The sequence below is a fragment of the Kribbella sp. CCNWLW201 genome (assembly GCF_037203805.1).
In the GTDB taxonomy this organism is placed as follows: domain Bacteria; phylum Actinomycetota; class Actinomycetes; order Propionibacteriales; family Kribbellaceae; genus Kribbella.
In genome coordinates, this window is the sequence record NZ_JBBCBQ010000017.1 from 1 (window position 1) to 57,215 (window position 57,215).

Sequence of the window (57,215 nt, forward strand, 5' to 3'; positions counted from 1 at the left end):
CCGAGACCACACCCCCCCAAACCACGCCACCGGCGGGACCTGAGACAACAAACCGGCAGCGGAGACACGAAATATCAGGTCCCAGCCAGCCGTTTCCTGTCCCAGGTCCCGGCCACTGGCCGCAATCTGCCCGCATAACGGACCCAAGAGCCCAGCACCGACACCAGGCCACCGAATCCCCTCGTTACCCCCGTCTCGGGCACCACCCGATGCAGATCCACCAAACCCCCGACACCACACCGACCCACCGCACCCAGCCCGCCCACAACCCCGTCATCGCCCCCGGCTCCACAGCCGCTCCCGTGTCCACCCCGGGGAGTGAGACCACTCGGGTGAGCAGCTCCGGGATAGCTGCGTCCTTCCCTGGTCGGGGTGGTGGGTGTCAAGTGTCGAACTTGTTCGATCCGCGAAGCGGACGCCGAAGGCGCACTTGACGCCCGCCACCCCGACTAGCACACTCACGCAGCCCGGAGCCGCGACACCACAGTCGCCTTCTCGCAGCACCCGGCAACCACCACGCGCCAACCGGTATGTCACAAACGGATGGGCTGTCTTGTCTTAGCTAGTGAATAGACGACAGACGGAGGCTGCGGTGCGCAGGATTCTTGTGGTTGGCGGTGGGTACGCCGGGTTCTATGCGGCGTGGAAGTTGGAGAAGAAGCTTCGCAGGGGCGAGGCGGAGGTCGTCGTGGTCGATCCGCGGCCGTACATGACCTATCAGCCGTTCCTGCCCGAGGTTCTGGCCGGTTCCATCGAGGCCCGGCACGCGGCGATCTCGTTGCGCCGGAACCTGCGCCGTACGAAGGTCATCGCCGGCGCGGTCACTTCGATCGAGCACGCGCGGCGGAAGGTGCAGATCCAGCCGGTCCAGGGGGCCGACTTCGAGATGTCGTACGACGTCATCGCGGTGACCGCGGGTGCGGTGACGCGGATGTTCGCCCTGCCTGGCGTGGCCGACCACGCGATCGGGATGAAGCACGTCGAAGAGGCGGTCGCGATTCGGGACCAGCTGCTCACCGCCTTCGACGAGGCGTCCGTCCTCCCGCCCGGTCCGGAGCGGCAACGGCTGCTGACCGTGACGTTCGTGGGTGGTGGCTTCGCCGGAGTGGAGGGCTTCGCCGAACTCCTGTCCCTCGCCAACGGACTGCTCAAGTCCTACCCCGAACTCACGCCGGCCGACCTCTCCTTCCACCTGGTCGAGGCGACGCAGCGCATCCTGCCGGAGGTCGGCGACCGCCCCGCGCAGTGGGTGCGCTCGGTGCTCGAACGTCGAGGAGCGCAGGTCCACCTCGGCACCACACTCGAGTCGGCCGTCGACGGTCACGTCGTACTGTCCGACGGTACGACGTTCGAATCGGAACTGATCGTCTGGACGACGGGCAACGCCGCGACCCGGCTGGTCCGCAGCCACACCGACCTTCCGGTCACCCGGCGCGGCCTGATCCAGGCCCGGGCCGACCTCCGCGTCGGCACCGAGACCGAGGTGGTTCCGGACGCGTGGGCGGCCGGAGACGACGCGGCGATCCCCGACCTCGCGTCGGCCGTGCCGGGAGCGTTGACGGTGCCGAACGCGCAGAACGCCGTACGGCAGGGGAAGTTGCTGGCGAAGAACCTGCTGCGGTCGCTGCGTGGTCGGGAGCCGAAGAACTACGTGCATCACACGCTGGGCGCGGTCGCGACCCTGGGGTTGGGCACGGGGATCTTTCAGTACAAGCGGATCGTGGTGAAGGGCTTCCTGGCGTGGCTGATGCACCGCGGCTACCACGTCCTGGCGGTGCCGACCTGGGACCGGAAGGTGCGGGTACTGGCGGTGTGGCTGGCCGCCGCGGTCTACGGCCGGGACATCGTCTCGCTGGCCTCGGTCCAGCAGCCTCGGGACGCTTTCGTGACCGAGGGCGACGTACCGGTGCTCAGCTCCCGCTCTGCCTGAGTCAGCCTTGCGGGTTGGCGCAGAGGAACGGCGGGCGGGTGCCGCCGGAGTGGTAGTGGTACTGCTTGCCGGCCGCTTCGAGGACGACGCGGAAGCCCGGGACCAGGGCCTGGGTGTAGCTCATCCCCGGCTCCGGGCATCCGAGGCTGCCGTCGGACCAGGTGACCTCGCTGGAGCTGACCACGGTCACCTGGGCCGCGTCCACGCTCAACCGCTTGGCCAGGTCGGCCTTGGCCTGCTCGACCGGCCCTGTCGTCGGCACAGGAGTCGGCACAGGCGTCGGCTCGGGCTTCGGCGGCTCGGGTGTGCCGGGGGTTGGGGTGCTGCTGCCTGACGTGGGCATCGCCGGTCCTCCCGTTGCAGGTTCATTGCCACACGCAACCAATACCGTCATCGCCGCCACGACGGCGACCACAGTGAACCTTCGCATCACGATCACCTCCCACTATGGACGCCCACCGGGTCCAGATCGTTGCACGACCAGTTGTTCAGGTTCCGTTTCCCCGGTGTCAGCCGGCCGGGGGCAGGATCGCCCCTTGGGGCCGCCCGCCCATCGACGCACCAAGGAGCACCGCCATGTCTGTTGACCGTCGTTCCGTCCTCCGGGGTGCCGCCGCCGGCGCCGCGGGTGTCGGTTTCGCCACCGTGGGGACCGTACCGACGCTGGCCGAGGCCACTCCCGGTCCGCGGCACTCACCGTTCCCGACGCACCGGCCGTTCCCGCCGCTGATGGACGACCCCGACGGCATCCTCGCTCTGCCGCCGGGCTTCAAGTACCGGATCGTCACCCGGGCCGGCGAGACCAAGCTCAAGACCGGCCAGCTGACCCCTGGCGCGCACGACGGCACCGCGGTCTTCGGCACCGGCCAGAAGAACTACCTGCTGATCCAGAACCACGAGATCGGCAGCAACAACGCACTGGGCGTGCCGCAGATCGAGGGCACCGTCTACGACACCGGCGTCGGCTCGGCCGGCGGCTGCACCGTCATCTCCGTCGACCGGGACGGCACGAACCTCGGCGAGTGGGTCGGCATATCCGGCACGCTCACCAATTGCGCCGGCGGCCACACGCCGTGGGGCACCTGGCTGACCTGTGAGGAGACCGAGTCCAAGGCGAACGGCACCACCCGCCTGAAGGACCACGGCTACGTCTTCGAGGTCTGGGGCGACGGCAAGACCGCCCACCCCGTCCCGCTGAAGGCGCTCGGCCGCTACGCCCACGAGGCCTGCGCGATCGACAAGGACCGCAACCACATCTACCTGTCCGAGGACGCTTCCGGCCCCAACGGCCTCTTCTACCGCTGGAGTGCGCCGGCCGGCTACAAGCTCGGGCCGAACAGCTGGCAGGACCTCGCCGACGTCGGCTTCGGCACCCTCGAGGCAATGGCCATCCTCGGCGACGACGGCAAGCCGATCCCAGACGTCGCCTACCTGACGTCCGCCCAACTGCTCCGGCCGTTCCGGGTCGCCTGGGTGCCGGTCCCCGACCGGGACGCGGTCTCGGTCTCCTGCCGCAAGCAGTTCACCGACGACAAGGTCACCCGGGGCAAGAAGTTCGAGGGCGTCTTCGGCACCGACGAAGGTGTGTACGTCGTCAACTCGTACGCCGAGGCCGGCACGACCGACCTACCGGGCGACGCCGTACCGCATGACGGCATGGTGTGGTTCTACAACTACCGGGCCCGGACGATCCAGCTGGTCACCTACTTCCCGGACAACGCCGCGGCGGACAAGGGCTCCGAGGCGAGGTACGACGACTACAACTTCGACAGCCCGGACAACGTCACCGTCACCCCGTGGGGCTCGCTCGTCCTCGCCGAGGACGGCAACGCCAGCAGCCACGTGCTGAGCTCGACCCCGGGCGGACCGACGTACGCGATCGCCCGGAACATGCTCAACGACTCCGAGTTCGCCGGCCCGGCGTTCTCCGACGACGGCAAGGTCCTCTTCGTCAACCTGCAGTCCCCCGGCATCACCTTCGCCATCACCGGCCCCTGGCGCGACTACCTCGGCTGACCAGGGCGTGGGTGCCCCGTCCGGATCAGGAGCCGGACGGGGCACCCAACGCGCCGAACGCTGGACGCACAGCGACAGCGCGGCGCAGAGTCGGAGTGGTGGAAGGAGTCAGCCATGAAGATTCGCACCACGTATCTGGACCATGTCGTCCTGAACGTCTCCGACCTCGAGGCCAGCAGCCGATGGTGGTCCAACCTGATCGGTACGCGGCCGACCAAGGACCACGAGGGCGAGCTGTCGTTCCTCGTCGGCGGACAGGCGATCCGGCTGCGCCAGGGCACCCCGGCGCCGAGCGGCTCGGTGAGCGTCTGCCTGGTCGCCGACGCCTCGATCCACGACCTGTACGAGCGCGCCGAGCAACTACACGCCATCCACGGCTCGCCGCACCCGCGCACCGCGGCGACGGCGCCCGCCCAGGCCCTCACCCTCAAGGACCCCGACGGCTACCAGGTCGAGTTGGCCACCTACACCCCGGAGGGCGCTCCCATCCAGTGACCACCCCGGCTACGTCCGTGGTGAATCAGTGGTCGCCACGGATTCCCCGTGAGCGTTGGCACGGCAGTCTGGGATCACGGATCAGGATCTAGGACAGCTGGAGGGGTAATGGGCACTGTGGTGATGCACAACGTGGTGTCGGTGGACGGATTCATCGCCGACGAGAAGGACGACATCGGGCCGTTGTTCGAGTGGTACGGCAACGGTGAGGTCGAGGGTGTGGCCGAGGCCATCGCGAAGGCGCAGGAGCTCGCCGGTGACCGTGTCGTCGGCGTGGCCGCGGGCGACGCCGGCGGGCAAGCACTCGCTCTCGGCCTGGTGGACGAGGTGGCGATGGACGTCGTACCGGTCGTCTTCGGCAAGGGCAAGCGGTACTTCGGGTCGGTCGACAGCCAGTACCTCCTCGAGGAACCGCACGTCGTCATCCAGAGCGACCGAGTCCTGCACCTTCGTTACAAAGTTCGGCGCTAGTCCAGAAAGCAGTCGATTCAAGCGCTCGCTTGATAGCGTCCTCGCATGACCATCTCGAACAAGACCCGTCGCCTCGCCGTCGGTGTCGCCATCACCGCGTTGTCAGCCGGTCTGCTGACCACCAGCCCAGCCTTCGCGCGCGTCGACACGGTCGTTCATCCGGCGCCGGACGGCTGTGACGTGACCACGACCGGATATGTCGGCAGTGCCCAGTGCGCCTTCGCGTCGACCGCGTTCCAGGTCGTCGTACGCTGCTCCGACGGCAGCTACCGCAACGGACCGTGGATCACCGGGCCGAGCCCGAAATGGTCCAACGCGAGCTGCTACAACAACGCACCCGAGCCGTACGCGACCGACGTCTGGATCAATCTCCCCGACTGACATCGAGAGGGCCGTCCACCGGGCGGCCCTCCGCTTTCCCGCGGACGGCGCCGGAGGTGAGGAGGTATTGGCCGACGGCGTACGTCGACATCACCAGGGCACCGCGGCCGGGGAAGTCGCGGCCGGCGAGGCGCATCGCGATGAGGGCGTCGGAGATGAGGAAGAGGGTGCCGCCGAGGCCGCTGCGGGGATTGTGCCAGCGGGACGCGATGGCGGTTGCCGTCAGCAACAACGCGTAGGCAGCGACCGGCACTCGCTGACCGCCCAGTCCGGGTGAAAGCGCCGCGACCAGCGCTGCCCACAGAGCGCCGTACGCCGCCACTACCCGCCACGATCGGCGTCCGGGTTCGGCCAGGAACACGGCCAAGTAGCACGCGTGCGCGGCGGCGAACGCCGCGATCCCGGCCAGCTGCAGATCCGTCTCCAGCAGCAGGTCACCAGCCGCCGAGGCAAGCAGTGCGGCCTGCAGCAAGGGTGGTGCCTGCTCCGTTCGCGACCAGGACAGCAGCAACGGCATCAGCGACACCTTGCTCGCCTGCTTCAGCACCTTGACGTCCCACGCGACGGCAACCACCTGCACCACCGTCGCACCCCAGTACGCCGCCAACCGCCGCCGCCCATTCGCGAGCTGCCCCAGTCTCATGCCCGCGAGACTGCCGTGCGCAGGTGAACACCGTGGGAACGTCCTGCGTCAGCGCGCGGTGAGGTTGATGCCGAAGCCTGGGTGGTCGGAGAGGGTGAGGGTGCCGTCGGACAGGTGGTAGCCGTCGCCGCCGGTGCCGAGGGTGTGGCCGGGCACGCCCTCGACGATGGGGACGTTGCCGAGGCCGGCGGCGATGTGGGCGGCGTACAGGGTCTTGAGCGGCAGGCCCCAGGCGTGCGGGGATGCCTCGGTGGATGCGGCCGCAAGTTGCGGCATGAGTCGACGCCACGCGGTGAGGCCGTAGCCGACGGCATCCATCAGCGCGACGTCGAGGAGACCGGCCCGGGCGAGTCGCAGGATGTGGTCGACGTTCGGGTCGTACTCCCCGTCGGCGATCTTCGGCTGCCACGGCAGCACGGCGAGATGCTCGCGCAGGAACTCGAGATCCTCTCGACGTTCGGCGTACGCCTCCTCGATCCAGTACAGGCGGCAGTCGGACACGGCGGCGAGGTACTCGATGAGTGCGTTCACGGAGAAGCCGTCGTTCGGGTCGACCAGGATCTCCGCCTCCGGATACAGGTCACGGACGAGCCGGGTCACCTCGATGTCGCGGTCGAGGCCGGCCTGGTACGGCATCCAGCGATACCCGCGGCCGAGCTTCAGCTTGAAGTCCCGGAACCCGAACTCGTGGTCCTGCGCCAGGTTCTGCTTGATCGCGCTCAGCCCCGCCGGCGCCTCGTCCGGGTCGAGATCGTCGAGATAGATCCCACCGCTGTAGCACCGCACTCGCGCCGACCCCTTCGCCCCGAGCATCGCGTACACAGGCACCTCGAGAATCCGCGCCGCCAGATCATGCAACGCGTAATCCAGGAACTCGGCCCGCGCATCGATCACCCCGACCTCAGGATCGATCAGCTCGGCCAAGTTCCGCCCGAGCACCACCGCCGGATCCCCGGCGGACAACGGCAGTCCCCACCCGGTCGCGCCCCGGTCGGTCTCCACCACGTACGCCGTTTCGACCCCACCCCTCCCGTGACGTCCCCGAAACGAGTTCCGCCCCACCTCCCGGAGGTACTCCGCCCCCACCTGAACCGTGCGGACCCCAGTCACCACATGCCGAGTAAGGCTCATCAGTCCTCCAATCACGACCCAGCATGCCCACTGCGGCCCACGCCTACCGCTGACCCTCGCGGACGGGATGCTTGGGCAGTCAGACGAGATGGAGGGTCGGATGTCGGACTGGTGGGTCGAACGGCGGCAGAATCAGGAGCTCGAGGAGCTTCGGAGTGAGATGTCGCTGGCGGCGTCGGAGGCGTCGAATCTGCGGTCGCGAGTTTCGCAGTTGCAGGGCAACCTCGACACGCGGTTGCAGCGCCTGACGGCCGCGTTCGATGCCTTCGTCGAGTTGTCCGACATCCGGTACGAGCTGATCGGGTTCGCCGCCGCGGCCGAGGTACGACGGCATGCCGGTCAGGTGCTGACCGCGCTGGCATCGGCCCAGAAGCCGCCGCCACCCGGTGCCGCCTTTCCCGACTACTGGTTGCAGCCCGCAGTCGCTGCGATCCACGGCTTGTCCGCCGACACCACGGGGTTGCCGGCCGGACCGTTGTCCGAGGCAATGACTCTCGACGAGCGCCGTACGTCGATCTTCCTCTGCCTAGCCCTGGCCGCGCTGGGACGTCGCGACCTGGTCAGTACGACCTGGCTGGAGACAGCCTTCGGTACGCCGGTCGACGGCAAGGTCACCCGGTTGCAGCGCGCGCTGTGGTCCACCGGTGCTCGCGGCGGCCTGGGCGCGGACGGCCAGGCGCTAATCATTGAGCGGTTACGGGAACACGTCAAAGGCCTGAGCTGGCTCGAGACCGTCGAGAGCCGTGCTGATTCAAAGCGGCCTTCCGGCCCGGCCTTCGATGAGGTGGCCACCGCGAGGAACGCACACGCCCGGCTCGGTCAGCTCCGCCCTGCCGTCGAGACGATCGCCGGCGACACCGCCGTACGCGAGCCCGATCGTGAGCTCGCGTACGGCGAACCCGCCCCGGACAGCCCGTCGGCCGTGCTGCGGATGCTGATCTCCGAAGGCAGCGAGCCCGAACGCGAGCCGCTGGCCCGCGTCGCCGAACTCCGCGCCCGGATCACCGACACCGCGGCCGCTACCGGAGCGATCACCGACCCGGCCGACACGATCGAGAACCTGCTCCGGGCCGACCTGCGGCGCGAGGACGAGCCGCATCTGTCCGCGACCGCGTTGCGCGTGGTGTCGGCCGACGTATTGGCCGAGGCCGAGGAACTCGCCAAGACCGCGAGCGCGCTCAGCCCGGCACAGGTCGTCTGTACGTTCGGACGGCGGCAGATCACCGTGCTTCCGGATGGTGCCGACCCGCAGTCGATGGCGACTGCGGTGGCCGAGATCAACGCCGGCGCGCCGCCGCTAACAGCTCGTCGCCTGGGCGGACCGATCGCGATCGCCGCGACCGGTCTGGTGGTGGCTGTCGGTCTGGGCCTGATGCACCCGTTCTGGATCGCCGTCGGGGTCGTGATCCTCGGCGTCGCGGCCTACCGCTTCTGGCTGGCCCGGAAGGAGGCCGCCGAGGCCAAGGTCGATGCGGCGGACCAGATCGTCCGGCTGAAGGAGAAGGCGGACGAGGCCGCCGCGGAGCTGGCGTCGTACAAGACGAACGCCCGCGACCGCGAGGCCTCCATCGCCGCTGACCTCGAGGCGATCCGCAAACACCTGGCCTAGGCGTCGAGGTCGGCCGCCACCAGGTCGACGACCTTGCGCAGGACCGCGTCGTCGTCGCAGGTCACGGTGACGTCGTCGCCGCACTTCGCGCCGAGGGTCATGATCATCAGCGCCGATCCGGCGTCCACCGGTACGCCGCCGTTCGTCGCGAGGGTGACCGGTACGCCGGCCTCGGTGACGGCGGCCGCGATGACGGCAGCGGGACGGGCGTGCAGGCCGACGGTCGAGCCGACGGAGATGGTGGTGCTGGACATGAGAGTTCCTTTCAGACCGTGACAGCAGTGGGAGCTTGAGCGGGGGCGGGTTTGCGGCCGAGTTGTTTGGCAACCGTCACCGCGACCGCGGCGACCACAGCACCGGCGAGCAGCGCGAGGACGAACACCGCGATGTGGCCGATGGCGAAGAAGACGAAGATGCCGCCGTGCGGTGCGGACAGCGTCACGCCGCCCGCCATCACGGCCGCGCCGGTGACGGCGGAGCCGAGCATGATCGACGGGATCACCCGCAGCGGGTCGGCAGCCGCGAACGGGATCGCCCCCTCGGTGATGAACGATGCCCCGAGCAACCAAGCGGCTTTGCCGTTCTCCCGCTCCGCCGTGCTGAACAGCTTCGGCCGGACGGCGGTCGCCAGCGCCAGGGCCAGCGGCGGCACCATCCCGGCCGCCATCACCGCGGCCATCACCTTGAGCGAGGCCGGGTTGTCGACGGACAGACCGGCGGTGGCGAACGCGTACGCCGCCTTGTTCACCGGACCACCCATGTCGAAGGCCATCATCAGGCCGAGCACGATGCCGAGCACGATCGCGGACGAACCGGACAGACCGTTAAGCCAATCTTCCAGACCCGAGGTGATCGCGGCCAGCGGCCGGCCGAGGACCAGGAACATCAGCCCGCCCGCGACCAGCGTCGCACCGAGCGGAATCACCACCACCGGCATCAGCCCGCGGCCCCAGGCCGGAACCTTCAGCCGGCTGATCCACAGTGCGGCGAAGCCGGCCAGCAGACCACCGACGATGCCACCGATGAAGCCGGCCCCGACGGTCGTCGCGACCACGCCGACGGTGAAGCCCGGCGCGATCCCGGGCCGGTCCGCGATGGCGAAGGCGATGTAGCCGGAGAGTGCGGGGACGAGGAAACCGAAGGCGAGTGCGCCGAGACTGAAGAGCACCGCACCGAGGTACTGACTGAAGCCACCGGACGGCAGGTTGGCGAGCGAGTTGTTCGCGACGATGTCGGTCGCCGAGGCGTTGATCTTGTAGCCGCCGAACAGGAACCCGAGCGCGATCAGCAGACCGCCGGCCGCGACGAACGGGATCATGTAGCTGACGCCGGTGAGCAGGATCTGCCGCAGCCGGACACCCCACGACACGTCCCCGGAACGGACATCCTTCCGGGGTGGGCCCGACGCGCCGGCCTCAACCTGGGGAGCATCCGGGTCGGCCGCAGCCGCCAGCGCATCGGCGACCATCGCATCCGGCTCGTTGATCGCCCGCTTCACCCCGGACGCGACCATAGGCTTGCCGGCGAACCGGCCGCGGTCCTTCACGCCCACGTCGGTTGCGAAGATCACTGCCTCCGCGGCGTCGATCACGTCCGCACCGAGCGGCGTCGAGGCACCCGATCCCTGCGTCTCCACCAGCACCTTGACACCAGCGCGTTTGCCGGCGGCCACCAGGGAGTCCGCCGCCATGTAGGTGTGCGCGATGCCCGTGGGGCAGGCGGTCACGGCCACGATCTGCCGCTGAGCAACCGGGGCCGCAGCAGCCGGAGCGTCGGCAGCAGTCGGAGCCTTGGCGGCCGGAGCCGGAGCAGATGCCGCGGGCTCAGCCGGCGAGACCGCGGCCTGGACCAGCGCGACCACGTCGTCCGCAGACGTTGCCTCCCGCAACGACGCCACGAACTCCGGCTTCACCAGCGAACGCGCCAGCGCCGTCAGCAAGGTCAGATGATCGGCATCCCCGTCCGCGGGCGCGGCGATCAGGAAGACGAGATCGGCCGGCCCATCCGGCGCACCGAAGTCCACCCCCGGCTGCAAGCGGGCGAACGCCAAAGTCGCTTCGGTGACGAATGACGACCGGCAGTGCGGGATACCGATCCCGCCGGGCAACCCGGTCGCCGCCTGACCCTCGCGGGCCAGTGCGTCGCCGTACAGACCCTCGACGTCGGTGGCGCGACCGGCGGCAACGACCCGTGTCGCCAGTTGGCGGATCACGTCGGGTGCGGTACTACCGAGGTTCTCGTCGAGGACGACGAGGTCGGCCTGGATGATCTGGGACATGGCAGTTCCTCTCAGCCGCGTGGGGTCGCGACGGAACGGGGAGCCAGGGCGACAACGCTGACGCCCGCAGGACGGAGATCGTCGGGCCGCGGCATCGCGGACCCGGCGAGTTGGACCGCGGCGGCGCCGAACGCCACCGCCTGACGCAACCGATCGGCCGGCCCCGCTCCGGCCAGATCGGCAAGTAGATAGCCGGCCAGGGTCGCGTCGCCGGCACCGACGGTGTTGATCGGTACGACGGCCTCGGCCTTTCCGAGCAACGCCGCACCCGAGCCGTCGACCAGCACGGCACCATGCCGCCCGAGGGTCGCGAGCACGGCCCCGACGCCCCGAGCGATCAGGGCCCGGGCCGCGTCGGCCACGAACGACGGGTCGGCCTCGAGCCGCGCCACGTCGTAACCGGTCAGCTCGGCGAGCTCCTCGGCATTCGGTTTGAGCAGATCCGGTTGTACGGCGGCCGACGCGACCGCCCGCAGCGGCTCACCGGACGTGTCGACCGCAACCGAGCATCCCTGCTCGCGTAGCGCGGCGACCAGGCCGACGTACCAATCGGATGGCACCTCCGGCGGCAGCGAACCCGAGAGGACCGCCCATCGTGCGTCGGCAGTCTCCCGCAGTACGGCGGCAACGAGAGCGCCGAGCTCATCGCCGGTCAGCGGTGTCCCGGCCTCGTTCAGCTTGGTCGTCGTACCGTCGGGCTCGACGACCGTCACGTTCACGCGCACCGGATGCGGTACGTCGACCGCCCGGTAAGCGACGGTCTGGTCGCGCAACGCGGCCAGCATCGGGTCGTCGGAACCCGCGGGCAGGACCGCGATCGCGGGCGCACCGGCGGAGGTGAGCGCCCGGGCGACGTTCACGCCCTTGCCGCCCGGCTCGCTGCGGACCGTGATCGCGCGCTGGACCTCGCCGCGCCGCAGTTCGCCGGCGAGCTCGATCGTCCGGTCGACGCTCGGGTTCGCGGTCAAGGTGACGATCATGCGACCACCACCTCGACCTCGCGCCGTTCGAGTTCGCGGACCACGTCCGGGTCGATCGCGTCATCGGTGATCAGTACGTCGACGTCGTCGAGCGACGCGAACCGGACCAGATGCTCGCGACCGATCTTCGAGGAGTCGGCCACCACGACGACCTGGTGTGCGGCGGCGATCATGGCCCGCTTGACCGCGGCCTCGTCCGGGTCCGGTGTGGTCAGGCCGTGGTCGACGGTCAGGGCGTTCGTGCCGATGAAGGCGAGGTCAACGCGTAGGTTTGTCAACAATCCGACTGTCTGATCGCCGACAGCCGCCTGAGTTTCGCCCCGGACCCGGCCGCCGAGCAGATGCAGGCGGATGTTGTCCGAGCCTCCGAGCCGAGCCGCGATCGGCACCGCGTTCGTGACCACGACGAGCCCGCGATCCGCCGGCAACAGCGAGGCGATCCGGGCGGTCGTCGTACCGGCGTCGAGGAGAACGCTGCCGCCGCTGCCGGGCAGCAGGTCGACCGCGGCCTTCGCGATCCGGTCCTTCTGGTCGGCCTGGGTCGCGTCACGTTCGGCGACACCGGGCTCGATCACGGTCAGGGCGGTCGTGGAGACCGCGCCCCCGTGGACCCGGCGGAGCAGGCCGGCCCGCTCGAGCTGGGCGAGGTCGCGGCGCACGGTCTCGGTGGTGACGCTGAGGTCGGCCGCGATCCCGCTGACCGTGACCCGGCCCTGCTCACGGACCTTGCCGACGATCGCCGCCTGCCGCTCCTCCGCGTACATATCGACTCCAGATCTGCGTTTCGTTGGGATTTTGTGTTGTTTCAGTTGGTTTTACGCCCGATCTATTGACATGTCAAGACCTCTGTTCGTAACGTCCTGGCAACCCACCGGACGTAGAGGACCAGCGATGAACCACATTTCGAAGGGCGTTCCCGTCGTACCGGGCGTCGGCTACGGCCCGGTGATCCGCCCCGAGCCGCGCCCGGCGATCCCGGCCCCGACCACCGTCGCCGAGGCCGACCGGGCCGCCGAGATCACCAGGTACGACGCCGCCGCGGCGACTGTGGCCGCTCGACTCGCCGAGCGCGCCGGACACGCATCCGGCGCGGCCGCGGAGGTGCTCAGCGCGACCGCCGACCTCGCCCGGGATCGCGGCTTGAGCTCAGCAGCGGCCCAGCGGATCCAGTCCGGCTCCGACGCCGTCCACGCGTGTGCCGCCGCCACCGATCAGTTCGCGACGCTGTTCACCCAGCTCGGTGGACTGATGGCCGAGCGCGTCACCGATCTGCACGACATCCGCGACCGGATCGTCGCCGAACTCACCGGCCAACCGGAGCCCGGCGTACCCCATCCGACCGAGCCGTCGGTACTGCTCGCCGACGACCTCTCCCCCGCCGACACGGCCGGCCTCGACGAGCTGACCGTCGCCCTCGCCACGCGGCTCGGCGGGCCGACCAGCCACACCGCGATCATCGCCCGCCAACTCGGCATCCCCTGCGTCGTCGCGGTCACGGATCTCCCCGAGATCCCTGCGGGTACGCCGGTTCTGGTGAACGGCGATACCGGCGAGATCATCGTCCGGCCGGACGAGACCATCGCCCGGGCCGCGATCCAGGACTCCGCCGATCAACGTGCCGCGACGGCGTCCTGGCAAGGCCCCGGCCGGACGGCCGACGGTCATCCGGTCGGCATCCTGGCGAACGTGCAGGACGGCCAGTCCGCCCAGCAGGCGGCGACCAGCCAGGCCGAAGGGGTCGGACTCTTCCGCACCGAGCTGGCCTTCCTCAACCGCGAGACCGAACCGACCGTGGCCGAGCAGGCCGACCTCTACGCCGAAGTACTGCGTGCCTTCGCCGGCCGGAAGGTCGTCGTACGAACGCTTGATGCCGGCTCGGACAAACCGCTCGCGTTCACCGGCGCGACCGACGAGCCGAACCCGGCCCTTGGTGTCCGCGGACTGCGCCTGGCCTTCGCCGATCCGGGGATCCTGGATCGTCAGCTCGACGCGATCGCACAGGCCGCGGAGCGCACCGGCGAGCAACCGTGGGTGATGGCGCCGATGGTCGCCACCGTCGCCGACGCGCGGTTCTTCGCCGAACGGGCGCGGAGCCGCGGCCTGGTCACTGGTGTGATGGTCGAAGTACCCGCGGTCGCGCTGCTCGCCGATCGGGTGCTCGAACACGTGGACTTCCTGTCGATCGGCACGAACGACCTCACGCAGTACACGATGGCCGCGGACCGGCAGTCGCCCGAGCTGGCCACGCTGACCGATCCGTGGCAACCCGCGCATCTCGCCCTGGTCGCTCAGGTGGCTCGCGCCGGTCAAGCCGCCGGCAAGCCCGTGGGTGTTTGCGGCGAGGCCGCCGCGGATCCCTTGCTGGCCTGCGTACTCGTCGGCCTCGGCATCACCTCGTTGTCAGCGGCAACCGCCGCCCTCCCCGCCGTCGGCGCCCGCCTGGCCACCGTGACCCTCGACCAGTGCCGAGCCGCGGCCACGGCAGCCCTCGCCGCCGACGATCCCGCCGCAGGCCGGGAGGCTGCCCGCACAATCGTGTTGACGCCTTGATGATCCAGTAGTCGACTGGGAGGTCATACCGAGCTGGGAGGGCACGGGATGGACCACTCGATCTGGGCGGAAGGACTGACCAAGAAGTTCGGCGACAGGCAGGCGCTGGCCGGAGTCGACCTGGCGGTGCCGACGGGCAGCGTCCTTGGCCTGCTCGGCCCGAACGGCGCGGGAAAGACGACCGCGGTCCGCGCGCTGGCGACCTTGATCCGGCCGGACGAGGGCCGGGCCACAGTCGGCGGGTACGACGTGCTGCGGGAGGCGCACCAGGTCCGGCAGCTGATCGGCCTCACCGGCCAGTACGCCGCGGTCGACGAGAACCTCACCGGCACCGAGAACCTGCTGCTGATCGGACGACTGCTCGGCCAACCCCGTCGCGAGGCGCGACAACGGGCCACTGAACTACTCGAGGACTTCGGGCTGTCCGACGCCGCGGACCGCGCGACCAAGACGTACTCGGGCGGCATGCGGCGCCAGCTCGACCTGGCCGCGAGCCTGGTCGGACGGCCGCGCATCCTGTTCCTCGACGAACCCACGACCGGACTCGACCCGCGGGCCCGGCAGGAGCTCTGGAACATCGTCCGCGACCTGGTCCGCGGCGGATCCACGGTCCTGCTCACCACGCAGTACCTCGACGAGGCCGACGCGCTGGCCGACAACATCGCCGTCATCGACCACGGCAAACTGATCGCCACCGGTACGCCGGACGAGCTCAAGGCGAAGGCCGGCGCTCAGTCCCTCGCCGTACGCCCGGCGCATTCGTCGGACCTGCCCACCGTCGTGTCGGTTGTCGGAGAACTGGCCCAGGCCGAGCCCGAGGTCGATCGTGAAGTCGTCACCGCTCCGGTCACGGATCCGGCTGTCCTTCCGGCCGTCGTACGGCGGCTGGACGACGCCGGTGTGGTGATCAGCACGCTCACCTTGCGCGGCGCGAGCCTGAACGAGGTGTTCTTCTCGCTCACCGGTCACTCGGCCGAGGACGAATCCGACGAGACGACCGAAACGGTGCGGTCATGAACGCGCGGGTGAGCCCACTGCAAGGCTTGCAGCAAACGGCGACGTTGGCCTGGCGCACGATCGTGCAGATCAGGCACAACCCGTGGGAGCTCGGGGACTACAGCTTCCAGCCGATCCTGTTCCTGGTCCTGTTCACGTACATCTTCGGCGGCGCCATCTCCGGCAGCACCGCCGACTATCTCCAGATCACGCTGCCCGGCATCATCGTGATGAATATGTTCTTCGTGACGATGTACGTCGGCACCGGTCTGAACGCCGACCTGACCAAAGGTGTCTTCGATCGGCTGCGGTCGTTGCCGATCGCGCGCTGGGCACCGCTGGCCGGGCGCATCACGGCCGACCTGGTCAAGCACGCGTGGTCGGTGTTCTTGCTGCTCGCGGTCGGGTATCTGATGGGGTTCCGGGTGGAGACCTCGGTGCTGAGCCTGCTCGCCATGGTCGGTCTGGTGCTGGTCTTCGCGCTGGCGTTCTCCTGGATCTCGGTCCTGGTCGGGGTGATCGCGCGCGATCCGGAACAGGTGCAGATCTTCGGCTTCACGGTGCTGTTCCCGGTCACCTTCGTCAGCAACGTCTTCGTCCCGACCGAGACGATGCCGGGCTGGATGCAGCCGATCGTGGAGGCGAACCCGGTGACCATCCTGGCCGACGCCGCCCGCGGCCTCCTGGTCGGCGGCCCGGTCGCCGAGCCGGTCGCCTGGACCCTGCTGTGGGCCGGCGCCATCATCCTCGTCTTCGCCCCGATCTCGGTCTACGCCCTCAGACGCAAGGTCTGACGATCAGTCCGCGCAGGCTGCCGAAGCCAGCAGCGGGAGCCAGAGCTCCCGCCACCAGCTCACCTCAGCTTCGTGGTTGGTCAACGAGGACGACCTCGCAGTTGTAGTGCTGGGAGGCTGTCATCGGGCCACGGAACCAGAGCAGCGGGATCCTGGTCGGGTCACCGGGGGCCACGATCGGCCGGAGGTTATCCACCTCGGAGTTCTCCGTGATCGGCGTCCAGGTCGTACCGGCGTCAGTGACGTGAGCGTGGAAGATCTCGTGGTGCGGTAGCTCGGTGCCGTCGCGCGGGTCGATCGGCGTCGAGACGTAGAGCGAGTCGACGTCGTACGGGTCGATCGCGACCAGGCCGGTGTAGTCCTGCTCGTGTGGCAGCAGACCCGGGCCGGCCTTCGCCAGTTGCCGCACCTGCCACTTCCCGCCGGGAGCGAGGCGCGCGTAGAAGAAGCGGTGATCCCGCACTTCACGGTGTCGGTCAGAACTGTCCGAGGGATCCTCCTGCCGGGCGAGCAGGATCGCAGCGAGCGTGCCGTCGGCGCCTCGCCGGATGTCGATCGTCCAGCAGTGCGTCATCGGCTCGCCGTCCCACAGCGACCCGGCTTCGAGCACGGTGGTCAACTCGACCTGCGACGGCGCCTCTCCGTCGAGCGCCGCCGGATCGACCACGGTGCCGTCCGCCCGGTGCAGCGCCCCGGCCTCGAGATAGCCGTGGTAGATCGAGTTGTTGTAGTCGCGCGGGTGGTGATCGGTCGTCACCAGGTCGATCCGCGTCGGCGTCGAGACATACCGCGTGTAGCCGTTCACGTAGCCGACCTTCGGCCGAGTGAACAGCTTCCCGGCATACGTCCAGGTGTCACCGTCATCGTCGGAGACCAGCGCGCACTGGTCGTCGTTCACGGCTCTCGCGAAGCAGTACAACCGCCCGTCGAGCACGTGCAGGTTCGAGTACGTGACCCCACGGCCGCCGGTGAAATCACTCCAGTCGAACGTCCGCTCCGGCCCCCACGTCCGCGGATCCCCCGGCTCACTCACCCGCCACCGGGTCAGGTCATCCGTCTTGTGCTTCGTGTACACCGCGAGCCACCGGCCATCTGCCCGCCGCCGCAACGCCGGCACATCATGATCGTCCGCCTCGAGCCGTTCATGCAGTACGACGACCTCACTCGAACCGGCCCGCAGATCGACCACCGTCAACTCGACGTTCCCAGCCCGATCCGCACCCCCAGGCCCCTCCGGCGCCGCAATCGACCCGACCACCAACACCTGACTGTCCGGATCCACCACCGCCCGCTCATCCTGAAACCAACACCAAGCACCGTTGTCATTGATCACCACAGGCTCGCACATGACCACACAGTCTGCCAGCAAACGCTTACCAAGGCACCCGCAACCCGATCAGGCAGATTCGGCGCCGGATGCCTCGAAGCCGGATTCAGGCGGGAGTTCGGGTCCCGCGAGGGGGTTGGTGCCGAGCGGGCGGCTGATCAGCTGGGACCGGACGGCTTGGCGGGCTTCGGTGCCACCGATGCCGGCCAGCAGGTCGACGAAGGCGGTATTGCGGGCCAGCGCCGGATAGTCGTCGGGGAGGCGGCGCTCGAGTTGTTCCAGGTGGGCGGCGAGCTTGTGCCGTTCCTCGGCCGAGCGGTCAGGGGCACGCAGGCCCTGGGCCCGGAAGGTGCGGCTGACGACCGACCACCAGGAGTCGCCGGCCGGTGGTGGGTTCGAGGCCTTCGCGTGGACATCGGCGTAGTCGAGGAACTCGAGGATCGGGTCGGCTCCGGCCTCCTCGCTGACCAGGCGTTCGTAGAACGACGGGTACAGCTGGTGCAGCAGGATGACGGTGATCAACTGGGCGCTGCCGAGCGGTGGCTGCCGCCAGGCCGGGTTCAGGCGGAACTCGAGGACGAAGCTGTTGATGATCCGCTTGATCCGCCGTGGATTGCGCCCGGTCCGCTCCGCGAGCAGGTCGATCACCTTGTCGTCGACGAGCGCCGTCGTACCGGATCGTTCGGCGTACCCGCGGATCAACTGCCGCACCCGCTCGTGGTCGGGCGCCGGGACCCGATAGGCGACCTGCACGATCTTCTCGAGGTACGTACGGCCTTCACTCAAGCCTCCCCTGGCTGCCCCGGACACACCGCGGGCCAGGACGGAGAGGTCGCAGCCGATCACGAAGATCAGCCCAGGCGCATCGAGGTACAGCTTGACCGCCTCGCAGACACCGAGTACGACGCTGTCGTCGCAGCGGTCGAGGTCGTCGATGAAAACGACCAGGGTTCTCTTGCCGGACCGCTTGCTCTCGGCACCGACCCAGTCGGCCAGCATCCCGTGGATCAGGTCCCGCAGTTCGTTACGCGACTGCGAGTCGACCGCCAGCCGGCCCATCAGCTCGTCGACCAGACGACTCGCGCCGAAGAAGCGCGCGAGGACGACACTGCCGATCCGGGCGACGCCGACCAGGCGTTTGCGTTTGGCCAGCCTCCGGACGGACCGCCGGATCACGTTGCTGTCCAACTCGACCAGCACCGACTTGATCAGGCCTTCCAGCGCGTTCTCCCCGTGTGCGGTCCACGCGTTGAACCGGACCTTCACCATCTCCGGCTTGCCCGGCAGCCGCGCATCGATCTGGTGCAACAGCGTGCTCTTCCCAACACCCCAACCACCGTCCACCGCAAGCACGAACGGTGTCGACCCCCGAGACGCGGCAAGGATCGCGGCGATGTCCTCAGCGATCGCCGACGTCCCGAGCAGATCATCCGCGTCATCATCAACCGGCCGATCCCCGATCAACACGTACCGGTCGCCGGGCGCCAACGGCACCAGGACCTGGCCGGGCTCGGGCTCGTCAGTGGTGACAATCTTGTCGACCGGGGTCCTGGAGGCCTCGGCGACGATCTCGACGATCAGCTCCTCGTCCACCTCGGCGACGACATCCAGGTCGCCGGCCCTCCACTGCCTCTCCCACTCGGCCCTCTCCTTGATCAGGTTCTTCTCGTCGTCGCGAAGACTCGCGGCGAGCTCGAAGTCCTGCCCGTCGATCGCCGACTCCTTCGCCCGGCGCACGTTCGCGATCTTCTCGTCGAACTCGCGCAGGTCCGGCGGAGCCGTCATCCGGCGGATGCGCAACCGGGCGCCGGCCTCGTCGATCAGATCGATCGCACTGTCCGGCAGGAACTGGTGCGTCACGTACTTGTGTGCGAGGACCACCGCCGCGACCAGCGCTGAATCGGTGATCGTGACCCGATGATGGGCCTCGAACTGCTCGCGGACCCCTTTGAGTGACTCGATCGTCCACGCGACACTCGACTCGGCCACGGTGATGGTCTGGAACAGGCCGCCGAGCAGATTGTCGTTCTCGAGATAGTTGCTGTAGTCATCCAACGTCATCCCGCCGACGACTTGGACCGAGCCGTCGAGCAACGCCGGCCGCAGTACGGCGGCAGTGTCGACGCCGCTCGTGGCGCCCGCGCGCAGCAGCACATGCAACTCGTCGACGAACACGATCACGTCGCGGCGGTCGGCGGCCTCGCGCAGCGCCGAGTGCAGTTTGGCCACCGCGTCCGGCTTGTCGACCGCCGTTGTCAGCAAGGCCTCGGCGTCGAGAGCGTAGACCTGCTTGTCGCGCAAGATGTCCGGTACGTCGCGGCGGACGATCAGCTGGGCGACGCCCTCGACGATGGCACGCTTGTTGATCCCGGGCTCGCCGACCAGGCACGGGTTGTTCCTGGTCCGGCGGGACAGCACCTGCAGCGTACGTTCGACCTCCCGTTCCCGGCCGATCACCGGATAGAGCTTCCCTTCACGGGCCAGGGCAGTCAGATTCTGACCGAGCTTGTCCAGCTCCAAGGAGGCGATCTCCGGCGCGTCCACCGCGACTCGGTCCTCCAACAGCTCGATGACCTGCCGGCGCACGCTGTTCAGATCCGCACCCAGCTTGACCAGGACCTGCGCGGCGACGCCCTCACCCTCGCGGATGAGGCCGAGCAGGATGTGCTCGGTGCCGATGTAGTTGTGGCCCAACTGCAAGGCCTCGCGCAGGGCGTACTCCAGCACCCGCTTCGCCCTGGGAGTGAACGGGATGTGCCCGCCCGGTGCCTGCTCCCCGCGGCCGACGATCTCCTCGACCTGTGAGCGGGCGGTCTCGAGCGAGACCCCCAGCCTCTCGAGCACCGCGGCTCCGACACCCTCACCCTCGTGGATCAGGCCGAGCAGGATGTGCTCGGTGCCGATGTGCTCGTGACTGAGCCCCCTGGCCTCTTCCTGCGACAGCACCACCACCGTACGAGCCCGGTCCGTGAACCTCTCGAACATGCGTCCCCCCAGCCCAGATCCCTCCCCTAAAGCTGCCCTGAAACCGCGGCTGACGCCAGCCTCAATCGACCCGGACTGCGGCTTCCAAGGCGGCGAGGAGGCTGAGCGGGCGGTCGGCGCAGGCGCGGACCTCGTTGGTTGAGCCGCAGCATCCGTTGATCATCAGCGGGATTCCCCACCAGGTGCGGATGACCGGAGCCGATCGGGGTGCAGACCGGTGGAGGGAAGGCGAGTCCGGTATGCGGGCGCAACTCGGCGCAAGGCCTGGACCTGGGACAGGTTACGGGGAGCGGGGACATCTGGTGCGGTGTTCACGCTCCCCATTTGGTGTCCCAGGTCCCGGCCGGCGCGTGGTTTCCGGCGATACGGACGAACCCGGTCACATGCCGGGCGGCCTACCCGGCATCTGCACTAGATAGTGAGGACGAGGCGGCCGGAGGTTTGGCCGGTGGATTGGCGGTGCCAGGCGGTGGTGATGTCGGGTAAGGGGACTGTTTCGTGGGCGACGGTGATGGCGCCGGTTGCGGCGTGGTGGAGTACGGCGGTCAGGGCGTCGCGGCGTTGGTCGGGGGTGAGGGCGTTGTTGGTGTAGCCGAGGATGCTGGCGGAGCGGCTGCGCAGGATCGCTGAGGAGAAGGTTGCCTCGTCGCCGGATGCGCCGCCGAGGTTCACCAGCCGGCCGCCGGGCGCCAGGAGTCGGGAGGCGGCTGTCGCGGCCGCTCCGAAGACGGGGTCCACCACGACGTCGACAGCGCCACCGGTCGCGTCGGCGAGCCACCCGGCGAGATCGCCGGAGGTCGGCGTGATCACTTCGTCGGCACCCGCGGCCAGCGCTCGCTCCCGAGCATCATCGGATCTGCAGACGGCAACGACCCGGCCGGCGTCGAGGATCCGCGCCGTACCGATCGCCGCCTGCCCAACCGCTCCGCCACCACCGAGCACGAGCACCCGCTCCCCCGGCTGCAACTGCGCACGCCAGGTCAGCACCATCCACGCGGCCACCGCGGACAAACCGAGTGCGGCCACCTGAGTGTCGGGCACCGGAGTGTCGAGCACGACGAGATCCTCATCCGGTACGGCGCAGAGCTCGGCGAAGCTCCCGTCGCCCGGAGACATCCCGGCCGAGGTCGCGAAGAACACCTTCGTCCCCGGATCCACGACCGCCGACTGCTCGACCACGCCGACCCCTTGCACCCCCGGCACATACGGCACCTCAGGCGGGCCGAAGTACGACGTACCAGAAGCACACAACAGGTCGAGCGGTACGACGGGAGCCGCGGTGACGCGGACGATCGAACGGCCCTCGGACGGAACGGGATCCGGGTGTTCGCCGTGTGATGGCGCTTCACCGTGGATGCGCAGGACGGCTGCTCGCACGCGATCTCCTAAGTGGTGACATCCGGATACGGCAGAGACAGATGCTGGAGAGCCTTGCCGTAAGCCTTCTGGTACTCCAGCGGTCCGTGATCACGCTCGAACATCGCGATGAACAACGTCAACGTAAGGAACGGATGCGCACCCAACTGGAACAGCGCGACATGATCCTGCGAGACCAAAGCCTCCCGTTCCTCGGACGTGAACGCGAGCCAGGTCGACTTCTCGCCGGACGTGCAGTTGAGAATCTGGTTCGCCATCTCCTCCTCCCACCACGTCACCGTCCCGGCGGCGTCTTCGCGGTACCGCTCGACCAAAGCAGGATCGCGGTCGATCGTGAAGAGGAACTTGTCCAGCAAGTACTTGCTCATGCCGGTACTCCGTTCGGATACCAGGTGAAGTACGCCTCCATCGTGTGGAACAGGTCGAACGAGTCGACGTGATCCGCCTTCGCCCCCGCACCGGCGACACCCATCATCAGCATGAAGTCCATGAACCCGTGCGTCGCGTTCCCGGGCAAGTGCAGGCTGTCCAAGGTCACCTCAGCCAGGCAGCCATCGAGGTCGCCACTCGCGATCCAGTCGATCGCCTTCCGGTCGAACTCCGGATCGGGGCCGTGGGCACCGAACTGCCGCGGCCCGCCGAGCTCGAGGGACAGGTGCCCGGTGCCGATGATCGCGACCCGCTGGTCGTCCGGCCAGGACTCGACCAGTTGCCGGATCGTCCGGCCAAGCTCGACGAACCGCTTCGGCTGCGGCAGCGGCGGCGCGAAGATGTTGGTGTAGATCGGCACGATCGGCAGGTCCGCCTCCGGCCGGAGCGTGATGATCGGGCAGGTGATGCTGTGGTCGATCCGCAGTTCGTTGCTGAAGGCAAGATCGAAGCCGGCGTCCAGCCCGTTCCGCAGGATGTGCGCGGCCAGCCGCTCCTCCCCCGGCAGCGTCATCCGCGGCAGCCCGAACTCGCGCTCCTCGTTGTACCAGTTCGCATCGAAGTACGGCGCTTTGCCGACCAGGAACTGGGGCATGTTGTCCAGCCAGAGCTGGTGGAAGTGGTCGCTGCCGACCATCACCAGGATGTCCGGCCGGGCCTTGGTGAGGGTCTCCCGGAACGCCTCGATCTTGGCCACCCACTCGTCGGCGAACGGCGGCCGGTCGGCTCCGGTCGACGTACTCGCGCGGTAGTAGAACGGGTGGTGCGTGGAGGCGATGACCGCGACGACTGTGGCCATGTGGTGCTCCTCTTAGGTCGGGTCGACGTACACCGCGTTGCGGTCGACAGTGAGGTAGGCGTCCATGCCGATCGGGCGGCGGCGCTCCTCGGCCAGTTGACCGAGGAGACCGGCAGCCCTGGCCAGCAAGGCGAAACCGCGTAACAGCTCGACCGGCAGCCCCAGGTCGGCGAGCGCCGCGCCACAGACTCCGGCACCGTTCAAGGGAAGCTTCCGGCCGAGGACCTGCTCGTGCACCCGCCCGATGGCCTGGAACAACTGCAGGTGCGGGCCGAGCAAGCCCTCTTCCTCAGCGATCCGGATCAGGACCGGCGTCCGCGGATCCTGCACCTTGTGCACCGGATGCCCGAGGCCGGGAACATACTTGCCCGCGGCCCGAGTCTCGGTGACCACGTCGAGCGCGAGTGCATCCCACCCGGCATCGTCAGTCGGTAGGTCAACGCCGTCCAGGGCCTCGTGCAGATACATCCCGCAGTCCTCGGTCACCCCGAGGAAGCGCGACCCGCCTCCGAGCAGCCCGGCCGCGAGCGCACCCTGCAGAGAGTCTGGCGCGGACAGATAGGTGAGTCGGGCCGCGATCGCGGTCGGTGTGAAACCGTGGTCGGCCAACGCGACCAGCACGGCCTCGAAGACCCGGGTTTCCGATGGTGTCGGCCGGCGTAGCGCCACCAGCCAGAAGGCCAGCTCACCGAAGCCGACCTTGCCCATCAGATCGGCCGTGAGGTCCTGGCCGAGCAGGCGAATCTCGTCGGCGGTCGACGTACCCAGTGACGTCGGGAAGGTCGTCATGCGGAGCGCTCCTCGGTCAGCCAGCGGCGGAGTTCTGCGCCATGTTCGTCCAGGGATGGTGGTGGCAGGCGGTACGACGGCTGTGTCTCGGAGAAGCTGATCGGGTTGCGCACGGTCGGGATGGAATCGATCGTCACCACCGGGTCCAGTCCGATGTCCTCGGCGAAGGCGACGCCACCGTCGATGGTGTTGATCGGCCCGCACGGGACCCCCGCGGCGATGATGTCGCGGAACCACTCCATCCGCGTCTTGGTCCGCAACCGCTCGACCAGCAGCGGCCGGAGCTCCTCCCGATTCGCCGTCCGCTTCTCGTTCTGGTCGAACCGCGGATCGTCGGCCAGCTCGGGTACGCCGAGAACCTCGGTCAGCCGCCTGAACTGCCCGTTGTTCCCGGCTGTGATGATCAGCTCGCCATCGGAGCACGGCAGCGGCTCATACGGGAACAGGCTCGGATGACTGTTGCCCATCCGCAGCGGTACGACGCCGCCCGCGACGTACGCGCTCGACTGGTTGACCAGCCCGGACAGCGCCGACGACAGCAGATTGACCTCGACATGCTGGCCGCGACCCGTCTCGTGCCTGGCGTTCAGCGCGGACAGTACGCCGATCGTCGCGTGCAGCCCGGCCATCACGTCGAACACCGAGATCCCGGCCCGGAACGGCTCACCCTCTGGATCGCCGGTGAGACTCATCAGCCCGGAGATGGCCTGCACGATCAAGTCGTAGCCGGGCAGCACGGCCCCTTTCGGCCCACTGCCGAACCCACTGATCGACGCGTAGACAACACGTGGATTGGATGCCGCCACCGAGTCGTAGTCCAGACCGAAGCGAGCCAGCCCACCGGGCTTGAAGTTCTCCAGCAGTACGTCGGCCCGCCGAGCCAGCTCCTGAGCCGCGACCAGATCCTTCGGGTCCTTCAGGTCGAGCGCGATCGACCGCTTGTTCCGGTTGATTGCGAGGTAGTACGTCGAGATGCCGTCGCGGACCGGCGGCTGCCAGGACCGGGTGTCGTCACCGCCGGGCGCCTCGACCTTGATCACCTCGGCTCCGAGGTCGGCCAGCAGCATGGTCGCGTACGGGCCGGCCAGGATCCGGGAGAAGTCAGCCACCAGCAGCCCGGCCAGCGGCCCTGTCGCATCAGGCACAGACGACCTCCTCCGGACACTTGTCCGCAACGACTCTGTCGCCTCAGTCTCAGAGCCCGAGGGCCGCCTGTCAAGCTGCCGTGACCGAGCCCTTGACACCGCTCGGACGCGCTCGGATAGTGGCGCTATCGCCGTGGTGACCGGCATACGGACGTATGTCCGGCCCGACTCTGGAGGGGATCATGACCACTGCCGAGACGCCGGTCGCGGGCCGGCCGGTGCTGCTGCGCGGCGGGACCGTGCTGACCATGGACGACAACCACACGGTGCTGACCGAGGGCGACGTCCTGGTCGTGGACGACCGGATCGCGGCGGTGGGCGCGACAGTCGACGTACCCGAGGGAACGCAGGAGATCGACGCCCGCGGCGGGATCGTGATGCCGGGGATGATCGACACGCACCGGCACATGTGGCAGACCGCGATGCGCGCGTACGGCGCCGACTGGACGCTGACGCAGTACTTCGTCTGGTACTACCTCGAACACGGCAAGACCTTCCGGCCCGAGGACATCCACGCCGGCAACCTCACCTCGGCCTGGGAGTCGCTCGAGGCCGGTGTCACCACCACGGTCGACTGGTCGCACGGGCTGCAGTCCGTCGACCACGCCGAGGCGGCGGTGGACGCGCTCCGAGCCGTCCCCGGCCGGTTCGTTCTTGCCTACGGCAACATTCAGGCCGGGCCGTGGGAGTGGAGCGCGGATCCGGCCGTCCGCGCCTTCCTGGACCGGATCCGGGACGACGACCAACTCGGTCTCCAGCTCGCCTTCGACGTCACCGGCGACCCGGCGTTCCCCGAGCGAGCCGCCTTCGAGGTGGCCCGCGACCTCGGTGTCGGGGTGACGACGCACGCCGGCGTGTGGGGTGCGACGAACGACGACGGCATCCGGCTGATGCACGAGAACGGCTTCATGACACCGCAGAACATCTACGTGCACGCGGCGACCCTGACCGAGGACTCGTATCAGCGGATCGCCGCGACCGGCGGCTCGGTCTCAGTCTCGACGGAGTCCGAGCAGAGCGCGGGCCAGGGCTACCCACCCACCTGGCAGGTTCGCAAGTACGGCATCCCGGTGTCGCTCTCGATGGACACCAGCGTGTGGTGGAGCGGCGACCTCTTCACCGCGATGCGTACGACGCTCGGCGCCGACCGGGCGCGCGAGCACCTCGAGGCCCACATGAAGGGTGACACGGTGACGCACAGCCACCTGCGCGCCGAGCACGTGGTCGACTGGGCCACTCGCGGTGGTGCCAAGGCGATCGGCCGCGATGACCTCGGCAGTCTCGAACCCGGGAAGAAGGCGGACGTCGTACTGATCAAGAACGACTCGTCGCCGGTGTCGTTCCCGCTGGTCAACCCGTACGGTCACGTGGCATTCCAGGCGCAGCGTGGCGACGTCCACACCGTGCTGGTCGACGGCCGGGTGGTGAAGTACGCGAACCAGCTCACTGGTGTCGATCTTCCCGCCGTACGACGTGCTGTCGAGGCGACCGTGGACTACCTTCGCGGGGCGCTGGGCGACGAGGCGTGGGCCGGCGGGATGAACCCGGATCTGCCCAAGGACGAGGTGTTCGACAACCCGTACCAGTACACCGAGTACAAGTCCGACTCGACCCGGGAGGCGCGCGGCACGATCTTCGGCGAGTGAATCGTTAGGCTTACCGGACGTCGTACGGCGGGAGGCAGGACAACTGATGGCAGGACGCGGCGCGGGCCCGGATTTCGTCGAGTCGCTGGCGCGCGGGCTGGACGTGCTCGCCTGTTTCGACGCCGATCACCGCACCATGTCGTTGTCCGAGGTGGCGACCGCGGCCGGGCTGGCCCGCCCGACCGCGCGCCGGCTGCTGCTGACATTGGAGGAGCTCGGCTTCGTCCGGTCAACCGACGGTTCCTTCCAGCTGACCCCGAAGGTGCTGACGCTCGGCATGGCGTACGTCGGCGCACTCGGGCTGTGGGACATCGCTCGGCCGCACCTCGAAGTGCTCGTGAGCCGGACCGGCGAGTCGTCCTCGATGGCGCAGCTCGACGGCTCCGACATCGTGTACGTCGCCCGGGTCTCGGTGCCGAAGATCATCGCCTTGCGGGTCGACATCGGCACGCGGTTCCCGGCTGCACAGACCTCACAGGGCAAGGTCTTGCTCGCTGCCCTCTCCCCCGACGATCTGGCCGAGACTCTCGCCCAGCCGAGTCGTGCCGGGCTCCCGCCGTACATCGGAAGGACCGCGGAGCAGCTCCGCGACGAGCTGACCGAGATCCGGGCCCGCGGCTGGGCGCTGGCCGATGAGGAACTGGCGCCCGGGGTGCGCTCGGTGGCGGCCCCGGTCCGCGACGGCACCGGAACGGTCCGCGCCGCCATGAACGTCACCGTCCACGCCGCCGAAACCACCACCGAGAAACTCCTCGGCGACTACCTCCCGCTCCTCCTCCGCACCGCTGGCGACGTCAGCGCCGAATGGGCCCTCTGGCAGTCCCGCCCTCACCACGAGCTGGCCCAACCCAAACACGAATCCTCAGCCTGACCGGAGCCACGAATCCTCAGCTTGACCGGAGTAAGGCCTCGAGCGTGTCGATGCCAACGGCAATGGCATCCTCGGCGATGTCGAAGGTCTCGCTGTGGTGCGGCCCAGGGCTCGAGGCGCCGATCATGATGTAGGCGCCCTGACCGCCGCACCCCTGGACATGCCTGATCAACAGGTTGGCGTCGTCACTGCCGGCCAGGGTCTGCGTCCGGATGACCTCCACCGCGGCCGGCTGAGCGGTGGCGGCCTCGACGATGCGATCGATCAGCTCATCGTCCGGCGAGAGCGTGGCGGACTGCCCCATCACCGCGACGTCCGCCTCGACGCCTTGCGCTGCCGCCGTACCGGCCACGATGGAACGGATCCGGTCGACCAACTCATCGACGACGAGGTCGTCCGTTGCGCGCGCTTCACAGGTCATCACCGCCGACGACGGGACGATGTTCACGCCGTCGCCGGCGACCAGCGTGCCGACATTGAGCCGGGTGTCGGCGGAGCTGAACCGGGGCACAGCCATGATCGCCAGGGCCGACATCGATGCCGCGAGCAACGCGTTGCGACCGGCCTCCGGCGCACCCGCCGCATGTGAGGCCCGGCCGTCGAAGTTCACCCTCAGCTTCCGGGTCGCCATACCGCCGGTGAAGCTGCCGACCACCGTTCCGAGCGGCAATCCGCCGGCCAGGTGGATCGCGAGCATCCGGTCGATGCCGTCGGCAACACCGGCGTCGATCATCGTCTGCGCGCCCCGAACGCCTTCCTCCGCGGGCTGGAACAGCACCCGCAACGAGCCCGCGAAGTCGTGGTCCGCGAGCCGGTGCAACAGGCCGACGCCCATGGTCGCGTTCGCGTCGTGACCGCAGGCATGCATCGCGCCGTTGGTCGCCGCGAAGCCGTTCGCGACCGGGAAGTGGGCCGGATCGACGGACTCGCGCATCGGCAAGGCGTCGATGTCCACGCGCAGTCCCCACGTCGGGCCGGGCCTGGAGCCTTCGAGATCGACGACCAGCGCAGTGCCGTTCTCCCGGAAGTACCGAGCGCGTTCAGGCACCACGCCCGCGGCGACCGCATCGGCTTCCCACCGGTCCAGGGTCTCCGGAGCCGGGTAGTCGACGACAGCCGAGAGGTCGTGCGCCTCCTTGCCGGTCAGGACCGCAACCGGCAGGCCCGCGATGGCCTTCGCGATCCGGGCCGCCGTACCGATCTCCGCGAACGCGGGCTCGGGATTGCGGTGCAGTTCCCGCCGAAACGCTCGGAGCTGCTCGAACTCCACACCAGACCTCTTTCCTCGGGCGTAGCGGCCGATCGACCGCGCGCTCAGGGTAGGGAGCGGTACGGCGATTCCCGGCCGGATCCGGGGAAGTCGGCACGAAACACCACGATCCGGGCCCGGTGCTGCACGAAGTCAGTCCTCGAACACCGGCTGGCTGCTGATCGGGACGTACCGCAGCCGCCGGCTGTCGAGGTCGAGGATGTACCCGGTCCGCTTCGCGATCCGCGGCACGATCCAGCGGTCCTTGATCAGCACCCGCGGGAACACGGCGCCGAGTTTGTTCTCGATCTCGTCCAGCTCCTGCAGGTTGTGCAGCCAGAGGAACACCGCCAGGTTCGCCTCGCCCGTCACCGACGCGCAGAAGCGCACCTGGCTCAGCTGCCGGAACGACGCGACGATACGTTCGAGATCCGGGTGCTGGACGTTCAGCCACAACACGGCACCCGCCGACCAGCCGAGCAACGTGTGCGCGAAGTCGACCCGCCAGCGCACCCAGCTCGCGGCCAGCAACGCGTCGATGTCCCGCGACACGACCGACAGCGACCGGCCCAGCTCGCGTTGCAGTTCCGCGGTGGTACGGCGCACGTCGGTGCCCAAGGCATCGATGATGTCGCGATAGGCGGCCTTGCGCTCCATCGGTGGATCGGACGGCCGCAGGTGATGCAGCGCCTTCACCTGGTCCTCGGCCAGCGCCTGCAGCCGCCAGCCCGAGCCCTCGAGGAAGATCGTGCGCAGATAGTGGGTCCGAGTGCCGACGATGCCCGGGGTCACCACGATGTGCTCGTCGATGTAGCGGTCCATCGACAGCAGGCTGTGCGTCGAGATCATGATGTACAGGTCGCGCGGCCCGGACGTGCAGTGCACGCTGAAGATCGGTCCCTGCCGGGCGAGCTCGGCGATCACGTCACCGCGCCGCCCAGGTGCGCAGCGGATCTCGACCAGCGCCGAGACGGTCGGTTCCTGCGACCGGGCGCCGGCGCCCTCGAAGCAACTGGTCCACACCTGCCGCTCCTTGGTCAGCGTCGACCAGCGGCGCGAGATGGTGGACGGATCCACCCGCAGGATCCGTCCCAGCTGTGCCCAGGAGACCCGGGGATGGATCTGCAGCGCGTTGATGATCTGCAGATCCAGCGTGTCGACCATGTCCAGCATCATGCGCCCCGATACCGCCGGGCTCCAGTGATCGTGCACAGCGCGGTCCGCTGAGCGGAAAAGCGGGTTCCGGACAGTCCGGTACGGCGCGAATTCGTGCAGTTCCCGTAACGCCCGGGAAACCGGCCCGATCGGGGTGTGCGGGACGAGATCGTGCAGCCGGGCGCCGGTTTGGCCGAATTCCTTGCACAGTCGGTCCCGGGACACCTCGGACCGATGCCGCCGGTTCTACGCTCCACGCCATTGTTCTCCTGGCCCTGTTGGAGGAGCCGTGTTACGTCAATCTGCTGTTCCCCTGGCGCTCGTCGCCGCGGTCGGCCTGGCGGTGGCCGGATGTGCTGGACCGGCGAGCTCCGCAGCGCGCGACTCGCTCAACATGTCGCTGAACACCGACCCGGCGACCTTCGACCCGGCCCTGGCCAAGGGTGGCGACGACTACACCGTGGCGCGGTTGCTGTTCGACACCGTCGTACGCAAGGACGAGGGCAACGCGCTGGCCGGCGGGATCGCCAAGGAATGGAAGGCGACCGATGCGTCGAACTACACGTTCACCATCCGCGACGGGCTGAAGTGCTCCGACGGCAGTGCGATCACGCCGTCGGTGGTGGCGGCGTCGCTGACCCGGTTCGCTGCGAAGGACACCGGGTCGTCCGGTCGGACGCTCGCGATGGGCTCCGCCAAGGCGACGTTCACACCGGACGACGCTGCCGGCACGGTCAAGGCCGCGCTGTCCAAGCCTTGGTCGGATTTCCTGACCGGGCTGACGCTCCCCCAAGCCGGGATCATCTGCCCGGCCGGTTTGGCCGACCTGAAGGGTTTGGCGGCCGGCACGGTCAAGGGCGCGTTCTCCGGTCCCTACACGCTGACGTCGTCGCAGGCCGCGGTCTCGTACCAGTTAACGTTGCGCGACGACTACTCCGCCTGGCCGGCGTTCGCCAAACCGCTCGACGGCAAGGCCGCCAAGCAGCTGAACCTGATGCCGATCACGGACATGGCCACGATCGCCACCCAGATGCTGTCCGGCAGCCTGGACGTCGGTGGGGTGAACGACGAGAACGTGGTCCGGTTCGCCGACAACAGCAAGTTCACCAGTACGACGGCCGCCAACACGACGACGTACCTGCTCTTCAACGAGCGGCCCGGCACGGTGTTCGCGGACCGGCCCGACCTCCGCAAGGCGGTCGCCCAGGCGATCGACGCGCAGGCGTTCAGCGACATCATCAGCGGCAAGCGGGGTACGACGATCGCCACGGTCGGGTCGGACAAGGTTGCCTGCGTCAACACCGACAAGCAGCTGCTGGTCGCCGAGAACACCGCGGCCGCCAAGGCGAAGCTGACCGGGGTCAAGTTCCGCATCGTCGGTACGACGTTGCTGCGCGGCGGGAACGAGTACATCGGCGAGGCGCTGCGCAAGGCGGGCGCGAACGTCACGGTCAGCTCGCTCGACAACGCGAACTGGGCCACGGTGACGGCAGCCGGCGGCAAGGACTGGGACATCAACGTCCAGGGTGACAACAACCAGCTGGGCACGCTGACGTCGTCCCTGCTGCGGGTGATGGGTCCGGCCACCGAGGATGGCGGCCGGAACAAGATGGGCCTGGTCAACGATGAGGGCTACGGCTACGTCCAGAAGGCGATGAGTGAGGTCGACAAGTCCGCGCAGTGTGCCGCCCTGCACGGCGCGCAGAAGTCGTTCCTCCAACGAGTCGACGCGATCCCGCTGGCCGTCCTGCCGACGACCGTCATCACGGCCGGCGGTGTGAGCATCCGTCAGTTCGACGACTACATCGACCCGGCCACCGTCCGGATCCCCGACTAGCCGGAAGGCCTGCCGTCATGGCGCACGCTCTTGCAGAAAGCCGAACAGCCTCACCTTGGCTGATGTTCGCCGTACGACGCCTGGGCGGGCTGGCCGCGATCTTCGTCGTCCTGCTGGTGGTGTCGTTCCTGATCGTCCAGCTCATCCCGGGCGATCCGGCCGCGGCGCTGGCCGGCACCAACGCCGACCTGGCCGACATCGAGCGGGTCCGGCAGCAGCTCGGTCTCGACCAGCCGCTGTGGCAACGGTTCAGCGACTACGCCGGCGGAGTCCTGTCGGGCGACCTGGGTACGTCGCTCATGTACCGGCAGCCGGTGCTGACGATCATCGAGAACCGGCTGCCGTTCACCGCGACCATCGCGCTGGCCGGGATCGCGATCGTGCTGCTGGTGGCGATCCCGCTGGGCATGCTCGTCGGGGTGCTGACCCAGGGCGGCCGGCGCAAGTGGCTGGACACCGGGTTCGGGGTCGTCACCGGCTTCCTCGACTCGGTGCCCGGCTACGTGATGGCGACGTTCCTGGTGGTGATGTTTGCCCTCGGCATCGGTGTGTTGCCGCTGTTCCCGCCGGCCTACACGCCGCGGTTCGGGTCGGCGTCGTTCGTGCTGCCGATCGCGGCGATCGTGATCGGGCCGATCTGCACGGTCTCGCGGGTGGTCCGGCGGGAGACGGCTGTTGTGCTCGGCAACGACTATCTGCGGACCGCGCGCGGTTGGCGGCTGCCGGCTCGGAAGCGGTACGTGAAGTGGGCGCTGCCGAACCTCCTGACCAGCACGCTCACGGTGAGCGGACTGGTGCTGACCGGCCTGATCGGCGGTGCGGTCGTGATCGAGTCGGTCTTCGCACTGCCCGGACTGGGCAGCGGCATCATCAAGGCCATCCTCGACCGCGACTACCCGGTCATCCAGGCGATGGTGATCGTGATCGGCATGATCGCGGCGCTGATCAATCTGCTGGTCGACATCCTGCTCGGCCTGATCGACGAACGAACCCTCGGAGGATCGCATGTCTCGGCGTAGGAACCCCGGGCTCGTTCTCGGCCTGAGCCTGCTGGGCGTGATCGTCGTCATCGCCGTACTCGCGCCGATCCTCTTCAAGGCTGGGGCTGACGAACTCGGGCCGCGGTTCGCTCCCCCGTCGGCCGATCACTGGCTCGGCACCGACGCCGCCGGTCACGACGTACTGCTCCGCAGCCTGGTGGCCACGCGCCTCACCCTGCTGATGACCGTGGCCGCGACTGCGATCGCTGTGGGCCTCGGTGTCCTCTTCGGTACCGGCGTCTGGTTGATGCCGCCACGCGTTCGGGAGCTCTGCCTGCGTGCGATCGACGCGATGGTCGCCTTCCCCGGTCTCCTGCTCGCCCTCGTCGTCGCCGCCGTACTCGGTGCGGGCGGCTCGTCGGCGGTGATCGCGATCGGGCTGGCCGGTATTCCGTACTTCGCTCGCCTGACCGGGAACCTCGCCGCGAAGGTGTCCCAGCAGGAGTTCGTCTCGACCGCCCGGCTGCTCGGGGTGAGCCCTATCCGGACCGCGTTCCGGCATCTGTTGCCCAACATGTCCGAACCGCTGCTGGTGCTATCCGCCTCGACGTTCGCCAGCACGCTGACAGCCATCTCTGCCCTTTCGTTCGTGGGTCTCGGTGTGCAGTCACCGTCGTACGACTGGGGAAAGCTCCTCAACGAGGCGTTGCCTTCGTTGCTCTCGGATCGGCCCTTCCAGTTGGTTGGCCCGGCGGTGCTCATCGTCGTGACCGGTCTCGCCGCGATCCTGATCGGCGACGGTCTCGCCGCGACGGCCAGTCGACGGACGACCACTCCCAGCCTGGGGAAGCGGACGAGTCAGGGGACGCCGCGGGACGGCTATCTGGTCGATGTGCAGGATCTGTCCATCGAGTGCGACGGCAAGCCCTTGGTCAAGGGCATCTCGTTCGGGATCAAACAGGGCGAGATCCTCGGAATCGTCGGCGAGAGCGGTTCGGGTAAGACACTGACCGCGATGTCGGTCGCGCAACTCCTGCCCGACGGCCTCGCCTCGAGCGCGACCCGGATGACGCTGGGCGATCTGGATCTGCTCGGGCCGGTCCCGCCGGGCCTGATGGCGCAGACGGTCGGTCTCGTCTACCAGGACCCGGGCTCGACGTTCAATCCCGCGCTCCGGATGGGCACGCAGCTCACCGAAGTACTGCGGACGCACCGACGACTCGGTCGGCACGAGGCACGGCGCCGGATCCTCGATGCACTCCGGACAGTTCGGCTGTCGAAACCGGAGCAGCGCCTGAAGCAACACCCGCACGAGCTGTCCGGCGGGATGCGGCAACGGGCGATGATCGCGGCCGCGCTGGCGACCGAACCGCGGCTCATCATCGCCGACGAACCGACCACCGCCCTCGACGTCACCGTCCAGGCCGAGATCCTGCGCGAACTGAAGCGGCTGAACAGCGAGTTCGGGACGTCGATCATGGTCATCTCCCACGACATCGGCGTGGTCCGCGCGCTCTGTCACCGGGTGATCGTGATGTACCAGGGCGAGCTGGTCGAGGAGATCGAGGGCGCCCGGCTCACGGTCGGATCTGTCCAGCACCCGTACACGAAGAGGCTCCTCGAGGCCACCCCCGAACTCACCGTGGAGAACGCACATGGCTGACGACGCACCGGCGATCGAGGTCCGCGACCTCGAGGTGACCTACGGGTGGGGCCGCAGTACGACGCGAGTCCTGCACGGCATCGGCATCGACGTTGCCAAGGGCAACACCGTGGCCGTCGTCGGCGAGTCCGGGTCGGGCAAGTCCACGCTGGCCAAGACACTGGTCGGTGCGGTCCGCCCGTCGGCCGGCAGTGTGACGATCGGTGGGCTGGACGTGACCGCGGCCCGCGGCGCACGTCGGACGGCGATGCGACGCAAAGTCCAGATGATCCCGCAGGATCCGTACTCCTCGCTCGACCCGCGGCGCACCATCGGCGAGGCGCTCGCGGAGGCGGTGGATCCGCGGCGGGCGAAGGTGGGCCGGCACCAGGACGAGATCGTGCAGTGGCTCGAGACCGTCCGGATGCCGGCCGAGACCCTGCACCGCTATCCGCACGAGCTCTCCGGTGGGCAGCGGCAGCGGGTCGCGATCGCGCGCGGACTGATCGTCCGGCCCGAGGTGGTGATCGCCGACGAGATCACGTCCGCACTCGACGTCTCGGTCCAGGCCGAGATCCTCAGGCTGATCGCGAGGCTGCGCGTCGAGCTCGGCCTGACGATGGTGTTCATCTCGCACAACCTGGCCGTCGTACGGCAGATCAGTGACGAGGTCGTGGTGCTGTACCGCGGCAACGTCGTGGAGCACGGCCCGGCCGATCAGGTGTACGCCGATCCGCAGCACGAGTACACGCGGACCCTGCTGAACGCGGTCCCCGGCGCGCCGGGATTCGACATCGAACCCCGACGGCGGGAGGTCGCATGAGATTCGTCAACGCCGACATCATCGACGGCACCGGAGCAGCGCCGATCCGCAACGGGGTCCTCGAGATCACCCCCGACGGCCGGATCGGTTTCGTCGGTACGGCGGCCGAGGCGCCACCGCTCGTGGTCGGCACCGAGGTGCGGGATCTGTGCGGCAAGACGCTGCTGCCAGGGTTCATCGACTGTCACGTGCACCTTGGATTCAGCCTGGCTGACGGGCCGTTCCACGTCGTACAGAGTGATCCTGCGCTCGTGGTGCTCGAGTCGGCGGCGCGGATCCGGGCGACGCTCGACGCCGGTGTCACGACCGCTCGGGATCTCGGCGGGCTCACGCTCGGGTTCCGGGAGGCGATCGAGCGGGGGCTGATTCCGGGACCGCGACTGCAGTTGGCTGTCCGGCCGATCAGCCACACGGCGGGTCACGGCGACATGCATCTGCACGGTGGACACGTCGTACACACGCTGCCCGGAATGATGGAACTGGCCGACACGGTCGACGAGGTCCGGAAGGCGACCCGGCGGGTGCTGCGGGACGGCGCCGACCTGGTGAAGATCTGTACGACTGGTGGGATGGGCAGCCGGCACGACCAGCCCGACGACGAGGGTCTGCGGCTCGACGAGGTTCGTGCGATTGTCGACGAACTGGACCGGCACGGCGGTAAACCGGTCGCGGCGCATGCCCAGGGACGGAAGGGCATCCTGACCGCGCTCCGGGGCGGTGTCACCAGTGTCGAGCACGGGTACGGCATCGACGACGAGGGTCTCGATCTGCTGGGCGAACGCGGGACGTTCCTGGTGCCGACGCTGTCGACCGTGTTCGCGATCGACCAGGCGACGATGCAGCCGTACCACTACGCCAAGAAGGTGAAGTGGTCGGAGATCACCAAGGAGAACATCGGCAACGCGATCGCCCGCGGGGCGCGGATCGCACTCGGGACGGACGCCGGCGTCTGCCCGCACGGCGAGAACCTGCGGGAACTCGACCACCTGGTGCAACTCGGCATGTCCCCGATGGCGGCGATCGTGGCGGGCACCCGCACCGGTGCCGAGCTGCTCGGGATCGCCGATCAGGTCGGCACGCTCCGGCCCGGCCTGATCGCCGACCTCGTCGCCACTGACGCCGATCCGCTGCTCGAGATCAAGGCTCTGGGCGACCCGGCCCGCATCCAACTCGTCGTCAGCGGCGGCGCTGTGGTGAAGGATCTGACCTAGCGTTTCGGTCAGCGGAACGTCGGGCTGAACGATCTGGGGGTTGTCTGTGGAGGATCAGGTATGGGTTCTGGTGCGGTGTCGTTCCACGGGATCGTGGCGCAGCGAGCCGAAGCCCGCCCGGACGACGAGCTCGTGCGACTCGCAGGCGGCCCGCCCTGGACCGCCGCAGCCCTGTGGGAGCGTGCACTGGCGATCGCCGGCGGCCTGTCCCGATACGTCGAACCAGGTACGGCGGTAGCAACCAGCCTCCCGCCAGGCCCAGAAGCGATCGCGGTGACAACAGCAATCTCAGCCCTCCGAGCAATCGAGCTCCCACTCACCCCAGACCTGGACAAGCACTGGATCCAGACCCTAAAGACAGCAACCAACTGCACCACCACCATCACCAGCCACCTCGGCCACACGGTGGTCGAACACGGGGTGTTACCAGCCGCTCCGACCGGACCCGGACTACGCCCGGACGCCCTGCCGGTTGGAGTCTTGCTGGACGAGTTGGTTGCTGAGGGGCGGCGGGTTTCGCCGTATAAGAGTGCGCCGGGGGATCCGGCTGCTGTGATGACGACGTCGGGGACGACTGGGCGGGTGAAGGGTGCGCTGTTGCCGGTGGCCGCCGGTCCGGGGCAGGCGGCTCGGGTGCAGCGGGCGATGGGGTATGACGAGTCCGACGTGCTTTACAGCTTCTTCTCCTGGCAGCACATCAATGCGCGTCATGCGGCCTTCCTGCCGGCGGTGCTGTCCGGCGCGCGGCTAGTGATCAGCCCGCGGTTCTCGGCCTCCGGATTCCTCGACACAGTCCGGACCGAAGGGATCACCGCCTTCAACTTCATGGGCGCCGTGTGCGCACTCCTCCTCCGCCAACCACCGTCCGACCGGGATCGCGACCACCTGGTCCGGCGCGCGTACGGCGGGCCGGCGCCGGAGCACCTGTTCCACGCGATGCGGGACCGCTTCGGCATCACGCTTCTCCAGGCGTATGCCTGTACCGAGTTGGGCGACGTGGCGACGACGTACGCGGGTGATGTCCGTCCAGGCGCCGCCGGCCGACCGGTACCCGAATACGAACTGAGGATTGTCGACAATGCGGATGTCGACGTTCCGAAGGGCGACGTCGGCGAGTTGCTCGTCCGTCCCGAGCAGCCAGACCTGACGTTCAGCACCTACATCGGGGATCCTGCGGCGACCGAGCGCGCCTGGCGAGGTGGCTGGTTCCACACCGGTGATCAGGTGCGGTTGGACGACGGGTGGTTGTATTTCGAAGGCCGGAGTGCGGACGTCGTACGGCGGCGTGGCATCAACATCTCCCCCGACGCGGTCGAGGAAGCCATTGCGAGCATGCCGGGTGTCGCCGAGGTTGCGGTGGTCGGTGTCCCATCCGAGTTCACCGAGGACGAGGTGCTCGCGGTCGTCGTACCCGGGCCCGGGGTGGTTCTGGACCCGGCTGAGGTACGGCGTCATTGCGCCGACCGGCTGCCACGGCATGCACTCCCCCGCTTCGTCAGCGTCGAAGATTCGCTGCCGCGTAACGCCAATCTGAAGGTGTCCAGAGCCGAGCTGCGATCTCGTGGCCTACTGCCCGGCACCTGGGACGCCGAAACGGAGAAGTCATGAGCCGCCTGCGTGTACTCGACCTGACCGACGAGCTGGCGCGTGCCGCCGGCCGACTGTTCGTCGGAATGGGTGCCGACGTCATCCGGATCGAGCGCACCCGAACGACCGCCCGCGCGGATCGATTGCACTGGCACTCGGGTCAACGCGTACTGCACCTGCCCGACGACGCCGAGCTGGGTCCCGTGCTGGATCGCCTGCTCCCCGAGGCGGACGTCGTACTCGAGTCCGGACCACTCGACCAGCTCCGCACGCTGAAACTGCGCGGTGCCGACTGGCAACACGTGGCGCATGTCGTCGTCACGCCGTTCGGGACCTGGGGGCCGTGCAAGTCGTGGCGAGCGGACGATGTTGTCGCCACGGCAGCAGGCGGGATGGCGTGGCTCGGTGGCACGCCCGGTGAGGCACCCGAACCACCGCCGCGGGCGCAGGCCGGTCAGCTGGCCGGCACCCATGCCGCGATCGCCGCGATGCTCGCACTGCTCGCCCGACAACGGACCGGCGTCGGCCAACTCGCTGAGATCTCGGTCCAGGAGGTGGTGGCCGCGACGCTGGAGACTGGCGCGATCTCGTGGATCCACGCCGGCACGATCCCGGGCCGGACGTCGGGTGTGTACGGGCATGTCGCGCATCGGGTCTTCGCGACGAAGGACGGCCACGTGGCCGGAGGCTACTCGGGACCCAACCGGATGTGGGACGACCTCCTCGCCTGGATGGCTGAGGAGGGCGAAGCGGCGGACCTGACCGAGGACCGCTGGCAGGACGCGTCGTATCGCTGGCAACATCGCCCGTACGTCGACGAAGTGGTCGGAGCGTTCGTCGCCAAGCACACCGCGGACGAGATCGCGACCGGCGCCCGCGCCAGAGGGTTGCCCTGGGCAACGGTCGCCGCGCCGGACGACGTACTGAAGAACCCACAACTACTCGACCGCCAGTTCTTCCTCGACATCGAAACCGCCGCCGGCCCGATCCGCGACGTCGGCTTCCCCTTCAAGTCCCTCCAGCGTCCGGTGCGACTTCACGAACCGCAGGACGTCGACGCAACGGTCACCTGGCTGGACCGTGACGAGCCGAGGGCGCCCAGACACCGTGCATCGACGCGCGAAGTCGCACCGGACGGCGCCACGCCCGGAGCCGCACCGGACGGCGTACCGCGCGAAGTCGCGCCGGACCGCCTCACGCGCGGAATCGCGCCGGACGGTGTCACGCGCGGGGTCGCGCCGGTCGGAGTGGCGCGTGGGGCGGCTTTGGACGGTGTTCGGGTGCTCGATCTGACCTGGGTGTTGGCCGGGCCGTATGCGACAAAGCTGTTGGCTGAGCACGGTGCCGATATCGTGAAGGTCGAGTCGATGCATCGGCAGGATCCGACCCGGTTCGCGCCCTCGATGCGGTTGCGGCCGGAGGCGACGTACGACGACAGCGGCTACTTCCTGAACTTCAACCGCAACAAGCGCAGCCTCGCGCTCAACCTGCGCAAACCCGAGGCTCAGGAGCTCCTGCGGCAACTGGTCCCGGTCGTCGATGTCGTGATCGAGAACTTCAGCCCCGGCGTCCTCGACCGTTGGGGTCTCGGCTACCAGCAACTGCGCGAGCTCAACCCTAACGTGGTACTCGTGTCGATGGCCGGCGTCGGGCAGACCGGTCCGTGGCGGAAGGCGGTGACATTCGCGGACACCCTGGCCGCGATGTCCGGGCTAACCTACGAGACGGGTCGGCCGCCGCAAGGGTTGACCTTCGGACTCGGCGACATGGTCGCCGCCAACGCCGCCACCCTCGCCACCTTGGACCTGCTTCACCAAGGCGTCGGCGGCCACGTCGACCTGTCCCAACTGGAAGCGATGGCAGCCCACCTCGGCCCAGCCGTCCTCGAACCACAACCTGCCCAGGCCGGTTCGCGCATCCTCAGAACCGCCGGCGAGGACCGCTGGATCGCCATCGGCACCGCGGCCAACGACGCGACCGATCGTGCGACCGACGGCGCGACCGGTGCCGCGACCAACCGCGCGACCGACGACGCGACCCATGAGGCGACCGACGAGGTGCTGGCTGCCGCACTCGGCACCACAGTGTCCGAGCTCACAGACGTCATCGCGGAGCAGGACGCCGACGCACTCGCGGAACGCCTGCAAACGCTCGGCTTCCCCGCCTATCCCGTCCGCGACGGCCGCGATCTGGTCGACCACGACCCACAACTCGCCGCCGGCGGCTTCTACCAACAGCTGAATCATCCGCTCGCCGGCCCAGTCGCACACGAGGGCGTCGTAGCACACCTCCACGGCACCCCCGGCGGCCTCTGGCAACCCGCTCCACTCCTCGGCCAACACACCGACGAACTCCTGACCGAACTCCTCGACCTCACCCCAGACCGCCTCGCCGACCTCCGCAAAGAAGGAGTCCTCGAATGAACGACGGCTTCCAGATCAGGTACGACGGACCGGTCGCAACGCTGGCCATCGACAACGGCCCGGTGAACACGGTGGATCCCGGGCTGATCGAGCGGCTAATCAAGGGTTTGCCGGCGCTGACCGACGATCCCGATGTCCGGTGCATCGTTGTCCGCGGCAAGGACAAGGTGTTCGTCGGTGGGGCCGACATCACCGTGATGCGTCGCCTGGAGCCGGCGACGTACCGGGCGATGCGGCGGTGGGTCGAGGTGCAGCGAGCTCTCGAGCTCGCCTCGAAGCCGGTGATCGCGGCTCTCAACGGTCATGCGCTCGGCGGTGGCGCCGAGCTGGCGCTGGCGTGCGACCTGCGGATCCTGCACGCCCGCGCGACCTTCGGCTTCCCCGAAACGCGACTCGGCATCTTCCCGGGCGCGGGCGGTTCGCAACGCCTCCCCCGGCTGATCGGCCCGCACCGCGCCAAGCGACTCATCATCGACGGGACTCGACTCACAGCCGACGAAGCCCTGAAAGAAGGTCTCGTCGACATCGTGGCCGGTGACGACTTCGACGAGGTCGTCGACCGGGAGGCGACCCGGCTCGCCCAGCTGCCGACCGCAACGATCGGTCTGGTCAAGCAGGTCATCGACCGCGGTTGGGGCCTACCGATCGAGGAGGCGATGGCGGTCGAGGAGGAGTACGTGCTGCGCAACCTCGACCTCGAGGACGCCGCCGAGGGCCTACAAGCATTCCTCGACAAGCGCCCACCGTCGTTCACCGGCCGTTAGTGCCAAGCGGTGCTGGGGCGACAACACGCGGCCCAAGTCCGGCAACCGCCACCCCAACTGACCCCGCTCCCTGGTGGGCCAGCCAACCAAAGTGTGGGTTCGCCCACCGGATTCTGGTTGGCCAACCCACCTTCTCGTGGGCTGACCCACGAGAGGTGGTTCGCCGGCGGCGCAGGGGCGGTGAGGTGGATGTGGGGCTAGTTGATCTGTTGGGTGGCGGCTACCTTGCGCATGACCTCGGTGAGGGCGGCGGCGTATCTGGTGGTGTCGGCGCGGAAGGTTGGGGCGGTGATGGAGAGGGCCCCGAGCAACAGTTCGCTGCTGCCGAACACCGGCACGGCGACCGAGCAGTAGCCGATCGCCGTCTCCTCGAGTTCGATCGCGTGGCCGGCGGTGCGCACCTTGCGGATCTGTTCGCGCAGCATGCCCGGCAGCGAGACCGTCGACGGTGTCAGTCGCTCCAGCGGCCGGGCGAGCACCTCCTCCAGCAAGGTCGGCGCGGAGTAGGCCAGCAGGACCTTGCCGGTCGCCGTACAGTGCAGCGGCATCCGGCCGGCGATCCGCGACGGTTTCGCCGCCTGCGGATTGGCGCTGATCTTCTCCAGGTACAGCACCTCGAGACCGTCCCGGACAGCCAGATGGATGGTCTCCTTGGTGGCGTGGTGCAGGCTCTCCATGTAGGGCCGCACGGTGTCGCGCAGGACCCGGAACCGCGGGACTCGCGAGCCCAGCTCGAAGGCCCGCATCCCCAACCGGTATTCCGCACCAGACCGCTCCAGCATGCCCCACTCCAGCAGCTCCTGGGCCAGCCGGTGGACGGATGCCTTGGAGATGCCGGTACGGCGGGACAACTCGGACAACGAGACGTCGGTGTCGTCGAGCTGGAAGGCCTCGAGGATCAGCCGGGTCTTGCCCAGCACGCTGTTGGCCCCGTCACCGAGACCTTCGCCGTACCGCCGCGGACTGACTTCCTCCACACACAGAACAGTACGCACGACCTCAGTTGATCTGGTGCGTCAACGCGACCTTCCGGCTCACGGCGGTCAGCGCGGCGGCGTTCGCGGCGCAGTCCGCGCGGAAGGTCGGTGCGGTGATCGACAGGGCGCCGAGCAGCAGACCGCTGCTGCCGAACAGCGGTACCGCGACCGAGCAGTACCCGATGACCGTCTCCTCCAACTCCACCGCGTGACCGACCGTGCGAATCTTGCGCACCTGCTCCCGCAGCGCCCCCGGCATGATGACCGTGGACGGCGTCAGGCGTTCGAGCGGCCGGGCCAGTACGTCGTCGAGCAGCGTGGGCGGCGAATACGCGAGCAGGATCTTGCCGGTCGCGGTGCAGTGCAGCGGCATCCGGCCGGCGATCCGGGACGGCCGCGCCGCCTGCGGCCCGCCGGCGATCTTCTCCAGGTACAGCACTTCCAGGCCGTCCAGGACAGCCAGGTGGACGGCCTCCTTGACCCTGTGGTGCAGGCTCTCCATCGATTGCCGCAGCTCGTCGCGCAGCACGCGGAACCGCGGCACCCGTGAGCCCAGCTCGAACGCCCGCATCCCGAGTCGGTACTCCGCCCCGGACCGCTCCAGCATGCCCCACTCCAGCAACTCCTGGGCCAGCCGATGCACGGACGCCTTCGAGATGCCGGTACGGCGGGACAGCTCCGACAGCGACAGGTCGAGCTCGTCGATCTGGAACGCCTCGAGGATCAGCCGGGCCTTGCCCAGCACGCTGTTCGCGCCGGCGCCGAGACCCTCGCCGTACGGTCGAGCCCGCGGAACGTCCATCTCACAACCTTTCGACGAACAGCACGGTCCGGACGAGGATCTCGACCAGTCGCCGCATCTCCCCCAGGTCGGCCAGGTTCATCCCCGCGGTGAAGTCCGGCGGCTCCCCGGTCGGGGTCGCCGGCACCTTCGGCATCCCGACCCGCGCGGTCGGTACGCCGCGCATTCGCAGGATGTTGGCGTCGGTCGCGCCGCTGTTGGCCATGATCGGCACGTGCCGCTCCCCCGCGACGGCCTCCCACGCGGCCACGGCGGCCCGGACGATCGGCTCATCAGGCGAGGTATGCGACGCAGGTACGGCGGCCACCTGCTCGACCCGGAGTTCCGCGCCCAGCTTCTCGCCGAGGCGTTCGACCTCTGTGCGCACCTCGCGGGTGACACCGGCCGGTGTCTGCGCCGTGGTGATGCGCAGGTCGAGCCGCAGCCGGACCAGGGCGGCAGTCGAGGCGGCGAGACGCTCCGAGCCACCGCTGATCGACGACACGATCCCTTGCGGGCGCATCGTGCCGTGCTCATGACGTACGGCGTACTCGTCCAGCCACGACTCCAGGTGTCCGGCCACCTCGCCCGCGAGCGCGACCCCGTTGCGGTAAGGCAGGCGGTGGCGGCTGCCGGCGTACGTGTGGATCCCTGGCACCAGTACGTCGAGCCAGACCAGCCCGACCTCCTCGTGCGAGACCGTCCATCCCGGTTTGGCGATGACGGCGTAGTCGGTGGTGAACCCGCGTTCGAGCAGGAACGCCGCGCCGACCCCATGGCCGGTGTTCTGTCGTCCAACCTCGATGGCGAAGCTCGGCATCCCGCCCGCGCCGAATCCGCCGACCACGTCGCCCGGGAGTTCGACGCCCGACTCCGCCAAGGCCGCCAACGTCACCATGACACAGGCCGCGTGGCCCTTCGGGTTCCCGGCGCCGAGACCCTGCACCAGGTCGCCGTACAGCGTCGCCCGCGGCAGCATGTCCGGCCGCATCGCCAGAGTGGCCGACGGTACGTCGTACGTCGGATCGCCGGTGGTGAACGTGTCGAGCGGTGCGTAGAGCAGGGTGGACGGGCCGTTGCCGCCGGCCACTGTGCCGACCGCGTTGGCCTGCAGGTGATCCAGCTGTTGAAGCTTCGCCGCGACACCGTGGGTTGTCAGATCGTCGACAATCCAATTGGCGACCATGGCCTCCGCGCCGGTCGGGCTGGGGATGTCGACGACTCCGCAGATCGCCTCCGCCAGGCGGTCGCGGGTGACGTACTCCATCACCCGCGCAACCGCCTGCCCGGTGGTCATGGTCAGCTCCCCGGCAGGATCACCGCGCGGCCGCGCAGGCCGCCGGTCGCCAGTAGATGCAGTGCCTTCGGTGCGTCGTCCATTGCGAACGACTGGACGTCGAGCGTCAGCTCCCCCTTGGCGAGGAGTTCCGCGAGCAGCGGGGCGTACTCGCGTGCCGAGGCCTCGCGACGGATCATGTTCACCGGCAACAGCGCCACGTCGTCGAGCAACCAGCTCGGCACATCGAGACCCAGTTCCTTGCCGGCGACGTACCCGACGACCACCGCACGCCCGCCCGGCCGCACCCAGCGCGAGCGTTCAGCCACCGCCTGGCCTCCGAGCGTGTCCACGAGCAGCGTCGCCGGCCGTTCCTTCAACAGCTCGGCCGCACGCTCTTCGTCGCCCAGGAGCACGGCCTCGACACCAGCGGGCAGCCGATCAGCCTGGGCGGAGTCGACGACCCCGAGCACCGTGCATCCGGCCCGCACCGCGAGCTGCGCAACCATCGAGCCCACAGCACCCGCGGCACCGGCGACCACCACAACCTCACCCTCGCTGCCGCCTCCGGCGGCGGCGTCAAAGAAGGAGGAAGAGGAGGCGGCGGCGTCAGCCGCGGAGGTGCTGGTCGAGGAGCCGGCGCTGGGCCATGCTCCTAGGCGGGCGATGTCGTGGAGGGCGACGTAGGCCGTTGTTGTCGGGACGAAGTAGGTTGCGCCGATCTCGGGTGGGAGGTCGGCCGGCAGTGGGGACGCGGCCTTGCGGGTGGCGACGAAGTCCGCCCAGGTTCCGTCGCGGAGCAGGCCGAGGCCGCCGCCGCGCAGGACCACGCGCGTGCCCGGCTCGTGGATCTCCGACGAGACGACGATGCCGCAGCCCTCGACCCCTCCGACGTATGGGAGTTGCGGCTTGAGGTCGAACGTCCCGCTCGCGACGGTGAGGTCGAGGTGGGACACGGCGGCCGCCTCGACCCGGACGAGCGTCTCGCCTTCCTTCACGAGCGGCGACGGGACGTCCTCGACCACCGGCTCGGCGCCCCACTCGTGAATCCGCAGCGCACGCATCAGGACGCCGGGTGCTTCGCGAGGAACTCGAGGCTCAGCTCGTTGTAGCGGGCCGCCTGCTCGTGTTGCGGCCAGTGCCCGCACTCGTCGAAGAGCACCAGCTCCGAGCCGGCGATGGCCTCGTGCATGGCGTTCGCCTCCGGGACCTCACCGAACGGGTTGTTCCGGCCCCACACCACCAGTGTCGGGACGGTGATCTGGGCCAGGTGCTCCGGACGGAGGACGTTGCGCAGCCGGACCTCCATGTTCTGCAGGCAAAGCAGGTTGTCGATGTTCTCGACGAAGTCGGGCTGGTGGTAGATCGCGTGCCGTACCGCGACGAGCTCCTCGGTCGCGTCCACCGGATCCGCCATCAGCAGCCGCATCCGCGCCCGGGTCAGCTCGACGTCATCACGCGACACGGCCTCCCGAGTGCTGGTCCGGATCCGTTCCATCACCTGCGGGTTGGCGACAGTCCCGCCCGCACACAGCAACTGCAGCGACGCGATCCGGTCCGGTGCGTCGATCGCCGTACGGGCGCCGACCCAGCCGCCGAGGGACTCGCCGACGATGTGGGCGGACTCGATGCCGACGGCATCCATGTACGCGAGCAGGTGGTCACGGTAGCGCGGGATCTCGTACGGGTAGTCCGGCTTGCCGGTGTAGCCGTGACCGAGCATGTCGATCGCGTGGCAGGCGTACCGCTCGGCGTGCGCGCCGAGGTTGCGGGTGAACGCCTCCAGGTGGCCGCTGGTGCCGTGCAGGAAGATCACCGGTTCACCGGACCCGGCCTGCAGCGACCGGGTCGGAACGCTGCCGGCGTCCACCGTGCTGAGGCGGAACTCCGTGCCGGTCAGCTCGGTCCAGATGGTCTCGGCCAGCGTCATATCGTTCCTCCAGAAGGGTGCTGGTTGATCCGGTGGATCTGTGTGTTGCTCCGGGCAAGCAGTTTGCGCAGTACGACGACCAGCGCCGGGACGGCGAGGACGACGAGGATCTTCTTCATCGGATCTCCTGGATCACGGATGGTCGACGGAGCGCAGGAAACCGTCGACCACGGCGTGGTAGGCGGCCGGTCGCTCCTCCTGCAGGTGGTGCGACACGTGGTCCATCACGTGCAGGTTCCCGCGCTGCACCATCCGCGCCAGCATCATCGGGTAGTCGGGCGTGAGGAACGCGTCCTCACGTCCCCAGACGAAGAGCGCCGGCGCCTCGATCAGGCCGAGCTCGGCGGTCAGGTCCTGCCAGTCGCCGCGCGGGGAGTCCGACATCGCAGCCAGTTCACGTTCACCCGGGTCGAGGCTCTGCTGGTACCGCAGGTCGACGGTCTCCTCGGGCAGCCGGTCGGCGTCGTACCACTCCAGCCGGGTGATCAGGGCGCGCATCTTGTCCCGGGTCGGTCCTTCGCCGCCGTAGTAGATGTCACGGGCGGCACGGCCGCGGTGGCCTCGCTCCGGCAGCGGAGTAAGCGGTCCGTAGAAGACCGGCATGCTGCCCGTGACGACCAGGGAACGGACGCGCTCGGGGTAGCGCGCGGCCAGGCACAGCGCGATGGTGCCGCCCCACGAGTTGCAGATGAAGTCGGCCTTCTCGACGCCGAGCGTGTCCATCAACTCGACCGTCTTCGCGGCGTGGAAGTCCCACATCGGGCCGGTGATCCGGCACTTGTCGGACTGGCCGTATTGCAGGATGTCGACAATCAAACAATGCCGATCCGCAGCGAAGTACGGCGCCACCGGGCCGAAGTCACTCCATCCGGTGCAGCCGGGACCGCCGCCGTGCAAGAAGATCGTGTCCGGGCCTTCACCCAGTTCGTGGAAGTGGTACTTCACGTCGCCGGCCGCGGCGAAGCGGCTTTCCGGCGCCGGCCCGGCCGGTGGTGAGGTCAGGCGAGTCATCGGCGTACCTCCGAAGGATCGAGGACAGCGACGCCCATGCCGGTGAGCCATTCGGGCATCGGTGCGTAGGCAAGGCGTCGGCCCGGAATGAAACCGAGGGTTGCCGCCATCACGAGCCAGGTGCGGAGTTCCTGACCGCCGTTCCCGGCGACCGCTTCCAGCTCGGCGGCAGTCATCGAGGCATAGCGCCGCAGGTCGCCCTTCTCGAGGTCGTCGAGGAATGCCTCGTCGAACTCGGGGAAGATGGTCGGACGGGCGGACACGATGATCTCCCGGCGACGTGCGTCGTACCGCTCCCACTCACCGCGCCCGTTCAGCCAGGCCTCGACCAGGAACGCTTCGTCATCGCCATCCGGGTCGGTCCAGTCCGAAGGCCACGGAAGCTGGTGGGACAGCCCGCCGGAGGCGACCACGACCACACGCTTGTTCCCGGGAGCGGTCGCCAACTGCTCACCGAGCTGAACACAACGATCCAGCGTCGGAAGCGGTTGGGCGAACACGTTGACGACCAGCGGGACCACCGGTACGTCGATGCCGTCGAGCAGATACTGGATCGCATGCGATTGGCCGTGGTCGATCTGCAACCGTGCAGAGATCGCGACCTCAGTCCCCGCCTCGACCAAGTGTGTGGCCAGGGACTGAGCGAACGCAGGGTCGGTCCGCTGCGGACCCTTCGGCGTACCGGACTCGCCGGACGCGATCACCTCGCCGACGCCGAGGGTGAAGGACGGGATCAGGTCCAGCCAGAAGCCGCGGAAGTGGTTGGAGCCGACGATCACCACGACATCGGGACGCGCGTCGGCGATCGCCTGCCTGGCTTCGGACAAGGCATCGCGGAAGGCCTTGGCACGGTCAGTGTGCACGACCTGGTCCCAATGGGTGTTCATCAGCGTCGAATGGGACGCTCCGACCCCGAGGACGATCTCAGCCATCAGTGGGCTCGATTCCGGCGGCACGCAGGCGGTCGAGGCGGTCCTCAGTGACGTCCTCGGCGAGTTTGCGCCACTGCAGCAGCGAGTCGTCCGGGCGGTACAGCTTCTCCGGCGGCGCGTCGGTGACCTCGACCATCCACTTGTCCTGGCCGGAGAACTGGCCGTGGAACAGCCAGCGCACCGCGCCGAGGTACTTGGCGTAGAAGGGCAGCGTCTTCAGCCCCTGCTTGAAGTCCGCCAGCACGCCGACGTAGAGATGGTTGTCCTCGTCCACAGGGACGTAGAACTCGTAGTGGATGAAGGTCGGGTAGGCGATCCGCAGGACACCAGGCATGCTGACCGAGGCAAAGCCCGGGAACTCCTGCGCCGCGATCACCGGATTGGTCTCGCGATGCGTCGAGGTGTTGCCGATGTTCTTGGTCTCCGCCGGCGGCTTCAGCTTGTACCAGGCCTTGCCTGTCCAGTGCCCCAGTCCCGGGAAGTCGGCGTCCCAGAACTGCTCCTGCTGCACCCGGTAGATCCACCGGCCACGCTTGGTGATCTTGGTCGTGTTCCAGACCGGCATCGGCTTGAACAGCCGCCACAGCGCGGTCCGGTGCAGGTACTTCGCGTGGCCCTCGTCGTACCCGTTCTCGCAGGCGAACCGCCAGTTCCCCTCCCGCGGCTGGATCCGCGCACCGACCACGGCCGGGTTCGACACGAGCTCCTCGGGCAGCTGCTCGTCGATCGGATGCGGTGGTTCGCCGTCGCCGACGTACACCCAGACCATCCCGAGCCGCTCCTCGACGTCGTACGTCGGCTGCGTCACCTTCCCGCAGATCGGCGACTGCGGCCCGTCCGTGATCGCGGCCTTGAGGTCGCCGGTCTCCAGGTCGAAGGTCCAGCCGTGGTAGACGCAGGACACCGTGCCCGGGAACTGCTTGTTGCCGTAGCTCAGCGGAACGCCGCGGTGCGGGCAGCGGTCCTTCATGCCGAAGACCTTGCCGTTGTCCCGGATGACGAACAGCCGCTCACCGAGCAGGGTCACCTGGCGCGGCTTCTCCCCCACCTGCGACGAGAAGCAGACCGGGTACCAGTAGCCGCGGAAACCGGCCTTCGCGGCCTGGTAGTGCGGCCAACTCGACCAGTCCTGACGACCGGGCAGCCGGCCGGCCCGGTGCTTACGTACCTGCCTTCGGTCAACGGTGTCGGTCACGTCAGCTCCACTGGTCGTCGCAATCGGTGCGGTGAGCACATCACCGGCCTGCGGGCGCGACCAACAACTTCGGTTCGTCTGACGGAACACCTCTGCCGGCACGGCTGAATCTGGGCCGGTGGTCCGGTGAGCGGTCCCGATCACGGGACGTCCCGCGGACGCCGTACCTACATTCGAGCGCATCCCCGTTGTGGCGGAGCCCACCATGACCGAGCCCAGGAGGCCTCTCGTGACCACCTCCCACATCGTCTCGACCGACGTACTGATCGTCGGCGCGGGACCGACCGGCCTGTACGGCGCCTACTACGCCGGCTTCCGTGGCCTGAGTACGACGGTCGTCGACGTCCTGCCGCAGTCCGGCGGGCAGGTGATGGCGCTCTACCCGGAGAAGCAGATCCGCGACGTCGCCGCCATCCCCGCGATCAAGGGCCGCGATTTCGTCGCCGCACTGGTCGAACAGGCATCGTCGTACGAGCCGACGTACCTGCTGGGCCGGCAGGCGTTGACGCTCGAGCACACCGAGGACGAGGCCGTGGTGACGCTGGATGACGGCACAGTCGTCCGGGCCCGCGCCGTGGTACTCACGTCGGGTATCGGTACGCCGACGCCGCGGCCACTGGAATGCGGTGAGGAGTGGCTCGGTACCGGGCTGTCGTACTTCGTCACGGAGCCGGAGCGGCATGCCGACCAGGACGTCGTCATCGTCGGTGGCGGGGACAGCGCGCTCGACTGGGCGGATGCGTTGGAGCCGATCGCGCGGTCCGTCACCCTCGTGCACCGCCGCAAGGTCTTCCGCGGTCATGCCGCGACACTCGAACGCGTGAAATCCGGCCGCACCCGGCTGCACACCGACACCCAGGTGGTCGCGCTCGAAGGAGACAAGGACCGGCTCGCGAAGGTCACGCTGCGGTCGAATGACGGCCAGGAGACCGTCGTCCCGGCTGACCACGTGATCGCCGCCCTCGGGTTCATCAGCGATCTGGGTCCGTTGCGCGACTGGGGTCTCGAGCTCCGCGGCCGGTCGGTCGCCGTCGACCGGGCGATGCGGACCAACCTGCCCCGGGTGTTCGCCGCCGGGGACCTCACCGACTACGACGGCAAGGTCAAGCTGATGTCCGTCGGCTTCGGCGAGGTCGCCACCGCCATGAACCACGTGGCCGTGGACCTGGACCCCGACCTGACTCTGTTCCCCGGCCATTCCACCGACGCCGCCTGAAAGGGATCGCCATGAGCTACGTGATCGGCGCCGACTGCATCGACGTCCTCGACCGTTCCTGTGTCGAGGTGTGCCCGGTCGACTGCATCTACGTCGGCGGACGCAAGAGCTACATCAATGGCAACGAGTGCATCGACTGCGGTGCCTGCGAGGTCGAGTGCCCGGTCGAGGCGATCGTCGTCGACCGCGTCGCCCGCAAAGACCCCGCGCTGAAGGCACACCTGGCCGATGCCCGAGCCTTCTTCGAACTGCCCCTGCCCGGCCGGTCCGAACCACTCGGCGACCCCGGTGGCGCCCAGAAGCTCGGCGAGGTCGGCGTCGACACACCACTCGTCGCCGGATGATCATCAGGCGTGGGTACGCCGACACGCCGTACGGGCAGCTGCACTACGCCGAGACCGGATCCGGGCCGGCGATGTTGCTGCTGCACCAGACCCCTCGCTCGTACGACGAGTTCCGCGAGGTCCAGCCGTTGCTGGCCGGACGGCATCGCGTGATCGCGATGGACATGCTCGGTTTCGGGCTGAGCGCCGTACTGGAGAAGCCGCAGACGATCGAGCAGTACGCAGCCGGTGCCTTCGCCTTGCTGGACGCGCTGTCGATCGACGATGCGGTGGTGCTCGGTCATCACACCGGTGCCGCGGTGGCGCTGGAGATGGCGGCTTCGCGTCCGGAGCGGGTGGGTGCGTTGGTGTTGTCATCGCCGCCGTCGGCGGGCCCGGAGTACCGGTCCGGTCGGGTGAGCGTTGACAATGTCGAACCTGATGCCAATGGCAACCATCTGGCTGAGCTCTGGCGGATTCGTCAGCAGTACTACCCTGCCGGACGGCCCGATCTGCTCGAGCGGTTCATCAGGGACGCGCTGGCTGTGGACCCGGCCGAGGGCCATCGGGCCTGCCACCGCTACCGGATGGAAGACCGCGTCGGGCTCGTCACAGCCCCCGTGCTGCTCATCGGCGCCAGTGCCGACCCCTTCGCGCTGCCGAACCTCGCCGTACTCCAGAAGCAACTGACCGCCGCTCGCTCCGTCGACTCGGCGATCATCGAGGGCGGCATGATCCCGTTGATGGAGCAGGCGCCGCGGGAAGTCGCCGAGCTGGTCGAATCCTTCCTTCTCAGCCTGCCCAGGTCTCCAGGTTCCGGAGCACGGCCGAATTCAGCCGGACCTGCGCGACTCACCAACCCTCGCAGCGGGCCGCTCTGAGTCCACGGCCGAGCGTGAGCCGCGTTGATCGTGAGGGGTTGGTGAGTGACGGACGTCCGCCAGTGCAGTGAAGCCAGCGTGCGCGCACTCGCCACGGCGGCTTCACTCGCGCTCAAAGACGGCACTGCCCGCGACTGTGGGGAGATTGCTGCTGGCAAGCGATTGCCGGCAGCACGGTGGTCGCAGTCGATGGCACACTACCCACACTCGACCCGCGGGTTGGGTCAGCAGGCAGCACGGTGGCTTCAGTGTGCGGCGGTTACGCGGTAGACGCTTGGGTTGCTTTCTGGGTGGCTCCGGCCAGGTCGAGGGCGATGTCGACGATCATGTCCTCCTGCCCGCCGACCAACTTCCGCCGGCCGACCTCCACCAGGATCGTCCGTACGTCCAGGTCGTAGCGATCCGCGGCGACCTCGGCGTGCCTCAGGAAGCTCGAGTAGACACCCGCGTAGCCCAGCGTCAGCGTCTCGCGGTCGACCCGCACCGGCCGGTCCTGCAAGGGCCGGACGATGTCGTCGGCCGCGTCCTGGAGCGCGAACAGGTCGCAGCCGTGCTCCCAGCCCTGCAACGTCGCCACCGCCACGAACGGCTCGATCGGACAGTTCCCCGCTCCGGCGCCTTGGCCGGCGAGTGACGCATCGACCCTGGTCACGCCTTCCTCGACCGCGGCAACCGAATTGGCGACCGCGAGTGAGAGGTTCTCGTGCGCGTGGATCCCGATCTCGGTCGCGGGATCGAGCACATCGCGGTAGACCCGGACTCGCTCGCGTACGCCGTCCATCAGGAGGCGGCCGCCGGAATCGGTGACGTAGACGCAGTGAGCGCCGTACGACTCCATCAGCGCGGCCTGTTTCGCGAGCTCACCGGCGGGCGCGAGGTGGCTCATCATCAGGAAGCCGGCCACGTCCATCCCGAGTTCGCGCGCGGTCGCGATGTGCTGCGCCGAGACGTCGGCCTCGGTGCAATGTGTTGCCACCCGCACCGACCTGACGCCCAGACTGTGCGCGCGCTTCAGGTCGTGGATGGTGCCGATCCCCGGCAGCAACAGCGTCGTCAGCCGGGCGCGCGAGAGGTTGGCCGCTGCGGTCTCGATCCACTCCCAGTCGGCATGCGAACCCGGGCCGTAGGTGAGGCTGCCGCCGGCCAGACCGTCGCCGTGAGCAACCTCGATCCCGTCCACCCCAGCCGCGTCCAGCGCCGCCACGATCCGCGCAAGATCGGCCGGCTCCATCCGATGCCGAACGGCGTGCATGCCATCCCGCAGGGTGACGTCCTGAATGAAGAGCCTGGTCATGGGGCCTCCCGGCCTGGACTGAGGAGCGGAGGGAGCGAAGCGACTGGAGTGACGAGGGAAGGCTGGGAGTCAAAGCCCCATGACCCGCCGCGCCGGAGGCGTGGCATCAACAGAGTCATGGGCGGGCGATCCTTTCGGCTGCGGCGAGTGCGGCGGACGTCATGATGTCGAGGTTGCCGGCGTACGACGGGAGGTAGTGGGCGGCTCCTTCGACCTCGAGGAAGACCGACACCTGGTGCGTCACCGGGAGCCCGCCGGTCAGCGTGTGCACTGGTTGGTCCTTCGGCACCGCGGTGATCTGGACGTCCTGTTTGAGTCGGTAGCCCGGGACATAGCCGGCCACCACGTCGACCATCTCCTGAACCGACGACCGGATCCGTTCGTGGGTGTCCTCGTCGTCGGTGTTGATCAGGCAGAGCACGGTGTCGCGCATGATCAGCGGCGGCTCGGCCGGATTCAGCACGATCACGGCCTTGCCCCGCCGGGCACCGCCGACCCTCTCGATCGCGGCGGCAGTGGTCTCGGTGAACTCGTCGATGTTCGCCCTGGTCCCCGGACCGGCCGACTTCGACGCGATCGACGCGACGATCTCGGCGTACGGGACCGCGGTCACCCGGGCCACCGCGGCGACCACCGGGATGGTCGCCTGACCGCCGCAGGTGACCATGTTGACGTTGCTTTCGGCAATGTTCTGGTCGAGGTTCACCGCCGGTACGACGAACGGCCCGAGCGCGGCCGGAGTCAGGTCCACCAGCCGTTTGCCGTACGGCGCCAGCGCGCGAGCGTTCACCTCGTGCGCCTTGGCCGAGGTGGCGTCGAAGACGATCTCGATCTCGTCGAAACCGTCGAGCGCGATCAGGCCCTCGACCCCTTCGTGGGTCGTCGGCACGCCGAGCCGGGCGGCCCTGGCGAGTCCGTCGGAGGCGGGATCGATACCGACCATCGCGGCCAGCTCGAGCGTCTGCGACAGCCGCTTGATCTTGAACATCAGATCGGTGCCGATGTTGCCCGACCCGATCACGGCGACCTTCGTGCGTTCCATGAATCCCTTTCAGCTGAAGGAGACGGCGACGCGGCCGAGGCCGGACAGTTCGGCCTCCACCCGGGCGCCGGAAGTGACAGCGACCATCGGTCCGAGCGCACCCGAGAGGATGACCTGACCGGCGCGCAACGGCTCGCCCAGTTCGCGCGCCGTCCGGGCCAGCCAGGCAAGTGCCAGCAGCGGATCACCGAGACAGGCTTTGCCCGACCCCTCCGACGCTGTCTCGCCGTCCAGCCGCAGGCTCATCTGTACGTCGATCGGCTCGACCTCCCCGAGCGTCGCGCGAGCGTCGCCCAACACGAACAGACCGCTGGACGCGTTGTCCGCGACGGTGTCGCCGAAGCTGATGTCCCAGCCTGCAATCCGACTGTCGACAATCTCCAGGGCGGGCACCACGAACTCCACGGCATCCCGGACGGTCGTGTCGTCGATCAGACCGTCCAGATCCCGACCGAGGACGAAGGCCACCTCGGCCTCGATCTTCGGCTGCAACAGCACGCCTGCACCGACGACGCCGCCGTTCGCGACCTCCATGTCGGCGAACAGCACCCCGAAGTCCGGCCGATCCACCCCCAACTGCTGCTGGACTGCCGGCGACGTCAGCCCGATCTTCCGGCCGACCACACGACCCCCGGCCGCCAGTCGCTCGTCGACAATCACCTTCTGCACCGCATACGCCGTACTCACGTCGTCTCGGCCGATCAGGTCACGGACGGGTTCACACGGAGTCGTCGTGAGCGTCGCCTGCCGGAGTCGCTCGGCAGCGGCGTGGATCGTCATGCGAGTTCTCCCGGGAAGTGGCAGGCTACGGACTGGTGGTTGCGGCGGGGCAGGAGTTCCGGGTCTTGCTCCGCGCAGATGGTCCGGTCGGCGTGGACGAGTGGACCGATCGGGCAGCGGGTGCGGAACCGGCAGCCGGACGGTGGGTTGGCAGGACTCGGCAGGTCGCCTTGGAGGACGATCTGTTCGCGGGTGCGCTCCTCGACGGTCGGTGTCGGCGACGAGGACAGCAGCGCGACCGTGTACGGGTGCTGCGGGTCGCCGTACACCTCGGCCGCCGTACCGGTCTCCACGATGCGGCCGAGGTACATCACCGCGACCCGGTCGCTCAGGTGACGGACCACGGACAGGTCGTGTGCGATGAACAGGTAGCCGAGACCGAGTTCGCGCTGGAGTTCCTCGAGCAGGTTGATGATCTGCGCCTGGATCGACATGTCCAGGGCCGACACCGGCTCGTCGAGGATGAGCACTTTCGGCCGGCGGGCAAGTGCCCGGGCGATGCCGATGCGCTGCCGTTGACCGCCGGAGAACGCATGCGGATAGCGGTCGAGGTACTCCCGCCGCAGGCCGACCCGGTCCATCAGTGCGTTCGACTCCGCTTCCAGCTCCGCGCCGCGCAGACCGCGCAGCGACAGGGCCTCGGCGAGGGACTGACGGACCGTACGGCGTGGATTCAGCGACGCGTAGGGATCCTGGAACACGTACTGGATCGACGAGCGGATCCGACCCACCTGCTCGTCACCCATCGACGTGACGTCGTCACCGTCGACCTCGACGGAGCCACCTGCCACCGGCGTGATGCCGACGATGCTGCGCGAGAGCGTCGACTTGCCACAGCCGCTCTCGCCGACCAGGCCGAGTGTCTCGCCGGCGTGTACCGCCAGGCTGACCGAGTCGACGGCGTACACCGGAGGGTCGCGGTGGAACAGACCCCGGCGACGCGAGCCGACATCGACCCGCAGGTCGCGCACTTCCAGGACCGGGTCCGTGCCGATGGCTGCGCCATCCTCAACCGACACAGGCTCGGATTCCAGGGTGACGTCGATGGCGACGCCGCGTTGTGCCACGAAGCAGGCGGACAGCTGGCCCTCACCGCCCACCTGGAGCAGCGCCGGGACCTCCTGCCGGCAGCCGTCCTCGGCGAACCCGCAGCGAGGCGCGAACGAACAGCCCGGCGGCAGCGCCGACGGATCGGGCGGCGAACCGGGGATGGCCGGCAATGGTTGCCCAAGGCGCTCATCGTCCAGCCGTGGCATCGCCGCCAGCAGCGCGGCCGTGTACGGGTGACGGGGTGTGCGGAGGACCTGCTCGACCGTGCCCTGCTCGACGACGCGACCGCCGTACATCACCGCGACCCGGGTACACAGCTCGGCGACCACACCCATGTCGTGGGTGATGATCGCGATCGCCAGCCCGAGCTCCTCGCGGAGTTTGAGCAGCAGCCGCAGGATCTGCGCCTGGATCGTGACGTCGAGCGCGGTGGTCGGCTCGTCCGCGATCAGCAGCACCGGGTCGTTGGCCAGCGCGATCGCGATCACGACGCGCTGCCGCATCCCGCCGGAGAACTGGTGCGGATACTGGTCGATCCTGACCGCGGCGTCGGGGATGCCCACCTGGTCCAGCAGTTCCAGCGCCCGCCCGCGCGCCGCCCGCTTGGCGGTGCCGTGCAGGGTGAGCGCCTCGATGATCTGGTCGCCGATCGTCATCACCGGATTCAGCGCGGCCTGCGGATCCTGGAAGACCATCGCCACGCCGCTCCCCCGCCGGCGCCGCATCTCCCGCTCCGGCAGCGACAGCAGGTCCTCACCGTCGAACTCGACCGACCCGCCGACGATCTCGCCGGGCGCCCGGACCATCCGCATGATCGAGCGAGCGGTGACCGACTTGCCGGAGCCGGACTCGCCGACGATGCCGAGCACGTCGCCGGGATTGATGTCGAAGCTGACGTCGTTGACGGCCCGCACACAGCTCTGGCCGATGTTGAACTCGGTCCGCAAGTTCCGGACCCGCAGCAGCGCGCGGCCCGCCTCGGACCTCGCCGGAGTCTTCACAACCGTCGGATTGCTCACCGGTTCACCGCCTCGTTGAGGGCGTCCGCGATCAGGCTGAACGCCAGCGCGAGCAGAAGAAGGATCAGTGCGGGACCGATCAGGTACGTCGGCGCCTGCGTGACGAACCGCAGTCCGTTGTTCAGCAGCACCCCGAGCGACGGCGTCGGCGGCTGCACACCCAGCCCGACGATGCTCAGCCCGGCCTCGATATAC

General features: G+C 68.7%; 52 protein-coding genes (1 of these 52 running past the window's edge). 22 read left to right on the plus strand and 30 right to left on the minus strand.

Annotated elements, in window-relative coordinates; genetic code table 11:
* Nucleotides 1-592: 592 nt before the first annotated feature.
* On the plus strand, nt 593-1,930 hold the full coding sequence (locus V9K99_RS40580) for an NAD(P)/FAD-dependent oxidoreductase (RefSeq protein WP_337324174.1): 1,338 nt from the start codon (nt 593-595) through the stop codon (nt 1,928-1,930).
* A gap of 1 nt (nt 1,931) precedes the next feature.
* On the opposite strand, the gene V9K99_RS40585 is transcribed toward V9K99_RS40580, so the two are convergent.
* A complete protein-coding gene (locus tag V9K99_RS40585; RefSeq protein WP_337324175.1) occupies nt 1,932-2,273 on the minus strand; it encodes a hypothetical protein in 342 nt (113 codons plus the stop codon).
* 233 nt (nt 2,274-2,506) lie between these two features.
* On the opposite strand from V9K99_RS40585, the gene V9K99_RS40590 reads away from it, so the two are divergent.
* From V9K99_RS40590 to V9K99_RS40605, 4 genes are all read left to right on the plus strand, one after another.
* Nucleotides 2,507-3,946 (plus strand): alkaline phosphatase PhoX, encoded by a 1,440-nt coding sequence (locus V9K99_RS40590; RefSeq protein WP_337324176.1) that lies wholly within the window; start codon nt 2,507-2,509, stop codon nt 3,944-3,946.
* A 114-nt stretch (nt 3,947-4,060) separates the two neighbouring features.
* Entirely contained in the window at nt 4,061-4,441 is a 381-nt protein-coding gene (locus tag V9K99_RS40595; protein WP_337324177.1) for a VOC family protein, read from the plus strand.
* Between the two features lie 108 nt (nt 4,442-4,549).
* Nucleotides 4,550-4,912: a hypothetical protein gene (locus V9K99_RS40600; RefSeq protein ID WP_337324178.1), complete on the plus strand. Its 363-nt coding sequence runs from the start codon at nt 4,550-4,552 to the stop codon at nt 4,910-4,912.
* Between the two features lie 45 nt (nt 4,913-4,957).
* A complete protein-coding gene (locus V9K99_RS40605; RefSeq protein WP_337324179.1) occupies nt 4,958-5,293 on the plus strand; it encodes a hypothetical protein in 336 nt (111 codons plus the stop codon).
* On the opposite strand, the gene V9K99_RS40610 is transcribed toward V9K99_RS40605, so the two are convergent.
* Nucleotides 5,277-5,936 carry a lysoplasmalogenase gene (locus tag V9K99_RS40610; protein WP_337324180.1) on the minus strand — a complete coding sequence of 220 codons (660 nt, stop codon included), beginning with the start codon at nt 5,934-5,936 and terminating at the stop codon, nt 5,277-5,279. The two genes, V9K99_RS40605 and V9K99_RS40610, sit on opposite strands and share 17 nt — an antisense overlap.
* Before the next feature lie 48 nt (nt 5,937-5,984).
* Nucleotides 5,985-6,938, minus strand: a complete 954-nt coding sequence (locus V9K99_RS40615; RefSeq protein ID WP_337324181.1) for an enolase C-terminal domain-like protein — start codon at nt 6,936-6,938, stop codon at nt 5,985-5,987.
* Nucleotides 6,939-7,167: 229 nt separating this feature from the next.
* On the opposite strand from V9K99_RS40615, the gene V9K99_RS40620 reads away from it, so the two are divergent.
* Nucleotides 7,168-8,676, plus strand: coding sequence for a hypothetical protein (locus tag V9K99_RS40620; protein ID WP_337324182.1), 1,509 nt, complete (start codon nt 7,168-7,170; stop codon nt 8,674-8,676).
* Here V9K99_RS40620 and V9K99_RS40625 read toward each other — a convergent pair.
* Genes V9K99_RS40625 through V9K99_RS40640 form a run of 4 tightly spaced genes read right to left on the minus strand, consistent with a single transcriptional unit; the run spans nt 8,673 to nt 12,698 of the window.
* Nucleotides 8,673-8,930, minus strand: coding sequence for an HPr family phosphocarrier protein (locus tag V9K99_RS40625; RefSeq protein WP_337324183.1), 258 nt, complete (start codon nt 8,928-8,930; stop codon nt 8,673-8,675). The two genes, V9K99_RS40620 and V9K99_RS40625, sit on opposite strands and share 4 nt — an antisense overlap.
* An 11-nt stretch (nt 8,931-8,941) precedes the next feature.
* The gene (locus V9K99_RS40630) at nt 8,942-10,954 is read right to left on the minus strand and encodes a PTS fructose transporter subunit IIABC (protein ID WP_337324184.1); all 2,013 of its coding nucleotides are present in this window, start codon (nt 10,952-10,954) and stop codon (nt 8,942-8,944) included.
* Between the two features lie 11 nt (nt 10,955-10,965).
* A complete protein-coding gene (locus V9K99_RS40635) occupies nt 10,966-11,934 on the minus strand; it encodes a 1-phosphofructokinase family hexose kinase (RefSeq protein WP_337324185.1) in 969 nt (322 codons plus the stop codon).
* Nucleotides 11,931-12,698 carry a DeoR/GlpR family DNA-binding transcription regulator gene (locus V9K99_RS40640; RefSeq protein ID WP_337324186.1) on the minus strand — a complete coding sequence of 256 codons (768 nt, stop codon included), beginning with the start codon at nt 12,696-12,698 and terminating at the stop codon, nt 11,931-11,933. The genes V9K99_RS40635 and V9K99_RS40640 overlap by 4 nt, the downstream gene beginning before the upstream one ends.
* A 127-nt stretch (nt 12,699-12,825) precedes the next feature.
* Here V9K99_RS40640 and V9K99_RS40645 point away from each other — a divergent pair, with 127 nt between their 5' ends.
* From V9K99_RS40645 to V9K99_RS40655, 3 genes are read left to right on the plus strand one after another with little or no spacing between them, the layout of a single operon-like run.
* Complete coding sequence (locus V9K99_RS40645; protein ID WP_337324187.1) at nt 12,826-14,484, plus strand: phosphoenolpyruvate--protein phosphotransferase; 1,659 nt, start codon at nt 12,826-12,828, stop codon at nt 14,482-14,484.
* A 48-nt stretch (nt 14,485-14,532) separates the two neighbouring features.
* Nucleotides 14,533-15,501, plus strand: coding sequence for an ATP-binding cassette domain-containing protein (locus tag V9K99_RS40650; protein ID WP_337324188.1), 969 nt, complete (start codon nt 14,533-14,535; stop codon nt 15,499-15,501).
* On the plus strand, nt 15,498-16,274 hold the full coding sequence (locus V9K99_RS40655) for an ABC transporter permease (RefSeq protein WP_337324189.1): 777 nt from the start codon (nt 15,498-15,500) through the stop codon (nt 16,272-16,274). Before V9K99_RS40650 ends, V9K99_RS40655 begins: the two co-directional genes overlap by 4 nt.
* A gap of 64 nt (nt 16,275-16,338) precedes the next feature.
* Here V9K99_RS40655 and V9K99_RS40660 read toward each other — a convergent pair whose 3' ends face one another.
* The 7 genes from V9K99_RS40660 to V9K99_RS40690 all read right to left on the minus strand — a co-directional run bounded on the left by V9K99_RS40660 (nt 16,339) and on the right by V9K99_RS40690 (nt 25,125).
* Nucleotides 16,339-17,559: a BNR-4 repeat-containing protein gene (locus V9K99_RS40660; protein WP_337324190.1), complete on the minus strand. Its 1,221-nt coding sequence runs from the start codon at nt 17,557-17,559 to the stop codon at nt 16,339-16,341.
* A gap of 111 nt (nt 17,560-17,670) precedes the next feature.
* On the minus strand, nt 17,671-20,586 hold the full coding sequence (locus tag V9K99_RS40665; RefSeq protein ID WP_337324191.1) for a P-loop NTPase fold protein: 2,916 nt from the start codon (nt 20,584-20,586) through the stop codon (nt 17,671-17,673).
* Nucleotides 20,587-20,997: 411 nt separating this feature from the next.
* Nucleotides 20,998-21,963 carry a quinone oxidoreductase family protein gene (locus tag V9K99_RS40670; protein ID WP_337324192.1) on the minus strand — a complete coding sequence of 322 codons (966 nt, stop codon included), beginning with the start codon at nt 21,961-21,963 and terminating at the stop codon, nt 20,998-21,000.
* A gap of 8 nt (nt 21,964-21,971) precedes the next feature.
* Nucleotides 21,972-22,331: a hypothetical protein gene (locus tag V9K99_RS40675; RefSeq protein ID WP_337324193.1), complete on the minus strand. Its 360-nt coding sequence runs from the start codon at nt 22,329-22,331 to the stop codon at nt 21,972-21,974.
* On the minus strand, nt 22,328-23,191 hold the full coding sequence (locus V9K99_RS40680; protein WP_337324194.1) for a hypothetical protein: 864 nt from the start codon (nt 23,189-23,191) through the stop codon (nt 22,328-22,330). Before V9K99_RS40680 ends, V9K99_RS40675 begins: the two co-directional genes overlap by 4 nt.
* A gap of 12 nt (nt 23,192-23,203) precedes the next feature.
* Nucleotides 23,204-23,980: a citryl-CoA lyase gene (locus V9K99_RS40685; RefSeq protein WP_337324195.1), complete on the minus strand. Its 777-nt coding sequence runs from the start codon at nt 23,978-23,980 to the stop codon at nt 23,204-23,206.
* Entirely contained in the window at nt 23,977-25,125 is a 1,149-nt protein-coding gene (locus V9K99_RS40690) for a CaiB/BaiF CoA transferase family protein (protein WP_337324196.1), read from the minus strand. The genes V9K99_RS40685 and V9K99_RS40690 overlap by 4 nt, the downstream gene beginning before the upstream one ends.
* Before the next feature lie 182 nt (nt 25,126-25,307).
* Here V9K99_RS40690 and V9K99_RS40695 point away from each other — a divergent pair, with 182 nt between their 5' ends.
* Both V9K99_RS40695 and V9K99_RS40700 read left to right on the plus strand, forming a co-directional pair.
* Complete coding sequence (locus V9K99_RS40695) at nt 25,308-26,771, plus strand: amidohydrolase family protein (protein WP_337324197.1); 1,464 nt, start codon at nt 25,308-25,310, stop codon at nt 26,769-26,771.
* A 46-nt stretch (nt 26,772-26,817) separates the two neighbouring features.
* The gene (locus V9K99_RS40700) at nt 26,818-27,642 is read left to right on the plus strand and encodes an IclR family transcriptional regulator domain-containing protein (RefSeq protein WP_337324198.1); all 825 of its coding nucleotides are present in this window, start codon (nt 26,818-26,820) and stop codon (nt 27,640-27,642) included.
* Between the two features lie 16 nt (nt 27,643-27,658).
* Here V9K99_RS40700 and V9K99_RS40705 read toward each other — a convergent pair whose 3' ends face one another.
* A complete protein-coding gene (locus V9K99_RS40705) occupies nt 27,659-28,912 on the minus strand; it encodes an amidohydrolase (RefSeq protein ID WP_337324199.1) in 1,254 nt (417 codons plus the stop codon).
* 132 nt (nt 28,913-29,044) lie between these two features.
* Nucleotides 29,045-30,055, minus strand: a complete 1,011-nt coding sequence (locus V9K99_RS40710) for an Lrp/AsnC family transcriptional regulator (protein ID WP_337324200.1) — start codon at nt 30,053-30,055, stop codon at nt 29,045-29,047.
* Nucleotides 30,056-30,335: 280 nt separating this feature from the next.
* Here V9K99_RS40710 and V9K99_RS40715 point away from each other — a divergent pair, with 280 nt between their 5' ends.
* From V9K99_RS40715 to V9K99_RS40750, 8 genes are all read left to right on the plus strand, one after another.
* Complete coding sequence (locus tag V9K99_RS40715; protein WP_337324201.1) at nt 30,336-31,883, plus strand: ABC transporter substrate-binding protein; 1,548 nt, start codon at nt 30,336-30,338, stop codon at nt 31,881-31,883.
* A 62-nt stretch (nt 31,884-31,945) separates the two neighbouring features.
* Nucleotides 31,946-32,902 (plus strand): ABC transporter permease, encoded by a 957-nt coding sequence (locus V9K99_RS40720; RefSeq protein ID WP_337324202.1) that lies wholly within the window; start codon nt 31,946-31,948, stop codon nt 32,900-32,902.
* Entirely contained in the window at nt 32,889-34,526 is a 1,638-nt protein-coding gene (locus V9K99_RS40725) for a dipeptide/oligopeptide/nickel ABC transporter permease/ATP-binding protein (RefSeq protein WP_337324203.1), read from the plus strand. Before V9K99_RS40720 ends, V9K99_RS40725 begins: the two co-directional genes overlap by 14 nt.
* Nucleotides 34,519-35,328, plus strand: coding sequence for an ABC transporter ATP-binding protein (locus V9K99_RS40730; RefSeq protein WP_337324204.1), 810 nt, complete (start codon nt 34,519-34,521; stop codon nt 35,326-35,328). Before V9K99_RS40725 ends, V9K99_RS40730 begins: the two co-directional genes overlap by 8 nt.
* The gene (locus V9K99_RS40735) at nt 35,325-36,539 is read left to right on the plus strand and encodes a metal-dependent hydrolase family protein (RefSeq protein ID WP_337324205.1); all 1,215 of its coding nucleotides are present in this window, start codon (nt 35,325-35,327) and stop codon (nt 36,537-36,539) included. The genes V9K99_RS40730 and V9K99_RS40735 overlap by 4 nt, the downstream gene beginning before the upstream one ends.
* Nucleotides 36,540-36,599: 60 nt before the next feature.
* Entirely contained in the window at nt 36,600-38,147 is a 1,548-nt protein-coding gene (locus tag V9K99_RS40740; protein ID WP_337324206.1) for an AMP-binding protein, read from the plus strand.
* A complete protein-coding gene (locus V9K99_RS40745) occupies nt 38,144-40,549 on the plus strand; it encodes a CaiB/BaiF CoA-transferase family protein (protein ID WP_337324207.1) in 2,406 nt (801 codons plus the stop codon). Before V9K99_RS40740 ends, V9K99_RS40745 begins: the two co-directional genes overlap by 4 nt.
* Nucleotides 40,546-41,313 carry an enoyl-CoA hydratase/isomerase family protein gene (locus V9K99_RS40750; RefSeq protein ID WP_337324208.1) on the plus strand — a complete coding sequence of 256 codons (768 nt, stop codon included), beginning with the start codon at nt 40,546-40,548 and terminating at the stop codon, nt 41,311-41,313. Before V9K99_RS40745 ends, V9K99_RS40750 begins: the two co-directional genes overlap by 4 nt.
* A 197-nt stretch (nt 41,314-41,510) precedes the next feature.
* On the opposite strand, the gene V9K99_RS40755 is transcribed toward V9K99_RS40750, so the two are convergent.
* From V9K99_RS40755 to V9K99_RS40795, 9 genes are read right to left on the minus strand one after another with little or no spacing between them, the layout of a single operon-like run.
* Nucleotides 41,511-42,290 (minus strand): IclR family transcriptional regulator, encoded by a 780-nt coding sequence (locus V9K99_RS40755; protein WP_337324209.1) that lies wholly within the window; start codon nt 42,288-42,290, stop codon nt 41,511-41,513.
* Nucleotides 42,291-42,312: 22 nt separating this feature from the next.
* Nucleotides 42,313-43,092 (minus strand): IclR family transcriptional regulator, encoded by a 780-nt coding sequence (locus V9K99_RS40760; protein ID WP_337324210.1) that lies wholly within the window; start codon nt 43,090-43,092, stop codon nt 42,313-42,315.
* A gap of 1 nt (nt 43,093) precedes the next feature.
* Nucleotides 43,094-44,368, minus strand: coding sequence for a M20/M25/M40 family metallo-hydrolase (locus tag V9K99_RS40765; RefSeq protein WP_337324211.1), 1,275 nt, complete (start codon nt 44,366-44,368; stop codon nt 43,094-43,096).
* A 2-nt stretch (nt 44,369-44,370) separates the two neighbouring features.
* Entirely contained in the window at nt 44,371-45,411 is a 1,041-nt protein-coding gene (locus tag V9K99_RS40770) for a zinc-binding dehydrogenase (protein ID WP_337324212.1), read from the minus strand.
* Complete coding sequence (locus tag V9K99_RS40775; RefSeq protein WP_337324213.1) at nt 45,411-46,277, minus strand: alpha/beta fold hydrolase; 867 nt, start codon at nt 46,275-46,277, stop codon at nt 45,411-45,413. Before V9K99_RS40775 ends, V9K99_RS40770 begins: the two co-directional genes overlap by 1 nt.
* Nucleotides 46,274-46,396, minus strand: coding sequence for a hypothetical protein (locus V9K99_RS40780; protein ID WP_337324214.1), 123 nt, complete (start codon nt 46,394-46,396; stop codon nt 46,274-46,276). Before V9K99_RS40780 ends, V9K99_RS40775 begins: the two co-directional genes overlap by 4 nt.
* Before the next feature lie 13 nt (nt 46,397-46,409).
* On the minus strand, nt 46,410-47,288 hold the full coding sequence (locus V9K99_RS40785) for an alpha/beta fold hydrolase (protein WP_337324215.1): 879 nt from the start codon (nt 47,286-47,288) through the stop codon (nt 46,410-46,412).
* Nucleotides 47,285-48,220 (minus strand): hypothetical protein, encoded by a 936-nt coding sequence (locus V9K99_RS40790; RefSeq protein WP_337324216.1) that lies wholly within the window; start codon nt 48,218-48,220, stop codon nt 47,285-47,287. The genes V9K99_RS40785 and V9K99_RS40790 overlap by 4 nt, the downstream gene beginning before the upstream one ends.
* The gene (locus tag V9K99_RS40795; RefSeq protein WP_337324217.1) at nt 48,213-49,415 is read right to left on the minus strand and encodes a Rieske 2Fe-2S domain-containing protein; all 1,203 of its coding nucleotides are present in this window, start codon (nt 49,413-49,415) and stop codon (nt 48,213-48,215) included. The genes V9K99_RS40790 and V9K99_RS40795 overlap by 8 nt, the downstream gene beginning before the upstream one ends.
* A 229-nt stretch (nt 49,416-49,644) precedes the next feature.
* Between V9K99_RS40795 and V9K99_RS40800 the strand changes: the two genes are divergently transcribed.
* Genes V9K99_RS40800 through V9K99_RS40810 form a run of 3 tightly spaced genes read left to right on the plus strand, consistent with a single transcriptional unit; the run spans nt 49,645 to nt 51,835 of the window.
* Nucleotides 49,645-50,631 (plus strand): NAD(P)/FAD-dependent oxidoreductase, encoded by a 987-nt coding sequence (locus V9K99_RS40800; protein ID WP_337324218.1) that lies wholly within the window; start codon nt 49,645-49,647, stop codon nt 50,629-50,631.
* An 11-nt stretch (nt 50,632-50,642) separates the two neighbouring features.
* The gene (locus tag V9K99_RS40805) at nt 50,643-50,975 is read left to right on the plus strand and encodes an indolepyruvate ferredoxin oxidoreductase subunit alpha (protein WP_337324219.1); all 333 of its coding nucleotides are present in this window, start codon (nt 50,643-50,645) and stop codon (nt 50,973-50,975) included.
* Nucleotides 50,972-51,835 (plus strand): alpha/beta fold hydrolase, encoded by an 864-nt coding sequence (locus V9K99_RS40810; protein ID WP_337324220.1) that lies wholly within the window; start codon nt 50,972-50,974, stop codon nt 51,833-51,835. The genes V9K99_RS40805 and V9K99_RS40810 overlap by 4 nt, the downstream gene beginning before the upstream one ends.
* 259 nt (nt 51,836-52,094) lie before the next feature.
* On the opposite strand, the gene dmpG is transcribed toward V9K99_RS40810, so the two are convergent.
* From dmpG to V9K99_RS40835, 5 genes are all read right to left on the minus strand, one after another.
* Nucleotides 52,095-53,129, minus strand: a complete 1,035-nt coding sequence (gene dmpG, locus V9K99_RS40815) for a 4-hydroxy-2-oxovalerate aldolase (RefSeq protein WP_337324221.1) — start codon at nt 53,127-53,129, stop codon at nt 52,095-52,097.
* Between the two features lie 115 nt (nt 53,130-53,244).
* Nucleotides 53,245-54,171, minus strand: coding sequence for an acetaldehyde dehydrogenase (acetylating) (locus V9K99_RS40820; protein ID WP_337324222.1), 927 nt, complete (start codon nt 54,169-54,171; stop codon nt 53,245-53,247).
* A gap of 9 nt (nt 54,172-54,180) precedes the next feature.
* Nucleotides 54,181-54,951: a 2-keto-4-pentenoate hydratase gene (locus V9K99_RS40825; protein ID WP_337324223.1), complete on the minus strand. Its 771-nt coding sequence runs from the start codon at nt 54,949-54,951 to the stop codon at nt 54,181-54,183.
* Nucleotides 54,948-57,020 carry an ABC transporter ATP-binding protein gene (locus V9K99_RS40830; RefSeq protein ID WP_337324224.1) on the minus strand — a complete coding sequence of 691 codons (2,073 nt, stop codon included), beginning with the start codon at nt 57,018-57,020 and terminating at the stop codon, nt 54,948-54,950. Before V9K99_RS40830 ends, V9K99_RS40825 begins: the two co-directional genes overlap by 4 nt.
* On the minus strand, nt 57,017-57,215 hold the final stretch of the coding sequence (locus V9K99_RS40835) for an ABC transporter permease (protein WP_337324225.1). The gene runs 668 nt beyond the window's last position; 199 of the gene's 867 nt are visible here — the last part of the coding sequence; its start codon lies off the right edge, out of view; its stop codon occupies nt 57,017-57,019. The genes V9K99_RS40830 and V9K99_RS40835 overlap by 4 nt, the downstream gene beginning before the upstream one ends.

Coding starts and splice junctions, on each gene's coding strand:
- V9K99_RS40620 (WP_337324182.1), top strand. CDS start 7,168: ATGTCGGACTGGTGGGTCGAACGGCGGCAGAATCAGGAGCTCGAGGAG.
- V9K99_RS40590 (WP_337324176.1), top strand. CDS start 2,507: ATGTCTGTTGACCGTCGTTCCGTCCTCCGGGGTGCCGCCGCCGGCGCC.
- V9K99_RS40750 (WP_337324208.1), top strand. CDS start 40,546: ATGAACGACGGCTTCCAGATCAGGTACGACGGACCGGTCGCAACGCTG.
- V9K99_RS40775 (WP_337324213.1), bottom strand. CDS start 46,277: ATGACGCTGGCCGAGACCATCTGGACCGAGCTGACCGGCACGGAGTTC.
- V9K99_RS40825 (WP_337324223.1), bottom strand. CDS start 54,951: ATGACGATCCACGCCGCTGCCGAGCGACTCCGGCAGGCGACGCTCACG.
- V9K99_RS40710 (WP_337324200.1), bottom strand. CDS start 30,055: ATGGTCGACACGCTGGATCTGCAGATCATCAACGCGCTGCAGATCCAT.
- V9K99_RS40700 (WP_337324198.1), top strand. CDS start 26,818: ATGGCAGGACGCGGCGCGGGCCCGGATTTCGTCGAGTCGCTGGCGCGC.
- V9K99_RS40820 (WP_337324222.1), bottom strand. CDS start 54,171: ATGGAACGCACGAAGGTCGCCGTGATCGGGTCGGGCAACATCGGCACC.
- V9K99_RS40680 (WP_337324194.1), bottom strand. CDS start 23,191: ATGGCCACAGTCGTCGCGGTCATCGCCTCCACGCACCACCCGTTCTAC.
- V9K99_RS40730 (WP_337324204.1), top strand. CDS start 34,519: ATGGCTGACGACGCACCGGCGATCGAGGTCCGCGACCTCGAGGTGACC.
- V9K99_RS40640 (WP_337324186.1), bottom strand. CDS start 12,698: ATGTACGCGGAGGAGCGGCAGGCGGCGATCGTCGGCAAGGTCCGTGAG.
- V9K99_RS40695 (WP_337324197.1), top strand. CDS start 25,308: ATGACCACTGCCGAGACGCCGGTCGCGGGCCGGCCGGTGCTGCTGCGC.
- V9K99_RS40630 (WP_337324184.1), bottom strand. CDS start 10,954: ATGTCCCAGATCATCCAGGCCGACCTCGTCGTCCTCGACGAGAACCTC.
- V9K99_RS40805 (WP_337324219.1), top strand. CDS start 50,643: ATGAGCTACGTGATCGGCGCCGACTGCATCGACGTCCTCGACCGTTCC.
- V9K99_RS40725 (WP_337324203.1), top strand. CDS start 32,889: ATGTCTCGGCGTAGGAACCCCGGGCTCGTTCTCGGCCTGAGCCTGCTG.
- dmpG (WP_337324221.1), bottom strand. CDS start 53,129: ATGACCAGGCTCTTCATTCAGGACGTCACCCTGCGGGATGGCATGCAC.
- V9K99_RS40810 (WP_337324220.1), top strand. CDS start 50,972: ATGATCATCAGGCGTGGGTACGCCGACACGCCGTACGGGCAGCTGCAC.
- V9K99_RS40745 (WP_337324207.1), top strand. CDS start 38,144: ATGAGCCGCCTGCGTGTACTCGACCTGACCGACGAGCTGGCGCGTGCC.
- V9K99_RS40610 (WP_337324180.1), bottom strand. CDS start 5,936: ATGAGACTGGGGCAGCTCGCGAATGGGCGGCGGCGGTTGGCGGCGTAC.
- V9K99_RS40780 (WP_337324214.1), bottom strand. CDS start 46,396: ATGAAGAAGATCCTCGTCGTCCTCGCCGTCCCGGCGCTGGTCGTCGTA.
- V9K99_RS40735 (WP_337324205.1), top strand. CDS start 35,325: ATGAGATTCGTCAACGCCGACATCATCGACGGCACCGGAGCAGCGCCG.
- V9K99_RS40740 (WP_337324206.1), top strand. CDS start 36,600: ATGGGTTCTGGTGCGGTGTCGTTCCACGGGATCGTGGCGCAGCGAGCC.
- V9K99_RS40785 (WP_337324215.1), bottom strand. CDS start 47,288: ATGACTCGCCTGACCTCACCACCGGCCGGGCCGGCGCCGGAAAGCCGC.
- V9K99_RS40685 (WP_337324195.1), bottom strand. CDS start 23,980: ATGACGACCTTCCCGACGTCACTGGGTACGTCGACCGCCGACGAGATT.
- V9K99_RS40655 (WP_337324189.1), top strand. CDS start 15,498: ATGAACGCGCGGGTGAGCCCACTGCAAGGCTTGCAGCAAACGGCGACG.
- V9K99_RS40635 (WP_337324185.1), bottom strand. CDS start 11,934: ATGATCGTCACCTTGACCGCGAACCCGAGCGTCGACCGGACGATCGAG.
- V9K99_RS40625 (WP_337324183.1), bottom strand. CDS start 8,930: ATGTCCAGCACCACCATCTCCGTCGGCTCGACCGTCGGCCTGCACGCC.
- V9K99_RS40675 (WP_337324193.1), bottom strand. CDS start 22,331: ATGAGCAAGTACTTGCTGGACAAGTTCCTCTTCACGATCGACCGCGAT.
- V9K99_RS40645 (WP_337324187.1), top strand. CDS start 12,826: ATGAACCACATTTCGAAGGGCGTTCCCGTCGTACCGGGCGTCGGCTAC.
- V9K99_RS40650 (WP_337324188.1), top strand. CDS start 14,533: ATGGACCACTCGATCTGGGCGGAAGGACTGACCAAGAAGTTCGGCGAC.
- V9K99_RS40665 (WP_337324191.1), bottom strand. CDS start 20,586: ATGTTCGAGAGGTTCACGGACCGGGCTCGTACGGTGGTGGTGCTGTCG.
- V9K99_RS40770 (WP_337324212.1), bottom strand. CDS start 45,411: ATGCGTGCGCTGCGGATTCACGAGTGGGGCGCCGAGCCGGTGGTCGAG.
- V9K99_RS40720 (WP_337324202.1), top strand. CDS start 31,946: ATGTTCGCCGTACGACGCCTGGGCGGGCTGGCCGCGATCTTCGTCGTC.
- V9K99_RS40605 (WP_337324179.1), top strand. CDS start 4,958: ATGACCATCTCGAACAAGACCCGTCGCCTCGCCGTCGGTGTCGCCATC.
- V9K99_RS40765 (WP_337324211.1), bottom strand. CDS start 44,368: ATGACCACCGGGCAGGCGGTTGCGCGGGTGATGGAGTACGTCACCCGC.
- V9K99_RS40600 (WP_337324178.1), top strand. CDS start 4,550: ATGGGCACTGTGGTGATGCACAACGTGGTGTCGGTGGACGGATTCATC.
- V9K99_RS40760 (WP_337324210.1), bottom strand. CDS start 43,092: ATGGACGTTCCGCGGGCTCGACCGTACGGCGAGGGTCTCGGCGCCGGC.
- V9K99_RS40790 (WP_337324216.1), bottom strand. CDS start 48,220: ATGGCTGAGATCGTCCTCGGGGTCGGAGCGTCCCATTCGACGCTGATG.
- V9K99_RS40595 (WP_337324177.1), top strand. CDS start 4,061: ATGAAGATTCGCACCACGTATCTGGACCATGTCGTCCTGAACGTCTCC.
- V9K99_RS40585 (WP_337324175.1), bottom strand. CDS start 2,273: ATGCCCACGTCAGGCAGCAGCACCCCAACCCCCGGCACACCCGAGCCG.